Source organism: Marinilabiliales bacterium (genome assembly GCA_007695015.1).
GTDB lineage: Bacteria > Bacteroidota > Bacteroidia > Bacteroidales > PUMT01 > PXAP01.
Genome location: REEN01000019.1, coordinates 1 through 47273, shown reverse-complemented (window position 1 = coordinate 47273; position 47273 = coordinate 1). Strand labels below are relative to the sequence as shown.

Annotated in this window: 34 protein-coding genes; 19 read left to right on the top strand and 15 right to left on the bottom strand. The window is 47.0% G+C overall.

The annotated features are described in order from the left end of the window. From EA408_00685 to recR, 5 genes are all read right to left on the bottom strand, one after another. On the bottom strand, positions 1-2240 hold a 2240-nt coding region (locus EA408_00685), incomplete at its 3' end, for a hypothetical protein (GenBank protein ID TVR75275.1). 199 nt (positions 2241-2439) lie between these two features. Further along, entirely contained in the window at positions 2440-3855 is a 1416-nt protein-coding gene (locus EA408_00680; GenBank protein ID TVR75274.1) for a 2-oxo acid dehydrogenase subunit E2, read from the bottom strand. Positions 3856-3907: 52 nt separating this feature from the next. Then, positions 3908-5158: a glycosyltransferase gene (locus tag EA408_00675; GenBank protein TVR75273.1), complete on the bottom strand. Its 1251-nt coding sequence runs from the start codon at positions 5156-5158 to the stop codon at positions 3908-3910. 63 nt (positions 5159-5221) lie between these two features. After that, positions 5222-6430 carry a PLP-dependent aminotransferase family protein gene (locus EA408_00670; protein ID TVR75272.1) on the bottom strand — a complete coding sequence of 403 codons (1209 nt, stop codon included), beginning with the start codon at positions 6428-6430 and terminating at the stop codon, positions 5222-5224. A 26-nt stretch (positions 6431-6456) separates the two neighbouring features. After that, positions 6457-7095 carry a recombination protein RecR gene (gene recR, locus EA408_00665; GenBank protein ID TVR75271.1) on the bottom strand — a complete coding sequence of 213 codons (639 nt, stop codon included), beginning with the start codon at positions 7093-7095 and terminating at the stop codon, positions 6457-6459. A 149-nt stretch (positions 7096-7244) separates the two neighbouring features. Between recR and EA408_00660 the strand changes: the two genes are divergently transcribed. After that, positions 7245-8696 carry a sodium:solute symporter gene (locus EA408_00660; protein TVR75270.1) on the top strand — a complete coding sequence of 484 codons (1452 nt, stop codon included), beginning with the start codon at positions 7245-7247 and terminating at the stop codon, positions 8694-8696. Positions 8697-8953: 257 nt separating this feature from the next. Here the strand turns inward: EA408_00660 and EA408_00655 are convergent, their stop codons facing one another. Continuing rightward, positions 8954-10807: a long-chain fatty acid--CoA ligase gene (locus tag EA408_00655; GenBank protein TVR75269.1), complete on the bottom strand. Its 1854-nt coding sequence runs from the start codon at positions 10805-10807 to the stop codon at positions 8954-8956. A gap of 280 nt (positions 10808-11087) precedes the next feature. On the opposite strand from EA408_00655, the gene EA408_00650 reads away from it, so the two are divergent. Next, entirely contained in the window at positions 11088-11957 is an 870-nt protein-coding gene (locus EA408_00650; GenBank protein ID TVR75268.1) for an iron-regulated protein, read from the top strand. Between the two features lie 7 nt (positions 11958-11964). Here EA408_00650 and EA408_00645 read toward each other — a convergent pair whose 3' ends face one another. Then, on the bottom strand, positions 11965-14592 hold the full coding sequence (locus EA408_00645; protein TVR75267.1) for an alanine--tRNA ligase: 2628 nt from the start codon (positions 14590-14592) through the stop codon (positions 11965-11967). 150 nt (positions 14593-14742) lie between these two features. On the opposite strand from EA408_00645, the gene EA408_00640 reads away from it, so the two are divergent. The 6 genes from EA408_00640 (at position 14743) to EA408_00615 (ending at position 20707) form a co-directional block, all read left to right on the top strand. Further along, a complete protein-coding gene (locus tag EA408_00640; protein TVR75266.1) occupies positions 14743-15723 on the top strand; it encodes a M23 family metallopeptidase in 981 nt (326 codons plus the stop codon). Between the two features lie 10 nt (positions 15724-15733). Next, positions 15734-16069 carry a MerR family transcriptional regulator gene (locus EA408_00635; GenBank protein TVR75265.1) on the top strand — a complete coding sequence of 112 codons (336 nt, stop codon included), beginning with the start codon at positions 15734-15736 and terminating at the stop codon, positions 16067-16069. A gap of 143 nt (positions 16070-16212) precedes the next feature. Continuing rightward, positions 16213-17319 carry a Nif3-like dinuclear metal center hexameric protein gene (locus EA408_00630; protein ID TVR75264.1) on the top strand — a complete coding sequence of 369 codons (1107 nt, stop codon included), beginning with the start codon at positions 16213-16215 and terminating at the stop codon, positions 17317-17319. Further along, positions 17316-18095, top strand: a complete 780-nt coding sequence (locus EA408_00625; protein ID TVR75263.1) for a hypothetical protein — start codon at positions 17316-17318, stop codon at positions 18093-18095. The genes EA408_00630 and EA408_00625 overlap by 4 nt, the downstream gene beginning before the upstream one ends. A gap of 158 nt (positions 18096-18253) precedes the next feature. Then, positions 18254-20266, top strand: coding sequence for a urocanate hydratase (locus EA408_00620; protein TVR75262.1), 2013 nt, complete (start codon positions 18254-18256; stop codon positions 20264-20266). 45 nt (positions 20267-20311) lie between these two features. Further along, positions 20312-20707 carry a hypothetical protein gene (locus EA408_00615; protein TVR75261.1) on the top strand — a complete coding sequence of 132 codons (396 nt, stop codon included), beginning with the start codon at positions 20312-20314 and terminating at the stop codon, positions 20705-20707. A gap of 83 nt (positions 20708-20790) precedes the next feature. On the opposite strand, the gene EA408_00610 is transcribed toward EA408_00615, so the two are convergent. The 4 genes from EA408_00610 to EA408_00595 all read right to left on the bottom strand — a co-directional run bounded on the left by EA408_00610 (position 20791) and on the right by EA408_00595 (position 26963). After that, the gene (locus tag EA408_00610; GenBank protein TVR75260.1) at positions 20791-21156 is read right to left on the bottom strand and encodes a CoA-binding protein; all 366 of its coding nucleotides are present in this window, start codon (positions 21154-21156) and stop codon (positions 20791-20793) included. 81 nt (positions 21157-21237) lie between these two features. Continuing rightward, a complete protein-coding gene (locus tag EA408_00605; GenBank protein ID TVR75259.1) occupies positions 21238-21738 on the bottom strand; it encodes a 2-C-methyl-D-erythritol 2,4-cyclodiphosphate synthase in 501 nt (166 codons plus the stop codon). A gap of 78 nt (positions 21739-21816) precedes the next feature. After that, a complete protein-coding gene (locus EA408_00600) occupies positions 21817-23031 on the bottom strand; it encodes a hypothetical protein (GenBank protein TVR75258.1) in 1215 nt (404 codons plus the stop codon). 116 nt (positions 23032-23147) lie between these two features. Next, positions 23148-26963, bottom strand: a complete 3816-nt coding sequence (locus EA408_00595; GenBank protein TVR75257.1) for a hypothetical protein — start codon at positions 26961-26963, stop codon at positions 23148-23150. Between the two features lie 283 nt (positions 26964-27246). Here EA408_00595 and gldJ point away from each other — a divergent pair, with 283 nt between their 5' ends. The 3 genes from gldJ to EA408_00580 all read left to right on the top strand — a co-directional run bounded on the left by gldJ (position 27247) and on the right by EA408_00580 (position 30297). Beyond that, positions 27247-28713, top strand: coding sequence for a gliding motility lipoprotein GldJ (gene gldJ / locus EA408_00590; GenBank protein ID TVR75256.1), 1467 nt, complete (start codon positions 27247-27249; stop codon positions 28711-28713). Between the two features lie 70 nt (positions 28714-28783). Next, the gene (locus EA408_00585; GenBank protein ID TVR75255.1) at positions 28784-30085 is read left to right on the top strand and encodes a UDP-N-acetylmuramoyl-tripeptide--D-alanyl-D-alanine ligase; all 1302 of its coding nucleotides are present in this window, start codon (positions 28784-28786) and stop codon (positions 30083-30085) included. Continuing rightward, on the top strand, positions 30067-30297 hold the full coding sequence (locus tag EA408_00580; GenBank protein ID TVR75254.1) for a hypothetical protein: 231 nt from the start codon (positions 30067-30069) through the stop codon (positions 30295-30297). The genes EA408_00585 and EA408_00580 overlap by 19 nt, the downstream gene beginning before the upstream one ends. Here the strand turns inward: EA408_00580 and EA408_00575 are convergent. Further along, a complete protein-coding gene (locus EA408_00575) occupies positions 30270-31985 on the bottom strand; it encodes a long-chain fatty acid--CoA ligase (GenBank protein ID TVR75253.1) in 1716 nt (571 codons plus the stop codon). The two genes, EA408_00580 and EA408_00575, sit on opposite strands and share 28 nt — an antisense overlap. Before the next feature lie 383 nt (positions 31986-32368). On the opposite strand from EA408_00575, the gene EA408_00570 reads away from it, so the two are divergent. Then, positions 32369-32788 carry a DUF1573 domain-containing protein gene (locus EA408_00570; GenBank protein TVR75252.1) on the top strand — a complete coding sequence of 140 codons (420 nt, stop codon included), beginning with the start codon at positions 32369-32371 and terminating at the stop codon, positions 32786-32788. Between the two features lie 12 nt (positions 32789-32800). Here the strand turns inward: EA408_00570 and EA408_00565 are convergent, their stop codons facing one another. Both EA408_00565 and EA408_00560 read right to left on the bottom strand, forming a co-directional pair. Then, complete coding sequence (locus EA408_00565) at positions 32801-33799, bottom strand: voltage-dependent potassium channel subunit beta (GenBank protein TVR75276.1); 999 nt, start codon at positions 33797-33799, stop codon at positions 32801-32803. Between the two features lie 142 nt (positions 33800-33941). Next, entirely contained in the window at positions 33942-36143 is a 2202-nt protein-coding gene (locus EA408_00560) for a S9 family peptidase (protein ID TVR75251.1), read from the bottom strand. 113 nt (positions 36144-36256) lie between these two features. On the opposite strand from EA408_00560, the gene EA408_00555 reads away from it, so the two are divergent. Genes EA408_00555 through EA408_00545 form a run of 3 tightly spaced genes read left to right on the top strand, consistent with a single transcriptional unit; the run spans position 36257 to position 40940 of the window. Beyond that, on the top strand, positions 36257-37945 hold the full coding sequence (locus tag EA408_00555; GenBank protein ID TVR75250.1) for a sodium:proton exchanger: 1689 nt from the start codon (positions 36257-36259) through the stop codon (positions 37943-37945). 32 nt (positions 37946-37977) lie between these two features. Next, on the top strand, positions 37978-39468 hold the full coding sequence (locus EA408_00550) for a M20/M25/M40 family metallo-hydrolase (protein ID TVR75249.1): 1491 nt from the start codon (positions 37978-37980) through the stop codon (positions 39466-39468). Positions 39469-39494: 26 nt separating this feature from the next. Next, the gene (locus EA408_00545; GenBank protein ID TVR75248.1) at positions 39495-40940 is read left to right on the top strand and encodes a hypothetical protein; all 1446 of its coding nucleotides are present in this window, start codon (positions 39495-39497) and stop codon (positions 40938-40940) included. A 46-nt stretch (positions 40941-40986) separates the two neighbouring features. On the opposite strand, the gene EA408_00540 is transcribed toward EA408_00545, so the two are convergent. Further along, positions 40987-42576 (bottom strand): hypothetical protein, encoded by a 1590-nt coding sequence (locus EA408_00540; protein TVR75247.1) that lies wholly within the window; start codon positions 42574-42576, stop codon positions 40987-40989. 128 nt (positions 42577-42704) lie between these two features. Between EA408_00540 and EA408_00535 the strand changes: the two genes are divergently transcribed. The 4 genes from EA408_00535 (at position 42705) to EA408_00520 (ending at position 47071) form a co-directional block, all read left to right on the top strand. Further along, positions 42705-44006: a hypothetical protein gene (locus EA408_00535; GenBank protein ID TVR75246.1), complete on the top strand. Its 1302-nt coding sequence runs from the start codon at positions 42705-42707 to the stop codon at positions 44004-44006. 43 nt (positions 44007-44049) lie between these two features. Next, on the top strand, positions 44050-45333 hold the full coding sequence (locus EA408_00530; GenBank protein TVR75245.1) for a hexokinase: 1284 nt from the start codon (positions 44050-44052) through the stop codon (positions 45331-45333). A gap of 158 nt (positions 45334-45491) precedes the next feature. Next, positions 45492-46259, top strand: coding sequence for a DUF362 domain-containing protein (locus tag EA408_00525; protein TVR75244.1), 768 nt, complete (start codon positions 45492-45494; stop codon positions 46257-46259). A gap of 83 nt (positions 46260-46342) precedes the next feature. Next, positions 46343-47071, top strand: a complete 729-nt coding sequence (locus tag EA408_00520; GenBank protein TVR75243.1) for a CPBP family intramembrane metalloprotease — start codon at positions 46343-46345, stop codon at positions 47069-47071. Positions 47072-47273 lie beyond the last annotated feature (202 nt).

Here is a 47273-nt window from a genome sequence, read left to right as displayed (position 1 = left end):
ACCAGGTTGTTCTGCTGGAGGTACTCCAGGTATTCCCTGAGCTGATCTGACGCGTAGGGCATTATCGCCCTGATGAACTCTGCGGGTTCGGGGTATAATGTTTCGGGCGCCGGCATTGCCATTATTCCGAAGACCTCACCGGGATCGTACCCGTATTCTTCCGCGCTTTCCGTTATCATCCTGAGCAGTTCCTCAATGGTTCCGGGTACTTTGTCTTCGGCCTGAAGGTACTCCAGGAATGTTCTCAGTTCATCGGATGCTTGAGGCATTATCGAAATGATAAAATCATCAGGAGTGTCATGGATCAGCTGCTGTCTCTCAGCCTCCAGTGATATTTTCTCCAAAAGGCGATCATCTATTAATACCGGAGGATCATAATTTATTACAACCTCTTCTGTAATCACATTACCATCACGGTCGGTATATATAAAACGGAGTATGTTCTCTCCGGGCAGCGGATCGTAATCGTAGTTAAACCTTCTCCTTTGTACAGTGAGAGTGTCTTTTCCAATAAGCTCTCCATCAAGGTACTTTTCAACCTCAAGGAGGGTGCCCCTTTCAAGCCGCATGCCAATTCTTACTCTTTCTTCGTCTGTTATATCGTACTGGTGCTGTTCAATACCCAGGGTTGCCGGAGGGAGTAAATACTCGGGGATTATGATGCTGTCGGTTATAACCTGTTCTATCCCGGGTATTTCCGGCTCTGTTCTCTCGAGCAAAGCGTCAACGGTTATCTCTGATTCAGGATGTTCTGTTGGCAAGATGAGTGGTTGTGTCAAAAGTTCATGCCCATCTTCACTGAAGATCAGGTCCCATTCGCCGGCTTCAATTTCTATTTCATATTCTCCTGTAATCTGGTGTGGCCTGACAGAACGGACAATTTCGCCTGTTTTCCGGTCTGCTATGCTTATTCTGGCTCCCGGACCTGTTTGTAATCCGTCTTTTCTTCCCATTATTCCTGTAAGCTGGAATTTTCGTGGGTGGGTTTCGGAAAATATCTCATACATATATATATCTGTGCCCCCAAAACCTTCATCATCAAATTTGGCTACGAAAGCATATATTCCGTTCTTAACCGGGTTGAAGAACAGGTCATCATCAGGAGTGCTGATACCATAACCGGCGTTGACGGGTATGGACCATGATCCGTCTTCCAGCCGTGCGGAGTAGAACACATCGTAACCACCTATATTGTGGTGTCCTAATGAGCTGAAATACAAAGTGCTGTTATCTTCGGTAATGAACGGGGTGTCCTCATTGTAGGGTGTATTGATATCAGGTCCCAGGTTGACTGCCGGACCCCAGTTCCCTCCAGGCTTTCTTTCAGAGTAATATATGTCGAGGCCGCCATAACCGCCCGGACGGTTACTGGTAAAATAAAGTGTACTACCATCTTTTGAAATGCTGGCGTGCGATTCCCAGTACCTGGTGTTTATGTTTTCATTTAGTTTCCTTATCGGGCTCCACCGGTCATTTGCATAATTGCTTACATAAATATTCCCTACATAATCGTCTGACTTGTAAAAATAAAGTTCCTTGCCGTCATAGGAGAGAGCCACAGGATAGCAGTCGCCGTCACTGCCTATCTGCGGTGTGATCTCCATTGGCCATGACCATTCGCCCTCCTCATCCTTAACTGAAAAGAATACCCCGTCATAGAAGGGGAGTTCACGGGTAAAGACAAGGACGCTTTTGTCTCCTGAAACGACCGGGTTTGTTTCAGAGAACCTTGTATTGATTCTTTCACCCAGATTTTCTTCAAGGAAAAACACTGGATTTTTGACACTCACCATGGCATTTTTTGTTGCCTGGATATGTTCATCCACAATCTCAGCATTGTATACCGAGGGATTGAGTTTTTCCCTGAAATCATTGAACATTTCCAGGGCTTTTTCAAACTGGTAGTTAATATGGTATGCCTGTCCGAGCAGAAATATGGCGTCAAGCGGCGCTTCCCTGGTTCTGAACGTTGGTCTTCTGTCGCGGCTGTCGATAGCTGTAACAGCCTTTTCCAGGTATTCAATTGATCTTTCCTTTTCTCCCGGGATATTCAGATAACATGAACCAGCCCTGTAGCTCAGGAAGGCATTATCCGGGTCCTCCTTCAGCAATTCCAGGTACAGGGGCAATGCCTCATTGTACTCCTGAAACAGGTGGAAAGCCTCTGCCTCCAGGAACATCTCCTGTCTTCCGGTGTAGAGTTGAGAATAAATCTGTGCCCCGGCTTGGGCGGTAATCATCAATCCGGTTATAATCAGGGTGGTTAATCTACTGGCCATGTGTGCAGCATAAAACTTATAAAAATAATGGTCTCTCTTTGTAATTAAGTGGAAATATAAATACACATATTTTATAACCGGATTTACAGATCAGACTATAACTTCAACAAATTTAATAAAAATTTGGTAAGATATCATATTTTGTGGAGGCGGGATTTTTTCAGATATCCCTGTTGATATCAAAATTCTCAAGGTGCCGGGCAACCCTTTCAAGAAACATGCCCCCAAGCGCACCGTCAACCACCCTGTGGTCATAGGAGAGAGAAAGAGTCATTATATGCCGTATTGCTATTACATCGCCTTTTTCGGTCTCAAGTACTACAGGCCTCTTTTTGATCACTCCGGCACCAAGTATGGCGACTTCGGGCTGGTTAATTATTGGGGTTCCCGTGGTGTTCCCGAAGGTGCCGAAATTTGTTATGGTGAATGTGCCTCCTGAAATTTCTGAAGGATGGAGCTGTCTGTTTCGCGCCCTGCTGGCAAGATCGTTTACTGCCTTAACAAGGCCTATCAGGTTTTTCTCATCTGCGTTTTTTATTACCGGTACTACCAGGTTTCCTTCCGGCAGGGCAACAGCCATTCCAATGTTCACATTTTTCTTAACAATTATGTCTGAACCGTCGACAGATACATTGACCATTGGATAATCGCGAAGGGATCTGGCAACTGCTTCTATGAAAACGGGAGTGAAGGTGATTTTCTGATTTTCTCTTTCAAAAAAACGTTGCTTTACGGCCTCCCTCCAAAGGACCAGTTCTGTAACATCAGCGTCAATAAAAGAGGTTACATGCGGAGATACCCTTTTTGAAGTTACCATATGTTCTGCAATCAGCTTTCTTACCCGGTCCATCCCGATTACGCGGTCACCTTCAGAATTGAGTGGTGCAGATTTTTGTTGTCCGGGTTCAGGAACTTTATCTTCAAAGGTTTCTCCAGGGTCATTTCCCGATGGTTTTCCGGATGAGGTTATTTCATCATGTTCCGGTATCTGACTGTCCCGTTTCTCAAGATACCTGACCAGATCATTCCTGGTTATTCTTCCTGAATCAACATTGCCGGGTATTTTGTCAAGTTCCTGCAGTGTCAGGTTCTCCTTTTCTGCAATACTTCGAACCAGCGGAGTAATAAATTTCCCTGAGTTGGTATGATGAGGAATTTTTCCCGGAACGACTCCCCGATGTAAATTGGTTTGTTCCTTTCCCGGTTCTGTTTTCTGTATTAACGGAGATTCCCGGCCGGGTAATTTTTTACTGTCTGATGCATTTGGCCCGGATGTTTCCTGTATTCTCTCAACCTCCCTGTTAACATCTTCCGGATCTGTTTTTCCGGGTTCGGTTTCTGTTTCGATTATAGCAACCGGGGTGCCTATCTGAATGCTTGCACCCTCAGCGGCAAGGATTTTGGACACAACACCGGATACCGGTGAGGGTAGTTCTGAATCAACCTTGTCGGTTGCTATCTCAACAACAGGTTGGTCTTCTTCAACCTGGTCACCCTCAGCAACAAGCCAGCGGGTTATTGTAGCCTCTATTATCCCTTCACCCATTGAGGGCAAAACTATTTCAATATTTGCCATGACCGTTAATGTTACAGGTTATTCAACACATATAGTGTTTATTTGTTTAAGGTCAGGGGAAAAATGACCTGTGCTTCTGTTTCCGCTTGTTAACTGCATGGACAAATGATCTTACAATTATTGTGCCTGCAAGGCCCCATAATGCCAGGGGGATAATGGTAGCCAGCTTGAAGTACCAGTCAGCGTTGAGCATGGCATATACAAGAAGGATAGCCAGACTTCCATAAAAGATACCCCTGATTCCTCCCCCAATTGTGACTGGACTTTTATAACCTCCCGACAGCATTATTGAGCTTATCCAGATTATAATAAGTGCAGGAACAAGTATTAGAGGGTTTTCGTCGGGATAACCGGCACCCCATGATCCGGTAAGCTCACGAATTCCGGGTTCAATGACAATGTACCCGGCATAAATGCAGGCAGAGTCTGCCAGTGGCATAGCTAGCTTACCGGCAACCCTTTTGATTATTGACAGACCGGCACGCGAATAGATGGCAATAAAAAGCAGGATGACAAGCAGCGAGGTTCCCGGAGCCCTGAAATGCTTCTTGGCATAGATTGCCATTGCACGGTAAAACACCAGTACGTAATTAATGCTGGATTTACGGGTACTTTCTCCTTTATAGTGAACTATTTTTGTTGCCGGATGATAATATATCTCATAATTGTTTTTCAAAAGCCTGCACGAGAGATCAATATCTTCACCGTACATGAAGAATGATTCGTCAAACCAGCCGGTTTTATCAAGAGCTTCTTTTCGTGCAAAAAAGAAGGCGCCCGTAAGTACCTCTATCCTGTGTGTTTTGTCCCTGTCAAGATGTCCGAAATAATATTTGCCAAATTTCTCAGATTTTGGGAACAGGGCTGCGAGCCCGCTGATTTTGTAGAAGGCAACCAGTGGTGTGGGAACGGCCCTTTTTGATTCGGGAAGATACCTGCCCGCCCCGTCAACCATTTTTACACCCATTGCCCCTGCTGAAGGTTTTGCATCCATAAAACCGACACATATTCGTAATGTGTCCTGCTCTACGAGTGTGTCAGGATTCAGAAACAGCACATATTCACCGCTTGCCTGTTCCAGCGCCTGATTATTTGCTTTTGAGAATCCGTAATTAGTCTGATTGGCTATAAGCTTTACCTGGGGGAACTTCTCCGCAACCATACCTGCCGAATTATCGGCAGAATTATTGTCAACTACAAAAACCTCTGATTCCAATCCTTCAGCGGCAGCAAATACCGACCTGAGACAGGCCTCCAGCAGGTTTTTCACGTTGTAGCTTACGATGATCACAGAAAGTCTCATCCCTTCTGACCGGGTTATCTTAATTAGCACTAAATGTATTGTAAAGGCAGGTTGTCAGCATAGCTAAAGGTTCTTTCTTATGGCTCTTGCAAGTCTCTTTATCCCTTCAACATTCATCTCTTTTGAGGGAAATGAGAAGTTCAGCCTCATAGTATTCCGGCCGCTTCCGTCACAATAAAAAACATGTCCCAGGACAAAAGCCACTTTCTCTTCAATAGCCTGCATGAAGAGCTTTTCGGAATCCATATGTGCAGGCAGTGTAACAAAAAGAAAGAGACCGCCCTCCGGTTCAGTCCATGACACACCTTCCGGCATGTGCTCTTTCAGAGCTTCAAGCATTGTGTCCCGTTTTTCCCGGTACATATCTTTTATTTTCTCAATATGCCTGTCAAAGATGCCGGTTTCCAGATATCTTGCAGCTATCTTTTGCACAAATGGTGATGTGCAAAGGTCGGCAGTCTGTTTGGCTGTTACCAGCTTGTCTATAATTGTCTCGTGAGCAATAACCCAGCCTATACGAAACCCGGGAGCAAGTATTTTCGAAAAGGTTCCCAGTGAAATGACCTGGCCGCTATTGTCAAGTGCGTAAATCATTTTCTGGTGTTCGCCTTCAAACCGTAGCTCCCTGTAGGGGCTGTCTTCAACTATCAGGACGTCATAGATCCTGGCGATATCGATTATCTCATTTCTCCTGGACTCAGGCATTGTTATGCCTGCCGGGTTCTGGAAATCGGGTATTGTATAGATGAACTTTGGTTTTTCTCCAAAGGCCTTCATTTTTTTAAGCTTCTCCTCCAGCATGTCTGCCCTCATTCCATGGCTGTCCAGCTTGACACCCTCCATCCTGGCACCATAGAAACCAAATGCACTGATGCCTCCGAGATATGATGGCAGTCCGCATATTATTTTGTCTCCCGGGTCAATAAAGATCTTTGGCAGCAGGTCAAGGGCCTGCTGGGAGGCGGTGGTTATCATAAGGTTTTCAAGTCCTATGTCAAGTCCCTGCTCCCTGTATCTTTCTACAAGAAGTTCCCTCAACCTGTTATCTCCCTCGGTTGTGCCGTATTGAAGAGCCATACTGGCATCGTCTGAATCAAAAAGTTCACAGACTATTTTCCTCAGGTGTTCTACCGGGAAAGATTCCGGCGATGGGAGTCCGCCGGCAAATGATATAATATCAGGTCTTTGTGTGAGCTTAAGTACCTCCCTTATGGCTGATTTCTTTTGTGAGCTGATCTGCCTGTTGAATACTTTATTCAGGTCGCTTACCATATTAGCGGGGATTAAGTGGAGAGGGATTAAAGTGCTTTTCTATTGTTGAAGGATGCTTCAAATATGGTTCTGTTTATTATAGAACGTCCAAGGGTGATCTCGTCGGCGTATTCAAGTTCATCGCCTATGGATACACCCCGGGCAATAGTTGATATTGTAACCGGGAACCGGCTAAGTTTCCTGTAAAGATAAAAATTTGTCGTGTCTCCTTCCATTGTTGTGCTGAGGGCAAGTATGACCTCTTTGATCCCGCCGCCTGCTGCTTTTTCTACAAGTGTGCCGATATTGAGATCCCCGGGGCCTGTGCCGTCCATCGGTGAGATTATTCCGCCAAGGACATGATATACTCCCGAATATTGTCTTGTATTCTCAACCGACATCACATCCCTGATGTTTTCAACAACACATATTATGCTGTGATCCCTGTTTTTGTCGGAACAGATGCTGCATATATGTGTGTCAGAAATATTGTGGCAGCCGGAACAATGCTTTATCTCTTTCCTTAGCTTTAGTATTGATTCGGAGAACCTTTCTACATCAGCTTTATCCTGTCTGAGCAGATGCAAAACAAGCCTGAGAGCGGTTTTTTTTCCAATACCCGGCAGGCTGGCAAACTCTGATGTTGCCGCCTCAAGAAGTTTTGATGGATAGTTATCGGGACTCACTTTTTTGTCACAAAATTAATACCTATTCGCTCCATTAACAAACATAAATCTTTTATTCAGGATTGCAAACAGATGTTGCATAACTGCATTTATTATTTTTTAATTATTCTTGCAGTCTGATTTTTTAGGCGTATTATTATTTTATGGCGATGTCACCTTTTATTGTACTGTCTATTGTATTGGCTTATTTCCTTGTTCTGATAGTTATCTCCTGGATCACAGGCAGGGATCAGGGAAATTCTGCATTCTACCTCGGCAACAGGCAATCTCCCTGGTTTGTGGTCGCTTTCGGAATGATAGGTGCCACACTTTCGGGGGTTACTTTCATTTCAATACCGGGATGGGTTGGCGAAAGCAGTTTTTCATACATGCAGATGGTATTCGGGTATGTTTTTGGCTACTACATAATAGCTAATGTGCTGATGCCTTTATATTACCGGATGAATCTGACAACCATCTACACCTACCTGGAAGACAGATTTGGTTTTTATTCTTATAAAACCGGGGCAATGTTCTTTCTGGTTTCCCGGCTGGTAGGGGCCTCGTTAAGGGTATTCCTGATGGCAGGTGTATTACAGATAACGGTTTTTGATGCATGGGGGATCCCTTTTTACGCGACAGTATTGGTTACTGTTCTCTTTATATGGCTTTATACATTCAGGGGCGGGATAGGGACAATCATATGGACAGATACATTGCAGACACTTTTCATGCTCATTGCCGCAGGAGCTACGGTATGGACTATCTCAGGGGAACTCGGACTTGGCCTCCGGGGTGTTTTCGGGGTTATTGGTGAAAGTGACTGGTCAAGGGTCTTTTATTTCGATGACTGGAGAGACGGCCGGTTTTTTTTGAAGCAGTTTGTTGGAGGTATTTTCATTGCAATTGTTATGACCGGGCTTGACCAGGATATGATGCAAAAAAACCTGAGCTGTAAAAATATCAGGGAAGCCAGGAAAAACATGTATTGGTTCAGCATCACACTGGTTCCCGTTAAACTGCTTTTGCTTTGTCTGGGAGCTTTGCTTCTCATATTTGCAACACAGACAGGAATTCCGCTGCCTGATAGGGCCGATGACATCTTCCCTGTTATCGCTACGCAGGGTTATCTGCCATCTTTTATCGGGGTGTTTTTTATTGTAGGGGTGGTTGCTGCTACCTATTCGAGTGCAGATTCCACCCTTACTGCATTGACCACCTCATTTATTCTCGATATCCTCGGAAGGGGAAGGGTCACCCGGCCAGCCTCTGTAAGGAACCGGAAACTTGTGCATGCCCTCATGGCGCTGCTTCTTGGTGGGCTCATAATGGTTTTCAGGGCCCTGAATGATCAGAGTGTAATAAGCGCTGTCCTCACCCTGGCAGGATATACATACGGGCCTCTTCTCGGACTGTATGCATTCGGGATCTTTACAAAGATCAGGGTAAGAGACAGGCTGGTGCCTCTTGTGGCAATCCTCTCACCGGCATTGACATGGCTTCTTGATGCACGGTCGGAGCAACTTTTTGCAGGGTACCGTTTCGGGTATGAGATTGTGGTGGTAAACGGCTTGATAATGTTCTTCGGGCTCTGGCTTTTAAGAAGGCCGTCTGCCGGGTGATTTTCATTCGTATAAAGTATAGTTAGCAAATTGTTCCACAATGTGTTACAAATTCATGATTCGGATAATCTGCTTTTCAATCCATGGAACCCCCATGCTTTGTTCATGTTATTTTGTGTGCGTCAGCACATGGGGCTTTCATTCGTATAAAGAAGAAGGCCGCCTCCCTTTTAGCCTGCAGGGAGGCAGCCTTTATACGGACTGTTTCGTTGGCGAAATTGCCGACATTTATAATCCTCAGGCGGTCTGACGGATAATTACTGCTTCTTGTTAACCGAGTTGGTGCCCGCCTTTTTTTTCATCCTCTCCAGCAATTCAGCCTCATCCTTTGTACTGCTGTGTCCGTATATTTCTTGCATGAGGTGGTCGTATTTCTCATAGACCACATTTCTTCTGAGTTTTAATGTGGGACTCAGTTCCCCTGAGATTGGTGTCCACTCCTCGTGAACCAGCCGGAATCTCTTTATCTGCTCTGTTACTCCGAGTTTGGCATTAATCTCGGTTATCTCTCGCTGGAATCTTGCCATGACATCAGGTACCCTGATAAGCTCTTCATTATCGCGGTAATTCACCTTATGTATTGAGCACCAGTTATGCAAGAACTCAAAATTGGGAACAATAATTGCCGAGACAAATTTTTCATTTTCGCCAACCACCATGGCCTGATCTATGAAAAGGGATTCTTTAATTTTGTTCTCAATTACCTGGGGCGCTATGTATTTACCGCTGGATGTTTTGAATATCTCTTTCTTCCTGTCGGTTATTTTCAGGAATTTGTTCTCTTCCATAACACCTATGTCGCCTGTATGGAACCAGCCATCCTTGTCTATTGCCTGTGCGGTCTGGTCGGGGTCCTTGTAATAACCCAGCATTATTCCGGGACCCTTAGCCAGTATCTCACCGTCTTCCGCTATCCTGATCTCGGTATTGTCAACCGGTGGGCCGACGGTACCAAACCTGACGTTGCCAGGTTCTTCAAAGTAGTTAACAGCCAGAACAGGAGAGGTCTCTGTCAGTCCGTAACCTTCAAGGACCGGGATGCCTGCAGCCCAGAATATACGGGCAAGACGTACCTGAATGGCCGCGCCACCCGTCATGATGAATTCTATTTTACCGCCAAGGGCCTGCTGCCACTTACTGAAAATCAGTTTGCGCGCAATTTTAAGACGGAAATTGTACCACCAGCTGTTACCTGTGTCCTGGTATTTAAGTCCGAGTGAAACCGCCCAGAAGAAGAGAGATTTCTTGATGCCCTTAAGATCTTTACCTTTCCCGATAATTTTGTCGTATACTCTTTCAAGCAATCTGGGTACCGTAACAAACAGGTTGACTTTAAGCTCTCTCAGGTTGTCGGCAATTGTTGCCATGCTTTCAGCATAGTATATACTGACTCCTTTATACTGGTAAATATAATTCACCATCCTTTCGTATATGTGACACAAAGGCAGAAAACTGAGTACGCGGAAGTCGCTGGTAATATTGAACCTGGGATCAACGGTCTTTACATTACTGACAATGTTATTATGTGACAGCATTACCCCCTTCGAAACCCCTGTTGTTCCGGATGTATAAATTATCGAGACCAATTCGCCGGGGTCAATGCTTTCCTTGACTTTAACAAGTTCATCACGGTACTTGTCAGCGTTTTGTTTGCCAAGTTCAATCAGCTCCAAAAAGTTTGGGGCCCCCTCCACCTCATTGAATGTATAAAACTTTTCAATTTCAGGGATGCTGTCAGCTATGGGTTTCAGCCTTGTGTAAAGTGACTTGTCGGATACGATAAGCATTCTTGCATCCGAATGGGTCAGTATATATTTGAATTCTTCGTCGCTGATTGTGGGATAGATTGGCACATGCACGGCTCCAACCGCTGACATTCCCATGTCGGCAAAGTTCCACTCGGGGCGGTTATTGGATATCGTGGCAATCTTGTCACCTTTTTTGAAGCCGAGGCTTAGAAGTCCGTATGAAACATTCCTGGCCAGTTCAGCATACTCGGCAATGGAGTATCTTCTCCATTCGCCTGATGTTTTAGAGGCGAGAGCATCCTGTTTATCGGGCCACTTTTCCTTAAATGCGTCTAAGATGTCAAATGTTCTGGTTACCTGCATGTTGATATGATTAGTGAATAATTGAGTTTAATCAAATATATTGCATTTTGTCTTAATAAAATCGACCGGGAATAGAAGTGGGTTCGAAAAATCAGTATTATGCCGGCCAATGACTTGTTTGCCAGGGTTTAAGTGCTTGCAATAAATTTGACCATATTTCGACCGTGGCAGACATTTTTTATACTGCCATTTGTTTTGGATATATTTGAACATATTTTTCCTGTGCCTGTTTTTAACTTTTAGAGGAAATAGACGATATTATTTAATTAAACCTTTTCTCATGATAAAATCGATAATCCTGATCATCGCCTTGTCATCAATCTTCCTTGGATTTGACAGGCATAAGCCGGCCTATGTCATATACAATGAGGAGGGCCGTGAGGTAAGTTACCGAAGGATGATGAGGGCGATCTCCGGTGCCGATATACTGCTGTTCGGAGAGCTGCACGACAATCCGATATCCCACTGGCTTCAATATGAGGTTACAAATGACCTTCATGGCGCCCTGGATGGCCGTATTATGCTCGCAGCAGAGATGTTTGAGGCTGACAACCAATTAATACTTGATGAGTATCTCCGGGGCCTTATATCGGAAAGCAGGTTTGAGGATGAGGCGAAGCTCTGGAGAAACTACAGAACCGATTACAAACCACTGGTTGAGTTTGCAAAGGAAAATTCAATTCCATTTATTGCTTCCAATATTCCACGCAGATATGCCAATATGGTTTTCCGTGGAGGTTTTGAGGCCCTTGAACAACTGGGGTCCCAGGCTCTTGGCTACATTGCTCCTCTTCCTGTTGAATATGATCCGGATCTTCCAGGGTACAGCGCTATGCTGGAGATGAGTGGCGGCGGTATGGGACATGCAGGGGAGAACCTGCCAAAGGCCCAGGCGATAAAGGATGCCACAATGGCCCACTTCATGCTTGAGAACCATGAGCCCGGAAGGTTGTTGATCCATTTTCACGGAACATACCATTCCGATAATTTTGAAGGGATATACTGGTACCTTACGCGCCGGGATCCCGGACTGAATATTGTGACTGTCTCGACAACCCTTCAGAAGGAAACAGGCACACTTGATGAAAGTGCCGAAGGCCGTGCGAACTTTATTATAGTGGTGCCGGAGACCATGACGCGGACATACTGAAGAGGTATCATTGCAGGCCTGAAGCTATCCTGGCCTGATGGGTGATCTCTTTTATAGCTTTGTCAAGACCTGCAGGATTTTTGCCCCCTGCGGTGGCGAAAAATGGTTGTCCCCCTCCGCCTCCTTGAATGTAGGGTGAGACCTGACGTATAAGTTCGTTAGCTTTAAGGTTTTTCTCCTTTACAATATTCTCAGCTAACATCACTGCCAGGTGTGCTTTTCCTGTAATTTCCGCGCCAAGCACCAGGAAAAGTCCGGGAACCTCCCCTTTTAACTGAAATGCGAGATCTTTGAGTGACGCGGGAGAATCTGCATCAACCATCCCGGCAATGATGGTTATATTGCCTTGTTTTTCAGCATTTTTAATCAGCAAGGACTTAAGTCCGGCAGCCTTGCCCTTGTTAAGCTCTTCAACCATTTTTTGAAGCCGGGCTTTTTCTTTGATAAGCTGCTCCAGGGTCTTTACAGGGTCGTCCGGACTTTTTAAAAGGGATTTAACCTGGTTCAGTTTGTTTAGATGATCGTTTACCCACTTTTCTGCCCTCGCACCGGTAACTGCTTCAATCCTTCTGATACCTGCTGCAATGGCCGATTCAGAAGTGATCTTGAACAGCCCTATCTGTCCGGTACGTTCAACATGGGTGCCTCCACACAATTCAATTGAGTTGCCGAAACGGATGGTGCGGACCTCGTTGCCATATTTTTCCCCGAAAAGGGAAATAGCACCTGATTTCTTTGCCTCGCTGAAAGGTATCCTGCGGTTTTCTTCCCTGGGTAAATTCTCCCTTATCCTGTAGTTTACCTCGTCTTCAATTTTGCTTTTATCCTGATCACTGAGTTTCTGGAAGTGTGAGAAGTCAAACCGGAGATAGTCATGGTGTACCAGGGATCCCTTCTGCTCCACGTGGTTACCCAGGATTTTCCTCAACGCATCGTGAAGGAGATGAGTGGCTGTATGGTTGTTGGCAGTAAGCTTTCTCCTGCGTTCGTCGACAATGGCCCTGAATGTACTTTCAGGGTCTGCGGGTAATTTATCGGTTATATGGATTATCAGCTCATTCTCTTTTATGGTGTTCAGTATTTTAATCTTCTCATCGTTGCCTGTGAGAAATCCGGTATCACCTATCTGTCCGCCGCTTTCTGCATAGAAAGGGGTTCGGTTGAAAACCAGATGGAAGAGGTTCCGTCCTTTTGATCTAATTGCCCGGTAGCGTGAAATCCTGGCCTCTGCCTCCACCTGGTCGTAACCGGTAAAATCGTTTTCGGTGGTTTTGTCCAGAATGATCCAGTCGCCTGCCTCAATCCTGGCATCCTGTCTTGACCGGTTTTTTTGTGCCGCCATCTCAGCATCAAATTGCTTTTTGTCAAATGAAAACCCTTTCTCCCGAAGGATCAGCTCTGTCAGGTCGGGAGGGAATCCATAGGTGTCATAAAGGATAAAGGCGTTTTTCCCGTTCAGGATATTTGAGGCTGAAGTTGCGGTCATCTGGTCAAGCATCTTTATACCGGTGTCCAGTGTCCGCAAAAAAGCGCTCTCCTCCTCTTCGATCACCTTTTCGATAAGGCCCTGCTGAGCTTTTAGTTCAGGGTATGCATCAGCCATTATGCTGACAAGTGCAGGGACAAGCTTGTAAATGAAAGGATCTGTCTGAGAAAGAAAACTGAATCCGTACCTTATGGCGCGTCTCAGGATTCGTCTTATCACATATCCGGCCTTATTGTTGGAGGGTATTTGCCCGTCAGCTATCGAAAAACAAAGGGTGCGCAGATGGTCTGCTATTACCCTCATGGCGGTGTCGGTTTTATCGCCCGATCCGTATTTAAAACCTGTAATTTCCGATATGTTTTTGATAAGTGGCTGAAAGAGATCTGTATCGTAGCTGGATTGTTTACCCTGTACCACCATGCTAAGCCTTTCAAACCCCATACCGGTGTCTACATGTTTTGCCGGAAGTGGTTCAAGGTTTCCGTTGGCTTTCCTGTTGTACTGGATGAATACCAGGTTCCAGATTTCAATTACCAGGGGGTGTTCGCGGTTGACGAGTTCTGAACCTGGCTGGGCCTTCCTCTCTTTCTCCGGGCGGATATCAATATGTATCTCAGAACAGGGTCCGCAAGGTCCTGTTTCTCCCATTTCCCAGAAATTGTCCTTTTTGCTTCCCGGCAAAATGCGGTCAGCCGGAAGATACTTTTTCCAGCATTCTCCGGCTTCTGTATCTTCTTCAAGGTTTTCTTCGCTGCTGCCTTCGAATATTGTTGCATACAGGCGATCAGAAGGAATATGTAACTCTCTGACGAGGAAATCGTATGCCCACCGTATGGCATCTTCTTTGAAATAATTGCCGAACGACCAGTTACCAAGCATCTCAAACATTGTGTGGTGGTAGGTGTCGTGACCAACCTCTTCAAGGTCATTATGTTTGCCGGAAACCCTAAGGCATTTCTGAGAATTGGCAACCCTGGGGTATTCAGGCTGCCTGGTGCCGAGGAAAAAGTCCTTGAACTGGTTCATTCCTGCATTAGTAAACATAAGGGTAGGGTCATCCTTTACAACGATGGGGGCGGAGGGAAGGATCCTGTGATCTTGTTTGCTGAAATAGTCCAGAAAAAGGGTGCGGAGATGGTTGGAATTCATAAAATGTTACTTTATAAAGAGATGGAATGTGTTATTTTGATCAATTTATATGTTATTTTTATTAAAAAACCTGTTGTAAAATTAGTTTATTTCAATTAGATTTGTTGGTTGGAATAGAAATTTCCGGTTATATTTTTCAAAATCAGCTCTATGGCAAAGGAAAAATTCAGGTTTAATCCCGAGACTTTACAGTATGACAGGATAAGTCATTCGTTCAGGGATAAATTCTTCAGCTTCTTTGCATATTTTTCTGCCAGTGTTGTTTTAGCGGTTCTTTATCTTCTTGTATTCAGCTATTTTTTTGATCTTCCAAGGGAAAAGGTGCTTAAGAGGGAGGTAAACCAGCTTAATCTGCAGTATGAGATCCTCAACAAGCAACTTGATCAGATAGGCTACGTACTGGATGATATTCAAAACAGGGACGACAATATCTACCGTATCGTTTTCAATGCCGACCCTATACCAAAATCGATAAGAACAGCCGGTTTTGGCGGTGTAAACCGATATACGGAACTTGAGGGTTACGAGAACAGCGATCTTATAATTGAGACAGCAAGAAGGATTGATATCCTGAAGAAGCAGCTCTATGTCCAGTCCATTTCATATGATGAGGTAATAGACCTGGCCTTGAACAAAGAAGATATGCTTGCAAGTATTCCTTCAATCCAGCCGGTTGCAATCAGGGATATCAGGAGAATCGGAGGTTATTGGGGCTGGAGAATTCACCCGATATATAAAATACGTATGTTCCATGAAGGGATGGACTTTACTGCTCCCAGGGGGACTGATGTATATGCAACCGGAAACGGCGTGGTTGCGCGTGTGATAAATGACAGGTCACGGAGGGGTTACGGTACTTTTGTCGACATTGATCATGGATACGGGTACCGGACAAGGTATGCTCACCTGGACAGGGTCCTGGTAAGGCGGGGGCAGGAAGTTAAACGGGGGGATGTTATCGGGCTTGTTGGAAATACCGGCGCATCAACAGCACCACATCTGCATTATGAGGTAATCAAGAATAACCGTCCTGTTGATCCCGTCAATTATTTCTACGGTGATCTCTCACCCGAGGAGTTTGATGCAATGATCGAGATGTCAATGCAAGGAGGTTCATTCATGGGTTATTAATTATTTTACCGTGCCCTACAAAGAAAAAAAAGTTGAAAAGCTCTATTACTCCATCGGCGAGATTGCTGATATGTTCAATGTGAACACCTCTCTTATCCGTTACTGGGAAAAGGAGTTCGATATTATAAAACCAAAGAAGAACAAGAAGGGTAACCGGTTTTTTACCATTGAAGACATAAATAATTTTTACCTTATTCATGAACTGGTTAAAGAGCGGGGAATGACCCTGAAGGGGGCCAAGAAGAAGATCAGGGAAAACAGGGAAAATACGGTAAAAAATTTCGAACTTGTAAGGATCCTTAAGGAGGTTAAAGGGATGCTCCTGGAAATAAAAGAAGGATTGTAAACCGGTTGGTTCCTGTGCTATTCCGGACTGTTTATGATTTAACCCCATGCCGCTTTATTATAATCCGGCAATATGCGCCAGGGTATTGCCGGAACCGTTAAGTGCCGGTCCCGTTCACTCAGTTACAACCATAAGAACTTATAATGAAGGTAAAGAAGGTAAAAGAAATATTAAGGGCTATTGAGGATTTTGCTCCCCTTCCTTTACAGGAATCGTATGACAATTCGGGGTTGCAGGTGGGCGAGGGGGAACAGGAAACCAGTGGTGTGCTTTTATGTCTTGATGTTACTGAAGAGGTGGTTGATGAAGCTGTCGCGAAAGGTGCAGGCATGATCGTATCCCATCACCCGCTCATTTTCGGCGGGATCAAGAAGCTGACCGGAGATACTACCACAGGCCGGATATTGCTGAAAGCTGTACGTAAAAACATAGCAATATATTCGGCCCACACGAATATTGACAGTGTATGGGGTGGGGTAAGCAGCCGGCTTGCCTCCAAAATAGGACTTGCAGAACAGCGTATTTTATCGCCTGTAAGCGGGATTTTAAGAAAACTGGTTGTATTTGTCCCTGTAAAAGATGCTCCGGCAGTACGGCAGGCAATCTTCAAAGCCGGTGCCGGTCAGATCGGCGATTATGACCAGTGCAGCTTCAATGTAACCGGGGAAGGTAGTTTCAGGGGGAGTGAGAATACCGATCCCTATGCCGGGAGGGCAGGCTCCCTGCATTTTGAAAAGGAGCTGAGAATTGAAACAATTTACCCGGAATATCTGGAAAAGCAGGTTGTTTCTGCGATGCTGGAGGCTCATCCCTACGAGGAGGTTGCCTACGATATTTACCATCTTGGTAACCGGTACGAAAGGGCAGGGATGGGGATTACCGGTAATCTTGCCGGGGCCATGAAACCCGGAGATTTTATGGCGATGCTTAAGGAAAACCTTAAATCAGCAGCTATAAGACATACTGCCTTTCCGGATAATGATATAAAAAAGGTCGCAGTGTGCGGCGGGAGCGGCAGTTCGCTTACCTATGCTGCACGGGCAGCAGGAGCAGATGTTTTTGTTTCCGGGGACTTTAAATACCACGATTTTTTCAAAGCTGATGGCATGATGATGATAGCTGACATCGGACATTATGAGAGCGAACAGTTTACTATGGAAATATTTCATGAGCTGATTACAAAAAAAATACCTAACTTTGCGGTTCATTTTTCAGAAATTAACACAAATCCCATTCATTACTGGCTATGACAACCGACACAAAAAAATCGCAGGAACAGGCAGAAAGAACAACAGAGGAAAAACTGAGGTTTCTTTATGAGTTACAGATGATTGATTCTGAGGTTGATAAAATCAAAATACTAAGGGGTGAACTGCCCCTTGAGGTACAGGATCTTGAAGATGAGTTAGAGGGACTTCAGACCAGGCTTGCAAATATTCTTGAGGAGATGAAGGAGATGGAAGCCTCGGTGCAGAATAAAAAGAATGAAATTGTTGATGCACAGGCCCTGATAAAGAAATACCAGGATCAGCAGATGAATGTGCGGAACAACCGGGAGTATGATTCATTGTCAAAGGAGATCGAATTCCAGACCCTTGAGATTGAGTTGTCGGAGAAGAGGATCAAGGAGTTTGCCCTGCAGCTTGAAGAGAAGAAACAGCTGGAAGCGGAAGCACGTCTGTTACTTGAAGAAAGGTCAAGAGATCTTGAAGATAAGAAGAATGAGCTTAACAGTATAATATCAGAAACGCAGAAGGAGGAGGAGGAGCTTAATGCCAGGTCTGATAAATTTGAGGATCTTATTGAACCAAGGCTTCTCACAGCCTACAAAAGGATAAGGAAAAATGCACGCAACGGACTGGCCGTTGTGACGGTTGAGAGGGATGCCTGCGGAGGATGCTTCAACAAGATACCCCCCCAAAGACAGCTTGATATAAGATCAAGAAAAAAGATCATTGTTTGCGAATATTGTGGGAGGATACTGGTAGACAGTGAGATAATGACCTCTGAAGCAGCTCCTGAATAAGAGCCGGCAGATGTTACGGCATAGGCACAACAATCATGTTGCAATGGAATAATCCCGAACTACTGTAATAGCATTGCGGTAATTTAATAAAACCGCACTTCATCCGATGGAGTGCGGTTTTTTTATGCTAATTTCGCTCGCAGGGAAAAAATAGCCTTATGACCAGTGAAGAGTTCAAAAAAATGATTCTTGAGGGCATACCAAAGGATCTGCCACCCGATCCGGTTTTTGATCCTGATGTAAACCACGCCCCTGCCAGAAAGATGATCCTCAGCGAAGGTGAAAAAAGGCTGGCAATCAGGAATGCCCTGAGGTATTTCCCGCCCCGCCACCACAACGTACTCGCTCAGGAGTTTGCCGGAGAGCTTGAAAAGTACGGCAGAATTTACATGTACCGTTTTATGCCCGCATATGAGATATCGGCGCGCTCAATTGACGATTATCCTCACAGATCAGTTCAGGCTGCTGCGATAATGCTGATGCTCAGCAATAACCTTGACAGGTCGGTTGCCCAGCATCCGCATGAGCTGATAACTTACGGCGGGAACGGTGCCGTTTTCCAGAACTGGGCTCAGTACCTTCTCACCATGCAGTACCTGGCGACTATGACAGATGATCAGACCCTGGTACTCTACTCGGGCCACCCTATGGGCCTGTTCCCATCACATCCTGAAGCGCCCAGGGTTGTCGTAACCAACGGGATGGTAATTCCCAACTATTCATCCAGGGAGGATTATGACAGGATGAATGCGCTGGGTGTCAGTCAGTACGGCCAGATGACAGCCGGCTCATTCATGTATATAGGCCCCCAGGGAATAGTGCATGGCACCGCGATAACAGTCTTGAATGCAGGCAGGCGTATCTCCGGAAATATGAAGGGTGACCTGCGGGGTAAAATATTCGTGACAAGTGGTCTTGGAGGTATGTCGGGTGCACAGCCAAAGGCAACAGTAATTGCCGGAGGGATCTGCCTTGTAGCCGAAGTGAATCCCAGGGCAACAGAAATCAGGCACTCCCAGGGATGGGTTGACGAGGTTTACGATGATCTTGACAGTGTCGTAAGTCGTGCCATGGACGCCAGAAAAAAAATGGAGTCTGTTTCCATTGCTTATCGCGGAAATGTAATTGACCTGCTTGAAAAGCTTGTGCAGGACAAGATCCCTGTTGAGATGGGATCAGATCAGACCTCGCTCCATAACCCCTGGTCGGGTGGATATTATCCGGCAGGCATAAGTTTTGAAGAGGCAAACGAACTTATGGTAACTGATCCCGGCAAATTCAGGGAGATGGTGCGTATTTCGCTCAGGCGCCATGTAGAGGCTGTCAATGCCCTGGTGCAAGAGGGAATGTATTTCTGGGATTACGGGAATGCCTTCCTGCTTGAGGCCGGGCGGGCTGGTGCCGATGTCTTTGACGCTTCTGGTAATTACCGGTATGCCTCGTATGTTCAGGATATTATGGGGCCGCTCTTTTTTGACTATGGTTTCGGGCCTTTCAGATGGGTTTGCACTTCATCACTTGCCAAAGACCTTGAGGAAACTGATGCGATTGCGGCCGGGGTGCTGGAAGATATTATCAGGTCGGCTCCTGCAGATATCATGACGCAGCTTGAAGACAATCTTTTATGGATAAAGGAGGCAGGCAAAAATAATCTCGTGGTAGGATCAAAAGCCAGAATTCTTTATGCAGATGCAACGGGCAGGATAAGAATTGCCTCAGCCTTCAATAGAGCGATCAGGGAGGGGAGAATATCGGCGCCGGTAGTTCTTGGCAGGGACCATCATGATGTTTCCGGAACAGATTCACCCTTCAGGGAGACCTCCCACATTTATGACGGTTCATCCTTTACAGCCGATATGGCGATACATAATGTTATTGGCGATGCATTCAGGGGTGCCACATGGGTCTCTCTTCACAACGGTGGCGGTGTAGGCTGGGGTGAGGTGATCAACGGTGGTTTCGGGATGGTGCTGGATGGCTCGCCTGAGGCTGACCGGCGTCTGGAAATGATGCTGCACTGGGATGTCAGTAACGGTATTGCCCGAAGATGCTGGGCAAGAAATGAGGGGGCCATGCATGCAATAAAGCGTGAAATGGAACAAAATCAGCTGCTCAGGGTCACAATGCCCAACCTGGTCAGTGATGACCTGCTTGACGGACTGCAGGGGTGATCAGTGATAAACGTTTATGATGATTAATCTGATAAGACCACAACAATGAGAATACGGGTATTGCCGGTGCTGGTATTAATTGCAGTGACCTTTGCCTCATGTGATGACGAAATTTTCGGCCCCCGCTCATTGGAAGGCACGTGGAGAGTTACGGAAGAGAGTGAAGCTTTCGGCAGTCAGACATTTTTGGTGGGCATTGACTATTACCCGGGCGATGACAGCAGGATAATCATCGGCAACTTTTCCAACCTTGATCTCCGGGCCGAGGTCATTGCAGATGTTGTCGGACTTTCGCTAACAATAGAGCATCAGACTGTTCAAAGCCGCGGAGGTACATTCCGGGTCAGCGGCAGCGGAGCGGCAACATCAAACATGCGAAGGATCAATTGGAACTACAGGGTTGACGGCGAGGATTATACAGCAGTTTTTAACAAGCAGTGAGATAACCAGGGGGGCTAATACCGGGGGAAGCCACCTCGATGACCGGTGAAATGAGCTGGATAAGGCCATGAACCTGTTTCTGTTCAGTACCTGTCGGCGTTCAGCATTATCAGTGTACAGTCTTCAAGAACCTCAATACCCTCTTTTCTGGCCATTTCCATGAACTCACTGTTTTCTGTGCCGGGGTTGAAAATTATCCTTGAAGGTTGCAATGAAAGAAGATAGGAATAGTAATCCTTTTGCCTGGCCGGGCCCACGTACATGGTTACGGTATGGATATCGTCCATATGGGGGCGGTCTGTAATGATATCAATCCCGCCTATTTCACCTTTTTTTATCCCCACCGGCACAACAGGTACATTGTACCTTTGAAGACTCTTTACCGCTTTGTATGAAAACCTTATCGGATTGGGACTTGCACCCAGCACCAACGTTTTTTTCTCTGTCATGTATATTATGTGTGTGAACTTATTAACGTGCGGCTAAAATAATTTTTTTTTGGCAAATGGCAATGATGGCTGCTAATTCTCTCATGGCCCGGGAGTGCCCATGCTTTTGGGGACAATTGTTGCAACAGCCCATGCTGCCACTCCCTCTTCCCTTCCTGCAAAACCAAGCCTTTCGGTTGTGGTTGCCTTGACCGAAACATTCTCCGGTCCGGCACCGGTTATATTTCCGATAACCTTCCTCATAGCGGTTATATAGTCCTTTATTTTGGGTTCCTGGAGTGTCACAACACAATCAATATTGCCTGTATGGTATCCCTTCTCTGAAACAAGATCAACGGTTTGGCTCAGCAGCAGTTTGCTGTCAATATCCTTATAGGTGTTGTCGTTATCGGGGAAATGGGTACCTATATCACCAAGTGAAGCTGCACCCAGCAATGCATCACAAACGGCATGGAGAAGTACGTCACCGTCTGAATGGGCAATGCATCCCTTTGAGTGCGGTATTGCAACTCCTCCTATTATAAGCCTTCTGCCTTCTTCCAGCTGGTGAACATCATATCCTAAGCCGCATCTTATATGCATGTCAGACAGAGTTTATCATTTTGCAGAAACTTTTTAAGGTAATGACATCAGCTCATTGATATTGCTTTCCTTCTGCTGTCAGAATGCCTCCTGGGGCCGGCTGCGTCGAAGCGCCTCGAAATCAAATGCAAGGGAGAACCTGAGGGTGTTGGCAAGAGGGTGGTTCCTGAAAACAGGGATGACATAGGAGACGTCAAGTGCGAAAACATTCAGTTTCAATCCAATTCCTGTGGTGAAGTACTTCCTGTTGCCCTTGGTTTCATGCTCGTGATAATACCCTCCCCTGATGGCAAACTGGTTAAGGTACCAGTACTCCATTCCAAAAGAATAATATATCTCCCGCAGTTCCTCCCTCCAGCCGCCTGGTGCATCATAGAAGGACTGAAGCATTCCCATCGGTACCGAAACATTCGGGTCCATTCCCTTTTTAATTATAAAATTATTGTTCTCGTCCTGCTCCTGGGAATATATCGGGGGGGTTGGCACCAGGAGCTTGTTAAGGTCAAGTGCAAAGGCAAGGGTGTTGTACGGGTCAAGTTCCAGCTGGAGAAAGCTGCCTATTCCCATGTTTATCGGGATGAACTGGGGATTCTGGTCATCACCGTATGTAACCTTGTTCCCTATATTGGAAATGTTCATGCCCAGTCCGAGTTCACCCGGCAGGTCCGACACCCTGACATTATTCCTGTAATATGCCGAAACATCTGCTGCAAACGCCCATGCAGCCTTGGTGGCAGTACCCCCGACATATTGACCACCTGTTATATCCGACCTGATATACCTGAAAGCCAGTCCGCCGCTGAAGTTTTCAGAAAACAAACGCGAGTAGGCAACATCAAATGCAAATTCGTTTGGAGTAAACTGACCGTCGTACTGACCTGCATGGTTTGTGAATATTATCTCTCCCAGCGAAAAATAGGTGAGTGAAGCTGCAAGCACCTGCGAGTTATCTATCCGGGTATACCCTGAAAGATAGGCGAGATTTATGTCGGGGACAAGGTTTCTGAGCCATGGCGTGTATGAGAATGCCGCCCCGAAATCATTGTCAATGAAAGCGTATTTTGCCGGGTTCACATGCATGGAATATACATCCGGAGATGTTGCAATACCGGCATCACCTAATGCCCCGGCCCTTGAATCAGGTGTTATGGTGAGAAACATCATTGTTACCGGTACCAGATTAAGCTGTCTACCGGATAAATCATAATCATCATCTACATCCTGCGGGATTGCAGGTCCCGGGATACAAAACAACATCAGCAATGCCAGCAGTACAACAGACTTTTGAGCCATATCAGGTCTTGATTATTTAATGTTACAAAAATATAATAAAATTGGACACTGAAGCCACGATCCTTTTTTTTGGACCAGGCTGCGGGATTATGTTCAATTAATAACCGATCTAAACCCTATTTTAGTATAACAAGTTTTTCATATTTTTCTGCAATCTCTCCTTCACTGGTCCTGACCCGCAGCCGGTAAATGTATACCCCCCTGCCTATCCGGTCGCCATACTGATCAAGTCCGTTCCAGGATATCGGGTCGGGTTTAAAACCGGTAGTATTTATTGATCTCTCAATTGTTTTAACCAGCCTTCCCGAAACGGTAAAAACCTGGATCAGCACATCAAGTCCGGTCCCCGGATGATTATGCTCAAAGTGGAATGAGGTGTGCTGTGTGAACGGGTTGGGATAGTTAAATACATTTCTGAGGGTCAGCTTGTCAGATCCGGTAACATTGAAATCGAGAGAAGCCTCAGATGAGTTGTTGAAGACATCCCAGGCTTTCAGCCTGATGTTGTAGCTGCCTTCTTCAAGATTTTCAAACGGGTATTCTATGGTGCCGCTCTGATAGCTGTCAGTATCCGCCACATAATAGTCATTTAATATTATCTGCGTTGAAGGGTCGTTGTTCATCGTAAGGGTGATATCGTGCCCTATACTGCTTCCCATGGTGTTTATTCCGCTGCTGTCGGTCAGAAAAGCAAGAAGTCTTGGGCTCTGATTGGTTATACCACCCGGTACGAAATTGGGGTCATTCATGTAAAGTTTAATTTCCGGCCCTTCCTGATCTTCTTTTGCCTCCCGGTCTGATCCTCCGACAATAATGTTTTTGAAATACCCCGAGGCATCATTGGTCGCTGAGCTGGCGAAAGAACTTATTTTGCCGTTACCGAAATGATATGCAATGTCTTTCGGTACGATGAAGCTGAATTCAAAACTGCCTCCTGATACGGTTGACCTTCCTTTATAAATAATGTTGTTTCTCATCCTGTAGCTGAAGGGTGTGGCACCATCATTGCCCAGCGTTGTGTTCAGGGTGGTCTTGTCGTATACTGTATGGTATATAAAACCATCAAAATTTTCCAGGTGGTTGCCCAGCTCGTCTTTAATTGCTCCTGTAACGCTTACTTTACCCATGGCCCTTAGTGTATCAGGCTCACCTGATGCCGGCATGCCGTTGACCGAGGTAATTTCCACACTGTGCTTTGGAATTGCCATTTTCATTGAAGGATCGCCAAGAAGCGCAAAGTTCCTTTTGTTTATGCCCGTACCGGAATTTATTTTGGTGAGTCTCATTATGTCACCAAGTCTCATTTCGCGACCGTTCTGTTCAATATCAAGTGCAAAGCGGTAGAAATTCTGGTTAAGAAAGAAATTTGGTGTGGCATAGACCAGCCTGGTGGTTGAGTAGAGTGCTATTGCTCCGCCGTTGGGGTTGAGCAGGAGCATTTCGCCGGCGCTTGTACGGTCATGATTGTCAAAACGGCTGAATTCACAGGTTGCGGTCATGAATACCGGGAGCCGGTCACGATTGGTCCACGACATCACATCGTTAATGTCAATAATATTCTCGTCGGCCAGCCTGAGTTCATTTCCATGACCCATATAATTCATAATCAGGGCTCCCCTGCGTATCCTTTCTGCTATGTACCGGTTCACGTCAGGATACCTCTGTCCCAGAGAAGTTCCTATTTTCGGCCAGGCATCCAGGTATATCTTGTCAATATTGTATACCGGATAATTGTTTTTAACACCTTGAGCAATAATGTCGGAGTCCCGCATATGTATATTATTATCGCCGTCATCACCAATGAAGCAGAGAACATTCTGCCAGTCACCCTTTTTGTCAGGTGTGTTGTAACCGATTATTTTGCTCAGTACGGCCTGAGCCTGGTCTGCCGTTGTAACCGGCAACCTTCCAACTCCTATATCCATGAGCCCTGTAAACTCACCTTCGTCATCATCCAGCAGTCCGAAGAAGTCGTCGCTTACAAAGGACTGTGTAGGCCTGATGGAGTTGGGGGACTGGTACGTCGGGATGAAATTCATTTCCGAGGGGTTGCCCGCTCTGTTATCATAGGAGCCGTTTCCGAAAAGCAGAAGGTACCTGACCATATTACTTTCATCATCAGCCCTGTCATACAGCATTTTCATGAAATCCCTTATAGCCGAAACATCGGGCATTCCTGATGAAAATTCGTTGTATATCATTTCGGGCGTAACCACCACCACCTCCAGCTTATCATGCACCCTGCGGTGATCAGCGAGCTTATTGGCATGGCTGAGGAAAAGAGGGTGCGATACTATTACCATATCGGCAGATCTTATACCATGAAGGTTCTGGTTGGGTATGGTGCCGATTATTTCCGGCGCGGAAAAACCGGTATTATCAAAGGCAATATATTGATTGAGCCGGCTTGTCTCATCAGTGAAGGTCGTCACGTTTCCTGAAAAATCTGTTTCAAGCTCAGAAATATCTGCAGGGTCACTTATGTCCCAGATCCTGACCCCGGAACTACTGCCGGAGATCCTGAACTCAGATATGCTGCCATCGCCGACCGATTGGGTATCTCTGAAATGAAGCTGATTTCCGGTCATTCTGAGTGACCTTCTGACATTGATCAGCAGGTAATCGAGCCATCCTTCAGCCGATGGGGTGGGCTGACTGTAACTTACATTGAGCTCGATGTCTGATCCCCGGACTGCCATATTGAAAGTACTTTCCCTTATAGATACATAATCGGAGATAACGCTGCCAATGCTTACAGGGGGCATTATGATCTGGTCTGATTCACCGTTGCCGGCTGTGATGCTGAAGGAAGAAGAAACCGGTGACCTCGCTGCCGCCCTCCATCTGACGGTTGCCTCCCTCCCTGTTGCAATACCGGGGAAGCTGAAAGAGAAATTGTAATTTCTGACTACCCTGAAATGTTCACCAAACCATTCCCTGCCTGATTTAAGGAGGTTAACATTGTTTTTCTCGTGAAAGTCATAATCGTCAAACTCGTTTATTGCCGAGGAGGGTGTGCCCGCCTGCCGGGGTTTTTTTGTAATTCTGGGTTTACCCGATGCGGACGATGTTATAAAGTAAAAGGTCCCGTCTGAGTAAGGGTGGATATTATGTTCAAAAAGTCCTGATGCTTCATTGAAATTCCAGCTTACCGGTCCCTGACCGTAAAAAAGAATGTAGTCGCCGGGACCAAATGTGCTGCCGGAAGCGATGCTCATGTATATACGGTTCTCAATAAGGTCATCGGGCCTGGGCCGGTTGTTCATCTTGGGGAGCTTCCTGTTGCCGTTCCCGAAAATCCTTACATTTTGCGGGGAATTAATTCCCATTTCAATAAGATCTTCATAGGTCAGCTTGTATACCCCGTCGCTGGTTGTCTTAATTTTCACCCAGTTTCCGCTGCTTAATACCGAATTCCAGGTATAGCTCCTTGCCGGGGAAGCAATTTCTGTTTTAACTGGTTCTTCGCGGGTAAAGCGGTATGTAAAAGAGACCAGTTTCTCAGGTCTTCCGGTGGCCCGGTTCAGCCTTACCGGTATAAATGATATATTCAGGACAGGTTCACGGCGCGTAACATTCCACTCCTGGGTAATGATTATTTCGTCGGATAGTTCGTTAACATTAATCAATCCGGCCATTTCATTGTCACCGGGATCCTCATATCTCATATCAGTCAGTTCGGCTTTGTACCCGGGAGATATCCCCTGCACCCTGAGCAGCTCGTTGTATACCGGCGTTCTTGCTTCTCCCTCAGTCGATCCGATCCATTCAATTTTGGAATAAGGCTCCTGCCTTATGATACCGGAAGGCTGTTCAGTGGTATCGGACAGGTTTTGGGATGAAGGCCAGCTGATTTGTCTTGATTGATTCTGAGGCTGGGAGTAAACCGGCAGTGAAAGCAAGAACAAAAGAAATATAAGGAATCTTGGCATACCGGTACAATGATTTATGAAAAACGCCGGCCGGTTTGGTTCGTGGCTATGCGCCCGCTATTCCGGATATGGCGATAAATTTGACAAAATATTTGTTTAAACGGAAACAATTTTGCTATTATTGTCGTAATAGGTTTAAAGCCTTGATTTCCGTAAACTCAGACATATAAACAACATGCAGTCACAAAAACAGATTTCAACACCTCTCAAAAAAAAATATCATTTTGTGTATTAACCAAAAGAATTATTTATATTTGACATTGCGAATATAACATAAACAGCTATGAAATTAAGAACCATATTGTCGCTCCTGATTTTGGCGGTGATTATTTCTTCCTGCGGTATGCTGGGAGGAAGAAGGACCGATGTTTCCTCCACTACGGGATGGCGCTACAATGATCCGGAGATGGGAGGATTTGAAGTAACTCAGCTTTATGAGCAGGAGACGGGTCCCGGCCTGGTGTTTATTGAGGGCGGAACCTTTACCATGGGACGCACCCAGGAGGATGTAATGTATGACTGGAACAACATCCCCCGAAGAGTGACTGTCAGTTCATTCTATATGGATGAAACTGAAGTTTCCAATGTTGATTACAGGGAGTATCTTCATTGGTTAAGAAGGGTTTATATTGATTATCCTGAAGTTCACAGGGAGGCTTTGCCTGACACCACCGTGTGGCGGAGCCCGCTTGGTTACAATGAGCCATATGTAGAAACATACTTCCGTCACCCGGCTTTTAATGACTATCCGGTGGTCGGAGTAAACTGGCTACAGGCTAATGACTATTGTATCTGGCGTACCGACCGTGTAAACGAGATGATCCTGATCAGGGAGGGATTTATTGAGTGGGACCCCAACCAGGTTAATGAGAACAACTTCAATACAGAGGCTTATCTTGCCGGACAGTATGAGGGTCTTGTTCTCCAGAACCTTCCGTCCTTGTCACCCGAAGGCGGAGAACGCAGGATAAGGCAGGAAGATGGCATCCTGCTGCCAAAATACCGGCTTCCGACCGAGGCCGAATGGGAGTTCGCAGCAGTGGGTCTGATCGGCAACACATACGAGGAGCGGATATACGGCCGCAGGATATATCCATGGGACGGGCACCATACCAGGAATGATTCCAGGAGGCACCTGGGTCAGATGAGGGCCAATTTTGTCAGGGGACGTGGCGATTACATGGGTGTTGCCGGGCATCTTAACGACAATGCTGAGATAACAGCGCCGGTGAGATCTTTCTGGCCAAATGATTACGGTCTCTATAATATGGCAGGTAATGTAAATGAGTGGGTGCAGGATGTCTACAGGCCCCTTTCCCACCTTGATGTTGATGAATTCAGGCCTTTCCGCGGTAATGTTTTTACAAAGCTGGTGGTTGACGAGGAGGGCAATGTAGCTGAGAAAGATCATCTTGGGAGACTCAGGAGAGAGCCCATTACGGAAGAGGATGCATTCTCGAGCCCCAATATTACCGAGGCCGACAACATAAATTTCCGTGACGGCGATCATATTTCCAGTCTTGCTTTTTCAGATGATGATCCCGGTGAGCACAGGATGTATTCGCAGCGCGAAGGTGATTTCTCCACTCTCATAAGTGATGAGGTAAGAGTATATAAGGGCGGATCCTGGAGAGACAGGGCCTACTGGCTTTCTCCCGGGACCAGGAGGTTCCTGCACCAGGAGGAATCAAGAGATGACCTGGGTTTCAGGTGTGCCATGAACCGGGTGGGAGGACCTATAGGAAATTAAAGGAATACAGTTTTTAACATCATAGAGAAAACCTCATTTGATTGAATGGGGTTTTTTTATTATTAATTGCATGTCTGTTAAAGCATTATATGATATTTTCCAGCGGTCGGAAGGCGTCACGACTGACAGCCGCCATGATATCCACGGGAAACTGTTTTTTGCCCTGAGGGGAGAGAGGTATGATGGACACGCTTTTGTGAGGCAATCGCTCGAAAAAGGCTGTTACAGGGCTGTGATCGATGATGAGCGATATGCTGCAGACGAAAGGACGGTTAAGGTAGATAATGTCCTTTCATCTCTCCAGGCACTTGCGGCATATCACCGGAAAAGGTTTGATATTCCTGTGATTGCAATAACAGGTTCGAACGGGAAGACAACCACCAAGGAACTTATGCGTGATGTTTTAGGCAGGTTGTTCCGGACACTTGCAACTGAGGGGAACCTGAACAACCATATAGGTGTACCGCTTACTCTTTTAAGGTTGCGAAAGGAACATGAGATTGCAGTTATTGAAATGGGAGCCAATCATATTGGCGAAATTGATTTGTTGTGCCGGATAGCCCGGCCTGATCACGGACTTATAACCAATATAGGCAGGGCCCACCTGGAAGGTTTTGGATCGCTGCAGGGGGTATTCCGGGCCAAGGGTGAGCTTTTCAGGTACCTTAAATCCACAGGAGGCAAAGCGTTTGTCAACAATGATCAGGATCTGCTGTCAGATCTTGCCAGGGAGCTTGAGCTTGATGCCATATATTACGGCAGCAGCGGTTACTGCAATGTGAGGGGAAGGCTTACAGAAGATGGGCCGGGAACCGGGTTGGAGGTTGCTGCTGGTAATCCCCCCTCTGTTTACAATGTAAAAAGCAGTCTGGCAGGATCCTACAATTTCGAGAACATACTCGCCGCAGTATGTGTGGGTGACCATTTCAAGGTTCCGCCTGATCAGATCATAAATGCGGTAGGCGAATACATTCCCGGCAATAACAGGTCACAGATCATGCAAACAGCCCGGAACAGGATCCTTCTTGATGCATATAACGCCAACCCCGACAGCATGAGATCTGCCCTGCTCAATTTTACCCTGCAACCCGGAGAAAACAAATCGGTTATACTTGGCGACATGCTGGAACTAGGACGTTATGAAGAGGAGGAGCACATGGAGATAGTAAGGCTTATAAACGGCCATAATTACAGGGAAGTGATACTTGTGGGATCTGCTTTCAGCAGGATACCTCTTCCCAAAGATTATATCCATTTTGAAAACACCGGGTTGCTTATTGAATGGCTTGCAAAAAACCCTGTACGCGACCGGTTCGTTTTGCTTAAGGGCTCAAGGGGTATTGGACTGGAACGGTGTCTCCCGCTGCTTTAGCAGGGGTCTGCAAGCCTTACTCGGTGATAAACTCAGGGAGCTTTGCCGAAACCTTCCTCAGCGTTACATTCAAGCAGCCATGCCAAAAATCTTCTTCAGCGTTACATTCAAGCAGCTATGCCGAAAATCTTCTTCAGCGATGCATTCAAACAGCCTTGCCAAAGGCCTCCTTCACCAGGCAGCTTCAGACAGCCTTGTCCTTGTTCTGGTAAAGGAACCTCTTTATCTTCTGTGTCGGGGTTTTCTCAAAGGGGGACTGCTGTTCGATAATCTTATTAATCCTTGAGAACTTGTTGACCTCCTTATTAACCTTTTGCCTGATCTCGTTGAGCTTTTCACTGATGAATTCGTTCATCTGCAACTGCATGTTCCTGGCGGATTCCCTTACCTCATTATAATATTTTTCGAGCTCTTCGTAGTTAAGGTGAACAAGGGCCACCAGCTTCCCCTTCATCTCGTAGACCACCGACTCAAGAACCATTGACTGGTTATTGATCAAGGCTTCGATCTCTTCGGGATAGATATTCTCACCGCTCGGACCGAGAACCATGTTTTTAAGCCTGCCCCTGATATAAAGGTAATTGTCTTCGTCAAATGCTCCCAGGTCGCCTGTTTTGAACCATCCGTCATCAGTGAAGACCTCTTTTGTCTGTTTCTCGTCTTTGTAATAGCCCATCATCACGTTGGGCCCTTTTGCAACAATCTCTCCTTCTCCGGTAACCGGGTTGGGATTGTCGATCCTGATCTGCTGGCCGGGAAGGCTGAAGCCGGTGGACTGGAAACGGGTGAGTGATGGCTTGCATCCGGCCAGCAGGGGAGATGTCTCGGTCAGACCATAGCCGATAGCATAAGGGAAACCTGCATCACGCAGGAATTGTTCCGTCTCGGCTCCCAGCTTGGCCCCTCCAATACCGAAGAAGTGCAGCTTGCCACCGAATGTTTTGTATATCTTTTTTCCGGCAAGTTTATGCAGCTTACGCCTGAAAAAGGGCTTGTGGAACAGTGCCCTCATAATTGGTGATCCGGTAAGCTTCGGCAAAACCTGCAGCTTGTAAATCTTTTCGATGATCAGCGGCACGGTAAGCATCATTGTGGGTTTAACCACCTGCATGGCAGGAACAAGAATGCTGGCCGTAGGTGGTTTTTCAAGGTAATAGACAGAAGCGCCGTTCATCATTGGTATTATAAAACCAATGGTACACTCATAAGTATGTGACAACGGAAGGACAGACAGCATCCTGTCGCCAGGTGTCACCTGCTGGATATGCCCGGTATTAACCGCGTTTGAGACCAGGTTCCTGTGGGAGAGCATAACTCCTTTGGGGTTGCCTGTTGTTCCGGATGTGTATAATATTGCCGCAAGATCATCCTCCTCCGGCTCCCCGGTTTCTTTATTATCAAAGATTCTTTCCGGTTCCGGACTCCACTGCTCCTTTGTTTCTGTTACCAGCAGATTACCGGTTTCGTTAACGACATCGCGGTCGGCCAGATCGAGTGTGTCGGCAACAAGCACGGTGTGCAGAGAACCGGGGATTGAATTTCTCAGTTTGGACGCCAGCCGGTCAGATACTATTATCGCACTGGCCTCTGAGTGCTCCAGGATTCTTTTTATCTCCCTTTCGTTGAAGTCGGTGAGGATGGGCACTGTAACAGCGCCCATAGATGTAATTGCAAGGTAAGATACACCCCAGTTGGGCATGTTCTGGCTCAGGATGGCAACCCGGTCTCCCTTCCTTACTCCTTTGGAATGCAGAAGATGGGATATCTCTCCGGCTATTGTAAAGATATCGCTGTAGGTATAGGGATCCTGCCCCACAAATGATAGCGCCGGTCGCTCTGAGTAGTTTTCCCTGCTATTAATCAGTAATTCGGCAAGTGTTAATTTCTTTGGTATGCTCATTTGATTATGTTTGTTTCTGTTATTTTGCCTTCCGGGTCTGATCTGGTTTCATTGTATTTTGTGGGAATACAGTGCAAAAGTATATAAAAATATCGGCTACTGGCGGGGTTGGTCGAGATATTTCCGTAAAATTCACCCACATATTGCATAAATAAACAATGCCCTCAATTAAAACGAATTGGCATTATATTTGTTTCTATAATTTGATACTTTTTATGTGTTAATTATTATTAAAACAGTGTTGTCGGGTCGTATTCCGGCATATGATCAATTATTTTTGTGAAACAATTTGCTTGCTATACCGTATTATTTATTCATACAGACCTGTAAAAGGTTTAAGGTGACTGCGCCGGTTCAACTATAACAAAAAAATTCAATCTATTATGAGACTTTTTATGACAATATCCATCACTTTGCTCCTGGCAGTCTCAGCAATATCACAGGAGAAACAGGGGCCTTTCATTGTGTTTGACCGTGAGCTGCATGACTACGGCCAGATATCGAGTGATGAGGTTCCTGAAGGCAAGCTTGGTTTTGTTGTATATAATAACGGCAACCAGCCACTTGTTCTTTCGAACGTGAGGGCCTGTTGCGGGACAAGGGTAAATGACTGGACAAAAGAACCCATTGCCCCGAGTGACAGCGGATATGTAGAGGTTGAATTCAGAATTGTGCCGCGGCCGCACCGGATAAGGCGTACGGTTACCATCCAGTCAAATGCTGCCAACAGGCAGACTGCCATACTGCGAATCCAGGGTGAAGTTATTGATCCTGAAGGGGACCTTACTTTACAGGACGATTAGTCCTGTCCGGCGCTAATTTGTGCGCCATTCTCTCTCTTCTTCAGGCTTATTATCAAGAACAGTTTCAATCTTTGAGCTAACTTCATCTGTAATAAGTGCTACCACATCCAGCGCCTTCATGTTGTCGTCAATCTGTCCGGGCTTTGAGGCCCCGGTGATTACAGTGCTCACGAACCGGTTCTTCAGGCACCAGGCGATTGCCAGCTGAGGCAGGCTGACACCCAGTTCATCTGAGATCTTCGCCAGTCCGGCAGCTTTCCTGATCTTTTCCTGTCCCTGCTTTGACTCGAGATGTTCCCGCAGCCAGTCATACTCTTTTAATGCCATACGGCTGTCGTCAGGTATTCCGCCTGCGTATTTGTTGGTCAGGATACCTGAAGCAAGCGGGCTCCAGATGGTAGTGCCGAGTCCGATATCATCGTATAACGGCCTGTATTCAACCTCCACCCTCTGCCTTTTGAACATGTTGTACTCAGGTTGTTCCATAACCGGCGGGATAAGTCCGTTACCCCTTGCAAAATGCCATGCATCCTTGATCTGCAGGGCGCTCCACTCGCTGGTGCCCCAATAGAGGGCCTTCCCCTGCCTTATAACCTGGTTCATCGCCCATACCGTTTCTTCAACGGGAGTTTGCCTGTCCGGTCTGTGGCAGAATATCAGATCGACGTATCCGGTCTGAAGACGACTGAGTGCCGCATCGGTTCCTTCAATGATATGCTTCATTGAGAGACCCTGGTCATTGGGACCGTCGCCTCCCCAGAATATTTTTGTTGACAGCACCAGGTCGCTCCTGTTCCATCCGGTTTTTTTGAGAACTTCGCCCATGATGGTCTCAGACCTGCCGCCGGCATACTGCTCGGCATTATCAAAGAAGTTCACACCGTGATCATAGGCTTTTGTCATTAACTTCAATGCCTGCGAGGTGTCTGCCTGGAAGCCGAATGTGACCCATGATCCGAATGAGAGGGCCGACACCTTCAGCCCTGATCTGCCTAAAGATCTGTACTCCATCGCTTGTTTGTTTTTAATGTTCATTTAACAATTCGGGACTCTGCCCCGGGATTACTATTCAGCTCTGCTAATACTCACTGTTGCAGGTAAGCCGGAGAGTTCCGTTGAAGGTTACCTGTCCGGCTCCCATATATTTTTTCTATCACCTTTCAATCTCGAACTCAGGATATTTATGGGGCATTTCATCCCGTGGGCCCTTATCTCTGAGGTACCAGTCAAACCACTCCATGGTCCTCACGATATAGTCGAGCCTGTTGGTGTTCTTCGCGTTGCCATGCCCTTCGCCCGGATACCAGATAAGTCTCACAGGCGCTTTCCCGTGAAGCTTCAGCTTCCTGTAAAGCTCAAGTCCCTGCGAGGGCGGCACCCTGGGATCTTCCGTTCCATGCAGTATAAGTGTCGGGGTAACACTTCCCGGAGCATATTTGATGGGACTGGCCCCCCACACCTTTTCAGGCTCCTCATGTGTCCAGAAGCCCCAGTGAACCAGGTAGTCCTCCCACGGGATATCGGTGGTGTTTCGCTTGGATACCTGGTTGCTGATCCCTACAAAAACAACAGAAGCAGCGAACCTATCGGTGTGACGGGTTGCCGACCAGGCTGAAAAATAACCGCCGTAGGAGCCTCCGCCGATACCGACACGGTCCCTGTCAACATATCCGATATCGATAAGATGGTCGATCCCGTCAAGAACATCGTCATACTCTTTACCAACCAGGTCGCCAAACCCTTCCATGGTGAAGTCCACTCCCCGTCCCGAACCTGCCCTGTAGTTAGGCATGAAGAAGAAATAACCGCGGGCCGCAGCCACCTGGCCCCAAATACTGTAGCGCGTTACCCATCCGTTCTGGTTGGCCGCCTCGGGTCCGCCATGTATATAGGTGATCACAGGGTATGACTTCCCGGGCTCATACCCGACAGGGTAGATAAGTACCGATTCGATGTCAAGCCCGTCCCTGGCATTGTAAACCATCATCTCCTGCCGCCCCATATCCTTGCCGGCAAGCCATGGATTATGATCGGTCAGTCTATCAAGGCTCCCTGTACCAAGATCAAAGAGGTGCAGCTCGTTCGGGTGCTCAGTTGTGTTCCCCGAAAGGGCAATAATATCTCCTGAACGGCTGAATGTGCGGAATACCAGTCTCCCGCCCTCAATCAGGACCCGTCTTTCAGGTGCGGCGGTCTCATGCTCGCTAAGCACCATGTCTACCCCTTCTTCGGAGACATAGAGCAGGGTGTTGTTATCTTTCCAGGCGGCATTGATTATCGATGCCCTCATTCCTTCGGCATAGTTCCTGAGCTGCGTGAAGGTCCTGTTCTCAGGCACATTGGCTATAAAGAGGCTGCCAATGACTGCATCGTGGATGTGTGAGGCTGCCACAAAGGCTATCCTGCTGCCGTCGGGGCTCCATGCCATCCGGCCCAGCTTGCCCGGAACCTCAATCAGCATTGTTTTTTCTCCATTTTCGAGGTTGACCAGGTATATGTCCTTGAACATGAAGGAGTAGTCGACGAGGTTCTTTTCAGCGATTGCGGCGGCGGCATAGCGACCGTCAGGGCTGACAGAGTATTCAAAAACCGTTACTCCGCTGGTTACCTGACGGTGCTCATGCGTTTTGAGATCATAAACATAAAGGTTCATGTCAAGGTACTCTTCCTCATAAATCTCAGCATCAAAACCCATCTCCAGCAGTCTTGCTTTTTCCGGGTCCTGTCCCGATGCGGCAACGAAGGTCAGCAGGTCTTTGCCGGCAAACTCATATGATCCGACCGACCTCTCAAACCGGGTCAGCTGCTCCGGTTCACCACCTTCAGGGGCAATCGCAAAAATCTGGAATCCTGAGGCATGCGGACCGGTATACCTGAAGGCCACCCTGCCATCAGGGGTCCATGAGAGTGAGAATAACCTGTTGGTCCCGGTAATAAGGGGTGTAATCTCACCGGTTGAGATGCTGTAGACATAAAGCTCCCTGTAATCAGGTCCCGGACTGCCGGTGAAAGGCCGCGGAACATTGACCGTGTAGGCAATGTGCTGTTGGTCTGGTGAAACGGCTGCCTCGGAGACATCCTTAAGGTTAAAAATGTCGTAGGGTGTCATTCCCTGGCCATCAGCAGCCGGAGTAATAAATGACAGAACAAGCAATGTAATTAATGCAGCCAGTTTTAGTTCATGAAGTTTCATATTGGTTTCTGTTTTGTTTTGTTCTGGGATATTTCCCTGTACCTGGAGAATGATAAAGATATTGCAATCTGTCATCTTTGCAAAACATCGGGTATTGGTATTTTGTGTCTGCGTATTTTTGCTGCTGCCGGTTAATTCCTGTATCCTTGACTTTTGAGCCAACCGGAGTAATTTTTAAGTAAATAATTGCACCCCCCTGCTTCGGAATAAAGAATATATTGAGTTATTTTTGGGAAATATTCAATATGAAGGTCTTGCCGGTAATGAATTGATATATGGAAACTATACCCAATGCTTTTTTTGAGCTTGCTGCAATACTCATTATATCTGCGGTGGTAGGCCTCCTGGGGAGGATCCTTCGTCAACCCCTGATTGTGGCCTTCATTGGAGTGGGCATACTGGTTGGGCCGTGGGGACTTGACCTTCTTGAGTCGATAGATAAGATACACCTTCTTGCAGAGATAGGTATCGCAATCCTGCTTTTTGCGATCGGTCTAAAGCTCGATCTTACCCTGATCAGGTCAACGGGAAAGGTAGCGCTTCTGACCGGGTTGGGGCAGGTACTGTTTACATCATTCTTCGGGTATCTCATTGCCATTGGCTTCGGCTTTTCGCAAATGACTGCTTTATATGTTGCAGTGGCACTTACTTTCTCCAGTACCATTATAATAGTCAAGCTTCTGTCGGACAAGAAGGAGATTGATTCTCTCCATGGCCAGATTTCAATAGGGTTCCTGATAGTACAGGATATTGTTGTGGTACTGGCAATGATCATGCTTTCGGCTCTTGGCGCTAAATCTGCCGGTAGTCCGGCATTTGACATTATCCTGGTCATGCTGAAGGGCCTTGGCTTTCTGGCAATGGTCGGTCTGCTGATGAAGTTTGTTTTACCCCGGCTTGTCAAGCTTATGGGGAATTCACAGGAGTTATTGATCCTTTTTGCAATCTCGTGGGCTCTTACTCTTGCTGCTGTGGGTGACTGGCTCGGGTTCAGCAAGGAAGTCGGAGCATTCCTGGCCGGTATATCCCTTGCATCGACCGAGTACCGTGAGGTAATAAGCGGGAGAATGACAACCCTGAGGGATTTCCTGCTGTTGTTCTTCTTCATCAACCTGGGGGCAGAACTGGATCTGTCTCTGATAGGAGAGCAGATAAGGCCTGCGATAGTATTTTCCCTTTTCGTGCTTGTCGGCAACCCCGTAATTGTGTTGATCATCATGGGGCTTATGGGATACAAGAAACGTACATCATTTCTGGCAGGCCTTGCTGTTGCGCAGATTAGCGAGTTCTCGCTGATACTTGCGTCACTTGGTCTGCAGCTCGGTCACATTGATGACAATACGATGGGGCTTATCACCCTGGTAGGGCTTATCACAATAGGACTTTCTACATACCTGATTATTTACTCTCACCAGATCTTTGATGTTCTTTCTCCGCTCCTGGGCATATTTGAGAAGAAGGATCCTTTCCGCGAAAGCAGGATCAAGCAGCTTGAAGAGAAACAGTTTGAGGTCCTGGTGATAGGACTGGGCAGGTATGGGAATAATATTGCCAAAAGCCTGGAAAGGGCCGGAAGAAAAGTCATGGGGGTGGATTTTGATCCGGGTGCCGTAGAAAGGTGGAGAAAGAAAGGACGCACTGCGGTCTTTGGTGATGCTGAAGATCCTGACCTTCCGGAACAATTGCCAACCAAAAAGATAAAGGTGGTGATAAGCACACTTACAGATTTTGAAATAAACCTGCACCTGCTGAAGATTTTCAGGCATCAAAAATATGGCGGACGGATCGTGCTTACCCAGCATCATGCAGGGAATGCAAAGAAACTGATCGATGCCGGGGCAGACATGATACTTTTCCCCTTTGTTGACGCTGTAGGAACCGGATTCCTGTCCAAACTGGAGGATTGCTTTGTCGGGGAAGGATCCTGCTCAGATAAGAAGAACGGTGCTTCCGGCAGAGATTGATTTAAATTTATTGCTAACGTTTTATATGCATTATGAAGGTTAAAAATACAATTAGGTTACTGCTCCTTGCCTTAATGGTTTTCCTGCCTGCCAGGCATCTTTTGTTTGCTGAAAACAGCTTTGGGATTACCGACCTTGCCAGAAGACTCGAAGCACATGTATCTTTTCTCGCTTCAGACTCTCTGGAGGGAAGGGGGCTTGGTACTGAGGGCAAGATCATTGCCAAGCATTACATTGCCGAGGAGTTCGGATCAATAGGCCTTCAACCGCCCGGCGATGATTATTTCCAGCATATGGACCTGCGGATAGGCCTTGCAAGGGTGCCCGCCACCAATGTGGTGGGATACCTGCCTGGTTCAGACCCTGTTTTGAAGGATGAGTTTATCGTGATAGGCGCACACTATGACCATCTTGGTTACGAGTACAGGAACGGTGAGCGGATCATCTATCCCGGAGCCGATGACAATGCCTCGGGAACGGCGGCAATGATTGAGCTTGCCCGCCATTTTGCCGGCAATCCCGGCACATTCGGGCGCAGCATTATTTTTATTGCATTTGATGCCGAGGAGAGCGGACTGCTCGGAGCCGAAAGGTTCTTGCAGGACATTGAATATTTTGATACGGAAAAGATCAGGATGATGTTCTCACTTGATATGGTCGGAATGTATGAGGCAAACAACGGGTTGCACCTCAGGGGGATCGGGACCCTGGAAGGGGGTATTGACCTTGCACGGGAGGTCGCGGTATTACATGGCCTGGATTTGTCGCGTGTCACATCTGAGATAGAGGCGCGGACTGATACGCGGCCGTTTGGTGAGGCGGGCATACCTGCGGCACAGGCCTTTACAGGACTCAAGTCGCCCTATCATAAGCCCGGTGACAGATACGAACTTTTGGACTATGATGGGATGGCCCTTATTACAGATTATCTTGGTACATTGGTTGCAGAGATGTCGGTTATGCCGGATTTGATGCCCTCTGCGAGATTTGCAAGGCACATGAGTCCCTGGGGTATCCGCCTGCACTCGGGAGTTCTCGCACATCTGGGTTCTACTCATCACAGGTATCCCGATGAATTCTTCCAGGCTGACGGCCTCTTTGCATTTGCAACAGGATTGTTTTTCAGGATGCAGTTCGGTCAGAAGTTTGCTCTGCAGTCGGAGTTACTCTATGACTTCAACGGAAGCCAATCTCAGTGGGGTAAATACAGGCAACACTCACTGACATTGCCTTTGAATCTCCACCTTTATATGGCCGGTGACGACGGGGGACTGGTCAGGGCCTATCCGATTGCCGGCGGGTATTTCAGACACAGCTTTGCCGGAAGTGATGAAGGTATTGGCCCTGATTTCGGCAATTTCCATCCTTCACAGGAGTGGGGGCTCAATTTCGGTTTTGGAATGGAGGTAATGAAGGTCCAGGTAGCTTATACCTGGCGAATTGGTCTTACGGATATTTCGAACATACAGGGTACCCGTGTATATAATACCGGTGGATATTTTACCATGGGCTACAGGTTTTAGAATTTAAAATAAAGCATTTCCAGATTATGATGAATTACCAGTACCGGATAGTTTATTTAATGACCTGCCTTTTTGGTTTAATGCTGTCATTGTCGTTTCAGGGTTGCAGAGAGGCTGAACCAGGTGTATACAGTTATCCTGCAGTTCCCGGGTTAGCAACAAGCGATAAGTATACCGTAATCGTTAACGGAGTTGAGATATGGACAGAAAAGTTCCGGACATCAATGGATATTGAGAGTCTGCCGGAATGGTTTACATCCAGGCCCTATACATCTGTCCAGCAGGAGGTTCATTTTGCCAGCTTCTCATCTGAAGGAGAGATCAGCGTATCTGTTAAAGTACCCGGCGACATTTCCATTGCCACGGTACGCCCTTCCGGCAGGGGCATTGAGCCGGAGATCAACGGGAATGTGCTGAGTTTTACACTTCAGGGCCCGGACAAGCTTTATATTGAAGTTGATGATCTCCCTCCTCTCTGTTTTTTTGCTAATCCTGCTGAGGAGGAGGTGCCTTCTGCTGATGACCCCGGCGTAATTTATTTCGGCCCCGGCCGTCACCATCCCGGTTATATCACGTTGGCCGACAACCAGACCCTCTATATTGCCCCGGGAGCGATTGTTTACGGTGGGATCAGGACCGACGGTGCGACCAATATCAGGGTAACCGGCAGGGGAATTCTTGACGGGGCATTTGAGTATGACCGTATGGTGAGGGTCGACAACTCTGAGAACGTACTCTTTGAAGGGATAACCATCAGGAACGGCCGGGGATGGATCAATACCGTTACAGCCAGCAGGAATGTGAAATATGATGATGTAAAGGTGGTTAGTTTCGGGCCCAGCGGCGACGGCATCAATCCCGTGGGTTCGCAGAATGTAACAATAAGCAACTGTTTCTTCCGGTGTACCGATGACTGTGTTGCGATCAAGTCACCCCAGCCAGATCATGTAGTTGAAGACATTCTTATTGAGAACAATACGATGGTTGGATTTGCATTCAGCGACGGGGTTACTATTGGCTTTGAGACCCGAGGCCCCTACATCAGGAATGTAGTGGCAAGGAACAACGACATACTTCTCTCAAGGGGCGGCAGCAGGGTTGATGGCCACAGCGGCTTCAGCATAGTTTGTGACGGACCCTCCCTGATAATCGATATCCTGTTTGAAGATATAAGGGTTGAACAGGCCGACGAGAAACTGTTTGAACTGATCATAACCGAAGGCCGGAGATATGGAGATGACCCCCCGGGTAATATACGGAACGTTACTGTCAGAAATGTTACATGGTTTCATGAAGGGCCCGTTTCCCTCGAGGGATTCGGTGAATTGAACAATATCTCCGGTGTATTTTTCGAGGACTGCTTTGTTGACGGCCGGCCACTTTCAGAGATGGCAGAGAGGGTTTTGCATATTGGTCCGTTTGTCGAAGATGTAAAAATAGTTAATTACGGGTCCTCCATCTCTCCCAGGTGACAGGACAAGGGTAGTCGGCGTATTACACTAATAACAGCTATTCAGCTTATGCCCTCCAGGGCCGGTCACGTTTAATATCGCCGTTTAATATCTCACAGGCGATATTTACATCATCAACCATCTGAAAATCGTACATGCCGGCACATACAAAATCAGCCCCGTTCTCAAATGCATACCTGAAGCCATCTCTGGGGTGGATGGCTCCGGCTGCCAACACCTTGAAGGCAATGAAGGGTTCAGGGAGCTGTTTCATGTAATTAATGGTCTTTGCGGGGTCATAGCAGTAAAGGTTGTCATGCCACTGGGGGTGTCTTGCCGACCAGTAGTTGTGGTGATGCAGGGTCTTCATCCAGAAATCGGTTTCCAGTCCGGCTTCCACACATGCCTTGATTGTTTCGATCCTGTGGGCGCCAATGCCGCAAATCACTCCCCTGCTCTTAATATAATCCATCACCTTTGCAATTGCATCAACATTGCCCCGCTCCATATAGTAATCGGCCGTTTCACCCTGTATGTAGCAGGCAACCGCTCCCGTATCTATTGCTCTTTTGATGCTGTCCATATACTGATCGAAAGGCATGGGACTGGCTCCCTTTGCATCGTAAACCAGCCCAGCACAGTCTGATATAAACTGGATCCTGCCTATGCCTCTCTTCCAGTATTCTTCAATAAGCGAGCACAGTATCGGGTTGGTAAGCAATGTGTTCACCCCGCACCTCTCTGCAAGATACAGGGTTGCAAATATTTTCTCTTTCTGGTGGTATGCCTTGACAAGCTGCGATACATATATCAGGTCGCGGCTGTGTGCCCAGCCTGAAAGAAGGTTCCCTCCCAGTATGAGCCGGCTAAACTCCCTGTCTTTTATCAGTGCTTTGGATATAGGTTCACTCAGGTCATTAAGGCTGGCTACATCAAGTATTTTGGCGCTTGCACCGGTCATTGCGTCCACCAGGTTCTGCTCCTCGTAGCTCTTCCATCTTTTCATCTTCAGGAATGCCAGACCGAATGCCCCCATGAAAGGCAATGTTGCCAGTCCCCGCAACAATGTGCGGCGGTCAAGTGTATAGTTTGGTGCCGGTTCACCAGGTGTGCCGGTCTCATCAGTTGTGCCGGTCTCATCAGGGGTTGTCCTGACCTCCATTTCCATTCTCCTGTTGCGGTTTGCTTTGAAAAAATGCGCCAGTCCGATATACCTGCCGGTGGGGATAAGGGCAAGGAGGAGGAGAGCGAAAAACTGCACCATGTTCTTGTCCACTATCAGGTAATTGCCCTCAGTAACAACACCCATTCCCACCCCCACAAGCGGCGGATTGGCCAGCCAGTATAGCCCGATCAGGGCCATACCGCATATGGCCGCTGCCCTGTCAAGAATTCCAATGAATAATGCACAACCGATCAGTATAAGCCCTGCAATATTGATAATATCAACTATGGCCAGTGCCAGTGCGTTGCCGGCTATCCAGTGGAATGCCGGGGCGAATATCCAGGCCGATATTGAGAGAAAACCGGCCGATGTCCACTCAGGGGTCAGCGCCTTTGACAGTCCTTCATACAGTAGGTGCCAGGCAATCACAATCCTGAGTGCCACCAGGGCATAAAGCCCGAATTTGCCGGTCTTTGCGTATCTATTATCCATAAGCAGAGTTTTATTTACAGCTTTAAAAGTAGATATTACAGCTTTAAAATACAAGGGCTGCTTTTTACAGAATAAATAAATTGTTAGTTTAGCCGTACTATACAATTCTTACCAAATACTTGTAAATTATGACCAGGATCCTTGTGTTTATTGTTACATTCCTGCTGATCAATGCATGCAGCGGGACCAGTCAGCGATCTGAAGATTCAGAAACCCCTCCCAAAGTTGAATTCAGGCCGGAGGATGAAGGATTCAGCATGTACCTCGATGGTGAGCCCTTTTTTATCAAGGGTGCTGTAGGATGGGATTTTCTTGAAGAGCTCGCTGCAAGTGGCGCCAATTCTTTGCGGACTGGCCCCAGACTACTTGATGAAGCTTACAGGCTTGGGTTCAAGGTTCTTGTAAATCTGCCGGTGAGAGCCGAAAGGGATGGTTTTGACTATAATGATAAAGAGGCGGTAAAGGCCCAGTATGAAAGGGTTAAGAGTATTGTTGAAGAGAACAAAGACCATCCTGCCATCCTGATGTGGGCAATAGGAAACGAACTCGACCATATACCGGGCAACCTGGATTATAATCAAAAAGTCTGGGATGCAGTGAACGATATTGCTGCCATGATAAAGAGGATAGACCCTGTACACCCGGTACTTACTGTTGTCGGGGTGGGAGAGAGGGAAAAGAGAAAGTTTGAGGTCATAAGGGAGCGGTGTCCCGATCTTGATCTGCTTGGCATCAATGGATACGCCGATATAATGAATGTGCCCGGGTGGCTCAGGGAGTTCGGCTGGGACAAACCCTATGTGGTTACCGAGTGGGGACCTTCCGGATGGTGGGAGGTGCCGCGTACAAGCCAGGGGGTTGTTATCGAGGAGACCAGCTCAGAAAAGGCCACGGTTTACAGGGAAAGGTATGAGAATGTAATACTTGCCGATCCGCTTTGTGTTGGGTCATACGTGTTTTTGTGGACAAGCAACAGGCAGGAGAGGACTCATACCTGGTTCAATATGTTCCATAACGGTTTAAGAACACAGACAGTCGAGGTGATGCAGTATATGTGGACGGGTGAATGGCCTGATAACCTTGCACCCCGTATCGAATCCCTTACTATCGACGGCAGAATGGCCACCGATGATGTTGTACTTGCAGCCGGCAGCACTGCAACGGCCAGGGTTGTTTGTCATGATCCCGATGGCGATGAACTCACATATGAGTGGGAGCTGCTCCCTGAACCGGAGAAGTTTGCCCCCTATGCAGGACAGGGAGAGACAAAACCCGAGCCTGTTGAGGGGTTCCTGAAGAGTGCCCCTGAGAATGAGATCATTTTCGAGGTCCCCCCGGACGCTGGCCGTAATTACCGTCTGTTTGTATATATTTACGATGGCAATGGCAATGTGGCCAATGCAAATATCCCTTTTTTCGTAAACAGGTAAAAAAGTCAACAGAATTCTTTTAAGAACTAATAAAACAAACGATATGAGCAGAGCAGAACAATTTTTGAAGACACACAAGCTAAGAGCAGAAGATGTAGATATTGATACCCTTATCACTGACTTTACCGATGAGATGGAAAAGGGGCTGACAGGGGCGGAGGGCTCCCTCCGTATGATACCGACCTATATAGAGGCAGACAATGAGTTCCTTAAAGAGGTGCCGGTACTGGCCATCGATGCGGGGGGCACCAACTTCAGGGCCGCTCTTGTAAAATTTGACAAGTCGGGCCGGCCTGAGCCCTTTGAGATCGTAAACCGGGGTATGCCCGGGCTTGACGGTGAGATTTCGGCAAGCGAGTTCTTCGGGACCCTGGCTGATTATATCAGGCCGCTGGCCGAGCAAGCTGACCGGATCGGTTTCTGTTTTTCTTATCCCACAGAGATATTGCCCGACAGGGACGGCATACTCCTGCAGTTCTGCAAGGAGGTGCAGGCTCCCGAAGTGGTGGGGAAGCTTGTGGGAAAAACATTGCTGCAGACCCTTGGAATGCCCGAAAAACCGATAGTGCTGCTGAATGACACTGTTGCAACCCTCCTGGCAGGCAAATCAGAAAGCTTCGGCAGGTCATACAGCTCCTTCATAGGTTTTATACTGGGAACAGGCACAAACACCTGTTATATTGAGAGCAACTCTGCAATCAGGAAGAACCGTGAGCTTGACAACACCAGGAGCCAGATAATAAATATAGAGTCGGGCAATTTCTCCAGGGCGCCCCGTACCTCCCTTGACGTTGGTTTTGACAACACCACCGGGAACCCGGGTAATTATTCCTTTGAGAAGATGTTTTCAGGTGGGTATTTCGGTCCCCTTTGCCTCCATGTGCTTAAGGAGGCTGCCGGAGAGGGGCTGTTTTCTCCTGAAGCTTCAGAAAAGCTGGCAAAAGTTGAAAAGCTCTCTTCTGAGGATGCCGGCCTCTTTGCTGCGGGCATAACGGGCAACAGCAATGTTCTGGCCGGATGCTTCACAGGCAGGGAGGACGCTGAAGCCTGCCGGGCGATAATCGACACCCTGGTCGACAGGGCTGCAAAGCTTGTTGCTGCAAATCTCGCCGCGGTAGTCCTGAAATGCGGCAAAGGTCAGTCACCCGATAAACCTGTGATGATGACCATCGAGGGCACCACCTTTTACAAACTCCACAATCTGAAGCAGCGTTTTGAAGGGTATTTCAGTGATTACCTTACCGGGGAAAAGAAACGGTACGTTGAATTTACCGAAGTGGACAACTCCAGCCTGCTCGGGGCAGCGCTGGCCGGGCTGATTGAGTAGCCGGCCGCTAATACACATTTTCGGGCAAAGGCTGCTCCGGGTGCTGCAATGACCCCGGACAGGAAAATTACTATCTACCAGGAAAAAAGGATCATGATGGGGAGGGCTGCAGTGACCCCGGGCAGCAAGGTTTTTGTGCATTATGTAAAAGGATTATAATGAATAAAGTCTCAGTGATTTCATTTACAGGTTACCCGGAATCTGTTGCCAGGGCATTTGATGAGATCAGGGCTGCCCCGGTGCTGGCTAAGCAGCATAAAATCCTGATCAAACCCAATCTTGTTGATGACATACCATTCCCGGTTACTACGCCTGTTGATTGTGTCGGAGCTATTATTGACTATTTACGCTCTGTGAGCGGCGCAGAGATAATAGTTGCTGAAGGCAGCGGGGGAGAAAAATCAACCGGAGAAGTATTCGCAGCGCTGGGTTATACAAGGCTGGCTGAAGAGAAGCAGGTCAGGCTGGTGGACCTGAATGAAGAGCCGCTCACCAGGTTAGAAATTCCCACATGTAAAATATTCAGGGAGTATTATATTCCCCAAATTGCGATGGAGTATTTTATTATAAGCGTACCGGTGCTGAAGGCGCACTCCTTTTCAACTGTTACATTATCGCTGAAGAATATGATGGGATTTGCTCCTCCTTCTCATTACCAGGTTGGAGGATTCTGGAAAAAATCGTTTTTCCACAACCGCATGGATGAGTCGATAATCGAGATGAACATGCACCGAATGCCCGATCTTACATTGCTTGACGCCACTGTCGGCATGCCCGATTATCATCTTGGCGGAAGTCATTGCGACCCGCCCGTAAACAAAATAGTTGCCTCATTCGATGCCCTCGAAGCCGACAAGGAGGGTGCCCGGCTGCTTGGATTTGACTGGAAAAGAATCGGCCACCTGGCAGATTTCAAAACAGAATGAACCCTTTGTGAGTTGTGGCATCTAAATATTATAGCTATTGCGGTAAAACAGGTCATAGAATCAATAGTAAAACATAAGTGCTGATGAATTCACCGAAAAAGATAGGTGTTGTCTATTCCATACTGCTGTTCCTGATACCAGGTATCATTTTCTGGGTCCATCTTAACCATACCATTCCATTATTGACAATGGTCTTTGGATTGAGTGCATATGCGGCCTGGTTAATCTCAGGCACATTTTTACTATTTATGCCCTTATTTATCCTGACTCTTCTTTTGATGAAAAGTGACGGATACTCATTGGACCGTAAAACTGTCCTTGAACGTTTGAGGATCAAAAGGATCACCAAAAATGACTGGCTCTGGATTATTACCGGTTTCCTGGTTGCGGTTGTATTGATTGGTTTGATTGTTTCCTTTTTGGTGATAATGCCCCTGGGTATTGATATTGCTGACCTTAAGAACATTTCCCCCATAGAGCCGGAAAGGCTTGCCGGCCGGGAACGCTTTTTCCTGCTGTTATTGCCCCTGTTTTTCTTCTTCAACTATGTTGGCGAGGAGATATTATGGCGGGGTTACATCCTCCCGAGGCAGGAGGTGGCATTGGGCAATTATGCATGGATTTTCAACGGGGTGTTGCATGGGGTCTTTCACTTGTCTTTTGGCCTGCTTGTCAATATTGTTGCTTTGCCTTTGTTGCTGCTGGTGCCGCTTGTCACGTATAAAACCAGGAACACCAGCACGGCAATTGTGATTCATTTCATAATGGGAGCCCCGATGCAGATAATGGTGGTATTTGGAATAATATCATGATATTATTCAGTCCCTCGCAGCCTTTATAATCTTCAACATGGCATTGATCGCCGAGCTGTGGCCTCAACCACCCTCTCCCGGGTCCATGCTTCGTCATTGCCACTGAAAAGGCTGGCATCTGCCTTTTTACCGTTTGCCAGCCGTTGAGAAAAATAGTCGGGAATTCCTGAAGTATTCGAAAGCAGATGTTTCACGGTAATTT

Bases quoted from the DNA above. Each gene is read 5' to 3' on its own strand.
- EA408_00680 (TVR75274.1), bottom strand. From the start codon at position 3,855: ATGGCAAATATTGAAATAGTTTTGCCCTCAATGGGTGAAGGGATAATA.
- EA408_00675 (TVR75273.1), bottom strand. From the start codon at position 5,158: ATGAGACTTTCTGTGATCATCGTAAGCTACAACGTGAAAAACCTGCTG.
- EA408_00670 (TVR75272.1), bottom strand. From the start codon at position 6,430: ATGGTAAGCGACCTGAATAAAGTATTCAACAGGCAGATCAGCTCACAA.
- EA408_00660 (TVR75270.1), top strand. From the start codon at position 7,245: ATGTCACCTTTTATTGTACTGTCTATTGTATTGGCTTATTTCCTTGTT.
- EA408_00655 (TVR75269.1), bottom strand. From the start codon at position 10,807: ATGCAGGTAACCAGAACATTTGACATCTTAGACGCATTTAAGGAAAAG.
- EA408_00650 (TVR75268.1), top strand. From the start codon at position 11,088: ATGATAAAATCGATAATCCTGATCATCGCCTTGTCATCAATCTTCCTT.
- EA408_00645 (TVR75267.1), bottom strand. From the start codon at position 14,592: ATGAATTCCAACCATCTCCGCACCCTTTTTCTGGACTATTTCAGCAAA.
- EA408_00640 (TVR75266.1), top strand. From the start codon at position 14,743: ATGGCAAAGGAAAAATTCAGGTTTAATCCCGAGACTTTACAGTATGAC.
- EA408_00630 (TVR75264.1), top strand. From the start codon at position 16,213: ATGAAGGTAAAGAAGGTAAAAGAAATATTAAGGGCTATTGAGGATTTT.
- EA408_00625 (TVR75263.1), top strand. From the start codon at position 17,316: ATGACAACCGACACAAAAAAATCGCAGGAACAGGCAGAAAGAACAACA.
- EA408_00620 (TVR75262.1), top strand. From the start codon at position 18,254: ATGACCAGTGAAGAGTTCAAAAAAATGATTCTTGAGGGCATACCAAAG.
- EA408_00615 (TVR75261.1), top strand. From the start codon at position 20,312: ATGAGAATACGGGTATTGCCGGTGCTGGTATTAATTGCAGTGACCTTT.
- EA408_00610 (TVR75260.1), bottom strand. From the start codon at position 21,156: ATGACAGAGAAAAAAACGTTGGTGCTGGGTGCAAGTCCCAATCCGATA.
- EA408_00605 (TVR75259.1), bottom strand. From the start codon at position 21,738: ATGCATATAAGATGCGGCTTAGGATATGATGTTCACCAGCTGGAAGAA.
- EA408_00600 (TVR75258.1), bottom strand. From the start codon at position 23,031: ATGGCTCAAAAGTCTGTTGTACTGCTGGCATTGCTGATGTTGTTTTGT.
- EA408_00595 (TVR75257.1), bottom strand. From the start codon at position 26,963: ATGCCAAGATTCCTTATATTTCTTTTGTTCTTGCTTTCACTGCCGGTT.
- gldJ (TVR75256.1), top strand. From the start codon at position 27,247: ATGAAATTAAGAACCATATTGTCGCTCCTGATTTTGGCGGTGATTATT.
- EA408_00585 (TVR75255.1), top strand. From the start codon at position 28,784: ATGTCTGTTAAAGCATTATATGATATTTTCCAGCGGTCGGAAGGCGTC.
- EA408_00575 (TVR75253.1), bottom strand. From the start codon at position 31,985: ATGAGCATACCAAAGAAATTAACACTTGCCGAATTACTGATTAATAGC.
- EA408_00570 (TVR75252.1), top strand. From the start codon at position 32,369: ATGAGACTTTTTATGACAATATCCATCACTTTGCTCCTGGCAGTCTCA.
- EA408_00565 (TVR75276.1), bottom strand. From the start codon at position 33,799: ATGGAGTACAGATCTTTAGGCAGATCAGGGCTGAAGGTGTCGGCCCTC.
- EA408_00555 (TVR75250.1), top strand. From the start codon at position 36,257: ATGGAAACTATACCCAATGCTTTTTTTGAGCTTGCTGCAATACTCATT.
- EA408_00550 (TVR75249.1), top strand. From the start codon at position 37,978: ATGAAGGTTAAAAATACAATTAGGTTACTGCTCCTTGCCTTAATGGTT.
- EA408_00545 (TVR75248.1), top strand. From the start codon at position 39,495: ATGATGAATTACCAGTACCGGATAGTTTATTTAATGACCTGCCTTTTT.
- EA408_00540 (TVR75247.1), bottom strand. From the start codon at position 42,576: ATGGATAATAGATACGCAAAGACCGGCAAATTCGGGCTTTATGCCCTG.
- EA408_00535 (TVR75246.1), top strand. From the start codon at position 42,705: ATGACCAGGATCCTTGTGTTTATTGTTACATTCCTGCTGATCAATGCA.
- EA408_00530 (TVR75245.1), top strand. From the start codon at position 44,050: ATGAGCAGAGCAGAACAATTTTTGAAGACACACAAGCTAAGAGCAGAA.
- EA408_00525 (TVR75244.1), top strand. From the start codon at position 45,492: ATGAATAAAGTCTCAGTGATTTCATTTACAGGTTACCCGGAATCTGTT.
- EA408_00520 (TVR75243.1), top strand. From the start codon at position 46,343: ATGAATTCACCGAAAAAGATAGGTGTTGTCTATTCCATACTGCTGTTC.